The following is a 56,491-nucleotide window of genomic DNA, read 5'->3' on the forward strand; positions in this document are numbered from 1 at the left end:
GCTTTGATGACTAGGTATTTCTTTGACTCTATCATAGTTAGTTCTATTTTCCTCATCTTTCTAGTTTACCAGACGGGACATTTTCACATTCGACCTAGCTAAGACATTATCATTTTCGAATGATACTCCTCAGCGCTCAACTGGAAATAATTCTTGACAGAGATATAATATTTAGATAAACTATTATAGTATGTTTAGTAACTGATCAAATTAATAGCCGGCTAAACGAATACGAAAATCTTACAGGAGGTATTCAAGGTGAAACGTACATATCAACCAAGTAAAATTCGTCGCCAACGTAAACACGGATTCCGTCACCGTATGTCTACTAAAAACGGTCGTCGCGTTCTTGCTGCACGTCGTCGTAAAGGACGCAAAGTATTGTCAGCTTAATGCGGAGTCTGAAAAAAGCCAATCCTTACTCGAGGGGATTGGCTTTTCGCATAATATCTGATAGGTTATGGTTGTTTGTCACCAGAATATTGACTAAGAGGAGAAACACGGATGAAGAAGTTTGTAGCGGCTCTGGGCTTGTTAGTGACCCTATTTTTACTAGTAGCTTGCCAGAGTCATCCAGAAAAAAATAGCAGTAATACTGATGCAACTTCTAAGCGTCAGACAGCTGATTTTCAAAAGATTGATACCAACTATAGCGATGTGCGTTATCACTTCACCTATGAGGGGGATGATCTGCTAATTTCGCAGCAGACGACGACTATTTTGTATTCGGCGCTCAATGTCAACTCACCAGAATCTGCTCGGTTTTATTATGAACAGAATGGTTCAACCAAATGGGATGATATCGAAGGGATTGAGCATAAGGTTGAGTATCAAGGAGATCGTTTGGTAGAGACTATTACTGTTGATTATACAAAGGTTGATAAGGTGGCCAATGCTGCTCTCTTGGAAATTCAGCTGACCAACGGAAAGGCGCCTAAACAAATCAGCTACAAGCATATTACTCAAACTCTTATTGGAAAGGGATTCTCTGAAGTTAAAGATGGTAATTTTCAGACCTTTAACTAATTTTAGTAGTTTGAGCTAGTTTTATCCTAATAGGTTTAAAAAGGAGGCTGAGACAGAAGTTCTCAGCCTTATTTATTTTTGTCCCACTCTCCTTTTCTCGATAATATTTATGATAAAATAAGGGCATGAAAAACATTTTTGATACCCATACTCACCTCAACGTAGAAAATTTTGTAGGAAAAGAAGCAGAAGAGATTGCAGCAGCGCGTGAACTCGGTGTGACAAGGATGAATATTGTTGGTTTTGATGAGCCGACGATTGAGCGGAGTTTAGAATTATCTCGTCAGTTTCCTGAACTCTATTCGACCATCGGCTGGCATCCGACTGAGGCTGGTTCTTACACGCAGGAAGTTGAAGATATGATTATCAGTCACCTGAACGATCCTAAGGTCATTGCCTTGGGTGAAATCGGTCTGGATTACCACTGGATGGAAGATCCTAAAGATGTTCAGATTGAGGTCTTTAAACGCCAAATCCAGCTGTCCAAGGATCATGACCTGCCTTTTGTTGTCCATACTCGTGATGCGCTTGAAGATACCTATGCGGTCATCAAGGAAGCAGGTGTCGGTCCACGTGGTGGCATTATGCATTCCTACTCAGGGTCTCTTGAGATGGCGCAGAAGTTCGTGGATTTAGGTATGATGATTTCCTTCTCAGGTGTCGTGACCTTTAAAAAAGCACTAGATGTGCAGGAAGCTGCCACTCAATTACCACTGGATAAGATATTGGTGGAAACCGATGCCCCATACCTAGCACCTGTGCCTAAACGCGGCCGAGAAAACCGCACAGCCTATACCCGCTATGTTGTCGATAAAATCGCAGAATTGCGAGGGCTAACGAGCGAAGAAGTGGCTGAGGCTACGACTGAAAATGCCATGAAACTATTTGGTTTGGAAAATTAAAACTAATGGGATAGGGAATGGCGACCGAAGGTCGCCCAAGCCGATAGTTTCCGCAGTGATGAAAGTTACAGCATTTATGCTGTGACGAGGTATTTTTGAAACTTTAGGTTCAAAAATAAGTCATGGAACGCCGAAGGCGGTCGCTGACGTCCCTATCACCTAAGGAAACTATCAAAAAAATAAAATTATGAAAAAAATAAAAATACAAGAAGTCCTCGTCGTCGAGGGCAAGAGCGACACTGCTAATTTACGTCGCTTTTATGATGTGGATACTTACGAAACCAAAGGTTCGGCGATTACAGATGAGGATCTGGAAAGGATTGCTTACCTCAATGACCTGCGTGGGGTGATTGTTTTTACCGATCCTGACTACAATGGGGAGCGCATCCGCAAAATTATCATGGAGGCTGTACCGACAGCTAAGCATGCTTTTCTTAACCGTGATGAAGCTGTGCCAAAATCAAAAACTAAGGGACGCTCACTCGGTGTTGAGCATGCTAGATTTGAGGACCTGCAAAAAGCTCTGTCTGGGGTGCTTGGCAGCTACGATGATGACAATCGTTTTGATATTACCCAATCGGATCTTATTCGCCTTGGCCTGCTTATGGGAGCTGACAGTCGTCAGCGCCGTGAGTACTTGGGAGAACAGCTGCGTATCGGCTACACCAACGGTAAGCAACTCCTCAAGCGTTTAGACTTGTTCGGAGTGACCCTAGCAGAGGTTGAGGAAGTGATGGAGCGTTATGATTAGAATAAGCATTGATAGATCATCAGTTTCAATGGGTGACGATGTCTTAAGTCATAAAATAAACATAGATATTCCTGATCAAACTACTATTTTAGAATTCGTATCCATTCTGAAGCGACATTACTTACCTTCTGTAAATGGTAATGATGTGGTCTGGGAAATTAGAGCTGCAGGCAAGGAAATTGCTGTTTATTTTACAAAAAAAGATATTATAGAAAATCTTGAGGATAATCGTATTTTCTTGTTGTACTATATAAGTCCTAAAGTATATATAGAGTGGCATAAAATGTAGCAACGTTTTATAGAAATTTCATAGAATTATAAAGAACAAAGATGGAATTACAGAAGCGGCGACAGCTATTCATTATTAGCTTGCTGTTTTTTTAGATAAACGTTATGAATCTGGGATTTTTATTGCTTCGGGGCATAAAAATCCACGAACAGGAGGCATTATTCTCTGTAAGTCTGAGGGTAAGGAGACCTGATGAAGAAAATAATCATCCTTCTGCGCGGTGTCACACCGACAGGGCAAAATAAAATCCCCAAGATGGTTTATCTTAGGGAGATTCTAGAGATAGTAGGTTTGCAGTCCGTACAGGCCTATGTCCGGAGTAGGAATATGCTTTTGATGAAGGCTATAATAACTCACATGTTCATCTGATTTTTACTAATGATAGACTGTCTTTAGTATACTGATCAATTTTAATAATTGCTCAGTGAGTATCATTTGGAGTATAATAGGGTCTGTACTCATGTTAGGTGTCTTTATTTATAATTGACTTTTTAGATATCTGATTGCAATTTTTGAAAGTCTTTGGAGGATAAGATTATGTTATGGTCAATTATTATCGGTGCGTTGATTGGTGTAATTGCTGGTGCTATTACTAAAAAAGGCGGCTCAATGGGCTGGATAGCCAATATTCTTGCAGGTTTAGTCGGATCGGCTGTTGGTCAGGCTCTTTTGGGAACTTGGGGACCAAGTCTAGCAGGCATGGCGCTGATTCCATCTATTGTAGGTGCTGTTATTGTTATTGCGGTTGTTTCGTTCTTTTTGGATCGTAACAAATAGTATTGAGTGTTATTAACGCTAATTGACTAATTTTTATATAGTCATCTAACTAAAGAAAGTGGGTCAAAATATGTCAGAAGAAAAATTTGATGCAAAGCTAGATCAAGCCAAAGGCTCAATCAAAGAAGGTTTTGGTAAATTATCAGGTGATAAAGAAACTGAAACCGAGGGTAAAGTTGATAAAATGGCTGGTAAAGCTAAGGAAATATTCGAAGATGCTAAAGATGCAGTCGAAGGTGCAGTCAAAAGCTTAAAGAAAAAAGATAAATAATTTCGAATCAATAGATAACAAAGACTGGGATTAAATCCCAGTCTTTGTTGCTGTTAAGATCGTCTTTAATTTTGGATCAGAGTAACTATAGGTGCTGGGCTGGAACTTTGGTGGATATATGGCTAAATATTATTTTCGCTCCAATTGTTGAGCTTGAGTAAGAGCTCCAACAGTTCTTGTCCTTTTATTGTTACCTGTGGGAAAAACCTTAAAATCTGGGCATCCCCATATTAGGAGAAGGGTCGAAGCGTTTTCGATTTTCATTGACTAATGCTCAGTTGCCCTAGGTTGCCTCTGTTTTATTTATGGTAGAATAGTAGAAAGAATTAAAATAGAAAGTGTATCTATGAGAATAGCAGACTACTCCGTGACCCGAGCCATTTTGGAGCGCCACGGCTTTACCTTTAAAAAGTCCTTCGGTCAGAACTTTTTGACCGATACCAATATTTTACAGAAGATCGTAGATACGGCAGAGATTGACAAAAACGTCAATGTCATGGAGATTGGGCCCGGTATCGGGGCTTTGACCGAGTTTTTGGCAGAGAATGCAGCGGAGGTCATGGCTTTTGAAATTGATGAGCGTCTGATTCCGATTTTAGCAGATACCCTGCATGATTTTGACAACGTACAGGTAGTCAATCAAGATATCCTCAAGGCTGATTTGCAGACGCAGATTCAAAACTTTAAAGATCCTGACCTACCTATCAAAGTTGTAGCCAACCTGCCTTACTACATCACCACGCCGATTCTCATGCATTTGATCGAAAGCAAGATTCCTTTTGCAGAGTTTGTGGTCATGATGCAAAAAGAAGTGGCCGACCGTATCGCAGCTGAGCCCAATACCAAGGCTTACGGGTCTCTGTCTATTGCAGTACAGTATTATATGGCGGCTGAGGTAGCTTTTATTGTACCTCGGACGGTCTTTGTACCCGCACCGAATGTGGATAGCGCTATTTTGAAAATGGTTCGCCGTGATCAGCCCTTGGTTGAGGTGCAAGATGAAGATTTTCTTTTCGATGTCGCAAAAGCCAGCTTTGTCCACCGTCGCAAGACCTTGTGGAATAATCTGACCAACCGCTTTGGCAAGTCAGAAAATGTCAAAGAAAAACTGAGGCAGGCTTTGGAAATGGCAGGGCTAACACCGAGTGTCCGAGGTGAAGCCTTATCGATTGCTGATTTTGGCCGTTTAGCTGACGCTTTAAAAGAGCAAGAATTTTGATGATTTAAAAGGCTTTAATGGAAAGATGTGAATCTATCTCTCATCTTTCTACTTGCTCAGTCGAGTTTACTGCTCCCACTCTTTGTCAGCTGCGAAGCGTACAGAGAGACGTTGAATAAAAGTAGGTAATTTATGAACCGATTGATAAAGATTTTAGCTGGTCTCTGTGCTGGTCTTTATGGCATACAGGCTAGTTTACATTTTCTCATTTTATTAGGGCTGCCCTTTGGCGCTTTCTTTTTTGGTGGTATGTATTCAGTCTTTCCGCTTTGGCTGAGGCCGATCAATCTGATGTTTACCTTAATTTGGTCATTTTTTGCTTATTTTTATATTGACTTTAAATCAAATTTCCCAAAAGCTGCCCAACGACATAGGCTACTAGAGCAGCGAGGAGTCCGACAACTAAGGTACGGATAATCTCTTTGAGGCGGCTTTGCTGGGTAATGGTTGCTTTAACCCAACCTAAGGCGATGAGTGATAATGAAACCAAACTGCTTGATGTGATGAAGGTTGCATGGCTGGATAGGTTTGTGAATCCCTCAAGGAGTAGATAGGCTAAGAGAGGGACAAGGCCAAAGAGGTTAAAGGAAAGAAAGGTTACGATAGCATTCATGAGGGCATGGCGTGGACTCACTAGGTCTTCTGTGGTTGAGCTGAGGTAGTCGCCGGCAGCCATCGAAAAGCCATCAGCCAAAAGATTGGAAAATCCCAAGACGATAATGGGCAAGGTCCCTAAGCTACCACCGATAGCTCCAGCGACCACTGCAAAGGTTGTGATAATACCATCAAGTCCACCGTAGGTGATAGATTTGGCATAGTTACGCAAGTCTATTTTGTATATCCTACTTTGAGGTGTTGCTGCACTCATTGCTTTTTTCATATGATCGACCTCACTTGTCAAAAGGCTATTTCTTTTCTACAATTATTATGACAGACAGGGAAAGGAAATAACAGGCACAGTTTTTTGACTTTGTCTCTTATTGAACAGATTGATAGATTTGTTCGGAAAAAATAGCATGGATATTCGGATGCAAAAGACGAGAGAGGCTATATTTGAAGCTTTTTTTGAGCTTTTAAATGAGGAAAGTTTTCATCAAATCAGTGTGAGTCAGATCATTGAGAAAGCACGTATAGGGCGCTCGACTTTTTATAGTCATTTCGCCAGCAAGGATGATTTACTGGCAGCGGTGTCTAGCCAGCTTTTTGAGCATGTTTTTAAGACGTCTTCTTATGCCGAACATACAAGAGGGGTAAAGCAAGGAAAAGAAGATTCTCTGTTAGACTTACTGACGCATCTCTTTCAGCATTTTAAAGATAACGAAAATAAAGTCACAACCCTATTTGAAATGGATGATCCTTACTTTTATCGCAATTTTAGAAAAGAGCTGCAAGATTATCTGGTTCCTTTAGTGAAAACAGTTTATTTTCAAGATGTCCACCTTCCTGATAGTTTGGTTGATCAGCAGATTGCCGAAAGTTTTATGACCTGTCTTAGGTGGTGGTTGGCTCAAAAAGATAAGATATCAGCAAGGGCTGTTAGCTTTTATTTCTTACAGATTTTGGTGTAAGAGCAGGCAGAGGCTGAGACCAAAGTCCAGACTCGTTAACATTATTCTAGATTTACCTAGATTGACGCAGTGGTTGGGGATAATCCTTATCTTGGGGTGCATTCTTATTTTCAGGCCCCCTTCAACAGTCTACTGGACTGTTGAATTACTATTTCAAGTGATAGCGACTGGTGGTTGTATCAATAGCGATTTCTCAGATAAAAACTCCTGCCTATAATGAGCAGGAGTGAAAGAGATAAGGAAAGGACGGGATTTGAACCCGCGCATGAACAAAGTCCACTTGCCGGATTTCGAGTCCGGTGCCGTACCAAGCTGGGCCACCTTTCCAAAAAAATAGGAAACTGTAAAAGAGAAATCTTGACTACTCTCTCAATTCAGTCAACCTTCAATAGAATGATGCGGAGAAAGGGATTTGAACCCTCACGCCCGAGTGGGCACATGCGCCTGAAGCATGCGTGTCTGCCGTTCCACCATCTCCGCAGATATGAACATTATACGATATTATTTTTAAAAAGCAAGCCCTTGTGGTTTATCATCTCAGAATTAAGGCGTTTGTGGTATAATAGCCCCATAAAAAGACCAAGAGGAGTTCATTTGCAAGGTAGAATTATCAAGGCTTTAGCAGGTTTTTATTATGTTGAAGCGCAAGGGCAGGTCTATCAGACTAGGGCCAGAGGAAATTTTAGAAAAAAAGGACATACCCCCTATGTGGGTGATTTTGTTGATTTCTCGGCTGAGGAAAATTCAGAGGGCTATATCTTAAGGATCTATGAGCGTAAAAATAGTTTAGTACGACCTCCGATCGTCAATGTCGACCAAGCTGTTGTCATCATGTCGGCGCTAGAGCCGGCATTCAATAGCAATCTGCTGGACCGCTTTTTGATTCTCCTTGAGCATAAGGGAATTCAGCCCATCATCTATATTTCAAAGATGGATCTGCTGTCTGATGATTCAGTTATGAGAGATTATTGTAAGCTCTATCAAGCTATCGGTTATCGTTTCACATGGTCACTGGAGGAGCTGTTAGGAATGCTGGAAGATAAGATGACTGTCTTCATGGGACAAACTGGTGTAGGGAAGTCGACTTTGCTCAATCGAATCGTGCCAGAGCTTCAGCTTGAAACTCGAGCTATCTCAGATAGTTTGGGACGTGGACGTCATACGACGCGCGCTGTCAGTTTTTATGATGCTTATGGTGGGAAGATAGCTGATACACCGGGCTTTTCATCTCTCGATTATGAAATTAATAAGGCGGAAGACTTGAGTGAGGCTTTCCCAGAAATTCGTAAAGCCAGTCATGGTTGTAAGTTTCGCTCTTGCACACATAGACATGAGCCAGGCTGTGCTGTTCAAGAGTCTGTGGAAAGTGGTCACATTGATCAAGGGCGTTATGATAATTATTTGCAGTTTTTAAGTGAGATTGAGAATCGCCGAGAAACCTATAAAAAAGTTGTTAAAAGAAAGTAGGACCTTATGACATATAAAATTGCACCCTCTATTCTTGCTGCTGATTATGCTAATTTTGCTAAGGAATTAATGCGTATTGAGGAAAGCAGTGCAGACTATGTCCATATTGATATTATGGATGGTCAGTTTGTGCCGAGTATCACTTTCGGAGCAGATGTCGTAGCTAGTATGCGTAAGCACAGTAAGCTCGTTTTTGATTGTCATCTTATGGTGGTAGATCCAGAGCGCTTTGTAGATGCTTTTGCACAAGCTGGTGCTGATATTATGACCATACATGTTGAATCAACCCAGCATATCCATGGTGCCCTTCAAAAAATTAAGGCGGCAGGGATGAAAGCTGGTGTTGTTATTAACCCTGGGACCCCAGTTGCTGCTTTGGAGCCTGTTTTATCTTTAGTGGATCAAGTTTTGATCATGACGGTTAATCCTGGTTTTGGTGGTCAGACCTTTATTCCAGAAATGTTAGATAAGGTAAAGACGGTTGCAAAATGGCGCAAAGATGGCGGTTATCATTTTGAGATCGAAGTCGATGGTGGAATTGATGATAAATCGATCAGACCTTGTGCTGATGCGGGGGCCAATGTCTTTGTAGCTGGTTCTTATTTGTTTAAGGCTGATGATCTTGTTGGGCAGGTCCAAAGCCTTAGGGATGCTTTGAATGACTAAGGTTGCTTTAATTGCTGGTGGTGATTTGGAGTCTATGCCTCAGGACTTTGATTACTATATTGGTGTTGATCGAGGTAGCCTAGCTCTGTTAGAGTCTGGCATTCCTATGGTTATGGCAGTTGGTGATTTTGACTCGGTGAGTGAGTCTGAGCTGGAGCGGATTAAGGAATCTGCTGCTCAGGTCATCCTAGCTCCTAAGGATAAAAATGATACAGATACTGAGCTCGCTTTAAAAGTTGCTTTAGAGCGCTGGCCAAATGCTAAGTTTAGTGTCTATGGTGCCTTTGGTGGGCGTTTGGATCATTTGTTGGCGAATATCTTTTTACCGAGTCATCCAGATCTAGCTCCTTATATGACGCAGATTTGTTTGCTTGATGGGCAGAATGTTGTAGAATATCGTCCAGCAGGACATCACGAGATAGCCCCTTGGTCAGGTATGACCTATGTTTCATTTATGACCTCAGATGATGCAGAGCTGAATATTGAGGGTGCCAAGTATACGCTGACTGCTGATAATTTTTTCAAGAAGAAAATTTATTCTAGTAATGAATTTACGGATAAACTGATAGAGGTATCGCTTGATTGTGGTTACCTTATTATCATTCATTCCAAAGATAGGGTTTAGTATGACGGTTATTTTACTTTTAGTTGCTCTTCTTATCCTGGGCTTGTTGCTGTATGTGATTAGTCAATTTTCAGGGTTAAATGCTGATTTATCTAAAAATCAAGATGCCCATGCTGATCGTTTATCAGAGCAGATTTCTTACCAGATGGAAATGGCTAAGAAAGATCAGGTGCTAGCTATGAATCAGCAGCTCAATCGTTTGCAGGCAGATTTGTACCAGCAATTAGCAGAGATTAGAGATGTTCTTCATCAAAATTTATCAGAGAATCGTGATCGCTCGGATCAGCGCTTAGAGCAGATAAATCAGCAATTAACAACTGCTGTAAAAACGATGCAAGATTCAAACGAAAAGCGCCTAGATCAGATGAGACAAACGGTTGAGGAAAAATTAGAAAAGACCCTGCAAACACGTTTACAAACCTCTTTTGAAGCTGTTTCTAAGCAATTAGAATCTGTTAATCAAGGCTTAGGTGAGATGAAGACGGTAGCCAAAGATGTCGGGACACTCAACAAAGTGCTTTCAAATACCAAAACCCGTGGAATAATGGGAGAGCTTCAGCTAGGACAGATCATCGAAGATATTTTGACAGACAGCCAGTACGAGCGAGAATTTGCGACAGTTACCGGATCTAGCGAGCGTGTGGAGTATGCGATCAAGCTGCCTGGCTCTGTCCAAGGTCAACATGTCTATCTTCCTATAGATTCTAAGTTTCCTCTGGAGGATTACTATCGTTTAGAGGATGCTTATGAACAGGGATCCAGTGAGGAGATTGAAGCTTTGAGGAAATCCCTTTTGGCTAGTCTTAAGCGCTTTGCCAAGGATATTCAAAAGAAATATCTCAACCCTCCTGAGACCACAAATTTTGGGATTATGTTTTTACCGACCGAAGGCTTGTATTCAGAAGTTGTACGCAATAGTGCCTTTTTCGATAGTTTACGACGAGATGAAGCTATTGTTGTAGCTGGGCCAAGTACCTTATCAGCTCTGCTGAATTCTTTATCTGTCGGTTTTAAAACGCTTAATATTCAAAAAAATGCGGATGATATTTCGAAGATACTAGGTAATGTCAAGACAGAATTTCATAAGTTTGGTGGGATGCTTGAAAAAGCTCATAAACAACTCAATACCGCCAATAAAACAGTTGAATCGTTGATGACAACACGAACAAATGCTATTATTAAGGCTTTAGATAATGTAGAAGATTATCAAGATAGCGCTACTCAGAATTTACTTAAAGATCCCACTAGGCAATTAGGAGGTGACTCTACTCATGAAGATTAGTCAAATGAAAAAAGACGAGGCGTTTGAAGGCTATTACCTCATCAAGCGAGCAGAACTTAGAAAGACACGGGCTGGTAAAGATTTTTTGGCCTTAACCTTTCAAGATGACTCAGGGGAGATAGCAGGGAATCTTTGGGATGCCCAGCCCTACAATGTTGAGCAGTTTACAGCTGGTAAGGTGGTCTATATGCAAGGACGTCGGGAAGTCTACAATGGGACGCCTCAGGTTAATCAGATTCAATTGCGAAATGTTGAAGAAGGCGAACCGAATGATCCTGCAGATTTTAAGAAAAAATCTCCAGTGGATATCAATGAACTTAAAGACTATTTAGAAGGTATGATGTTCAAAATTGAGAATGCTACTTGGCAGCGTATTGTCCGGACTATTTATCGCAAGTTTGATAAAGACTTTTTTGCCTATCCAGCTGCTAAGACAAATCATCATGCCTTTGAAAGCGGTCTTGCCTACCACACAGCTACTATGGTGAAATTGGCGGATAGTATTGGAGATATTTATCCAGTTTTAGATAAGAGCCTAATGTTTGCAGGGATTATGCTCCATGATTTAGCTAAATGTATTGAACTATCTGGTGTGGACAATACTGAATATACTGTCAGAGGTAATCTTATTGGGCATATTTCTTTGATTAATGAGGAAATTACAAAGGCTATTCTTGAATTAAATATTGAGGATGATAAGGAAGACGTGACAGTACTTCGTCATGTTGTCCTCAGTCACCACGGTCTTTTAGAGTATGGTAGTCCTGTTCGTCCGCAAATCATGGAAGCAGAAATTGTCCATATGATTGATAATATTGATGCTGAAATGATGATGATGACTCAGGCACTTGCTCAAGTCGATCAAGGTGAGATGACTCGCCGTGTCTTTGCTTTGGATAACCGTTCCCTCTATAAACCTAAATATTAGTTTTTTATAGCAAAAACGAGCATTTTTAAGTATAATGTTCGTTTTTTATATCTTTTATGATATAATAGGGGTCTAATACACAGGAAAAGAGATAGATATGAAATTACGTCGTAGTGAACGCATGGTTGTTATCTCCAATTATTTGATTAACAATCCTTATACTTTAACGAGTTTAAATACATTTGCTGAGCAGTATGAGGCTGCTAAGTCTTCTATTTCAGAAGATATTGCTATTATCAAGCGTGCCTTTGAAAACAGCAATATTGGACATATTGAGACGGTTACTGGTGCAAGTGGGGGCGTTATTTTTCGCCCTACCATTTCCAAGGAAGAAGCAAAGGCTATTGTGACCAATCTCTGTCGACGTTTATCTGAGAGCGATCGTATTTTGCCTGGAGGCTATATTTATTTATCAGATCTTTTGAGTACACCAAGCATTCTTCAGAATATTGGTCGGATTATTGCTAGTAGTTTTGCGGGTGATCGCATTGATGCAGTTATGACTGTTGCCACTAAGGGGGTACCTATTGCTAATGCTGTAGCTAATGTGCTTAATGTTCCTTTTGTTATTGTGCGTAGGGATTTGAAAATTACAGAAGGTTCTACAGTTTCAGTCAATTATGCCAGTGGATCAAGTGATCGTATCGAGAAAATGTTTTTATCTAAACGTAGCTTGAAGCCCAATAGCCGTGTTTTAATTGTGGATGATTTCCTCAAGGGCGGAGGGACTATCAGTGGGATGATTAGTTTGCTTAAGGAATTTGAAAGTGAATTGGTAGGTGTAGCTGTATTTGCTGAAAATACTCCAAAAGGACGTGATAATCTTTTTGATTACAAATCCTTGATGACTGTTTCGGAAATTGATGTTAAAAATAATATTGTTAAAGTGGATCTGGGGAATATCTTTTAAGAGTTATAAAATGACTCTAAAAATCGGGGAATTAATTGACAAAAAGTGCCGTCTATGATATTATGCTAGACGGTACTTTTTACTTTTGGTCTCTCCAAAGTGTACAGAGACGTGCTGACAATTGTTGCAAAGTACACCCGGATATAGGCCTGTCACCAAGCGCTATATCAACCAAAAATAAAATTTTACAGGAGAAATGTAGATGCCTACAATCAACCAATTAGTACGTAAACCACGTAAGTCTAAAGTTGAAAAGTCTAAGTCACCAGCGTTGAACGTTGGTTACAACTCTCACAAAAAAGTTCCAACAAACATTTCATCACCACAAAAGCGTGGTGTTGCTACTCGTGTTGGTACTATGACACCTAAAAAACCAAACTCAGCTCTTCGGAAATTTGCTCGTGTACGTTTGAGTAATCTTATCGAAGTGACTGCCTATATCCCAGGTATCGGGCACAACTTGCAAGAACACAGTGTTGTGCTTATCCGTGGTGGACGTGTTAAAGACCTTCCAGGGGTACGTTACCACATCGTTCGTGGTGCACTTGATACTGCAGGTGTAGCTGATCGTAAACAAGGCCGTTCTAAATACGGTGCTAAACGTCCTAAAGGATAACTTAGAAGGGGGATAAGAACTAATGAGTCGTAAAAATCAAGCGCCTAAGCGCGAAGTATTGCCAGATCCATTATACAATTCAAAGATCGTAACACGTCTTATCAACCGTGTTATGCTTGATGGAAAACGTGGTACAGCTGCCAGCATCGTTTATGGTGCTTTTGACCAAATTAAAGAAGCTACTGGTAACGATGCTCTCGAAGTATTCGAAACAGCAATGGAAAACATTATGCCTGTACTTGAAGTACGTGCACGTCGTGTTGGTGGTTCTAACTATCAAGTCCCAGTTGAAGTGCGTCCAGAACGCCGTACAACTCTTGGACTCCGTTGGTTGGTAAATGCTTCACGTGCCCGTGGTGAGCACACTATGATTGACCGTCTTTCAAAAGAAATCATGGATGCTGCTAACAATACTGGTGCTGCTGTCAAGAAACGTGAAGATACTCACCGTATGGCAGAAGCAAACCGTGCCTTTGCACACTTCCGCTGGTAAGGAGAAAGATAGAAATGCTTTTGCATTTCGTTGTCTTTCCTCGCAAGATTGGTTAGGTTTTTACTAAGTCTTGTAAAAGACGCTGGTAAAAGCTATCCAGCTACTGCGTATTAGCAATAAATAAAACAGTAAGAACGGGTAGGTCCCTGCCTATCCGTTTTTTCCAAAAACTATAGATTCATAGGAGAAAAACCATCATGGCTCGTGAATTTTCACTTGAAAAAACTCGTAATATCGGAATTATGGCTCACGTTGATGCCGGTAAAACAACGACTACAGAGCGTATTCTTTACTACACTGGTCGTATCCATAAAATTGGAGAAACTCACGAAGGTGCATCACAAATGGACTGGATGGAGCAAGAGCAAGAACGTGGTATCACAATCACATCAGCCGCTACAACAGCGCAATGGCATGACCACCGTGTTAACATCATTGACACACCAGGGCACGTGGACTTCACTATTGAAGTTCAACGTTCCCTTCGTGTCCTTGATGGTGCGGTAACTGTTCTTGATGCTCAATCAGGTGTTGAACCTCAAACTGAAACTGTTTGGCGTCAAGCAACTGAATACGGTGTTCCTCGTATCGTATTTGCTAATAAAATGGATAAGATCGGTGCTGATTTCCTATACTCAGTAAGTACTTTGCATGAACGTTTGCAAGCAAATGCTCATCCAATTCAATTACCAATCGGTGCTGAAGATGATTTCCGTGGTATCATCGACCTTGTTAAGATGAAAGCTGAAATCTATACCAATGACCTTGGTACAGATATCCTTGAAGAAGATATTCCAGCTGAATACCTTGAACAAGCTCAAGAATACCGTGAAAAATTGGTTGAAGCAGTAGCTGAAACTGATGAAGATTTGATGATGAAATACCTTGAAGGTGAAGAAATCACTAATGAAGAGTTGAAAGCGGCTATTCGTAAAGCGACTATCAACGTAGAATTCTACCCTGTTCTTTGTGGTTCTGCCTTCAAGAACAAAGGGGTTCAATTGATGCTTGACGCGGTTATTGACTATCTTCCAAGCCCACTTGATATCCCTGCTATCAAAGGTGTTAATCCAGATACAGATGAAGAAGAAGAACGTCCAGCATCTGATGACGAGCCATTTGCAGCGCTTGCCTTCAAGATCATGACTGACCCATTCGTAGGTCGTTTGACATTCTTCCGTGTTTATTCAGGTGTTCTTAATTCTGGTTCTTACGTGGTTAATACGACTAAAGGTAAACGTGAACGTATCGGCCGTATCCTTCAGATGCACGCTAACAGTCGTGAAGAAATTCAAACTGTATATGCTGGTGATATTGCTGCTGCAGTTGGTTTGAAGGACACTACAACTGGTGATTCATTGACTGATGAAAAAGCTAAAGTTATTCTTGAATCAATCGAAGTTCCAGAACCAGTTATCCAATTGATGGTTGAACCTAAGTCCAAAGCTGACCAAGATAAGATGGGTGTTGCCCTTCAAAAATTAGCAGAAGAAGATCCAACCTTCCGTGTTGAAACTAATCCAGAAACTGGTGAAACAGTTATCTCTGGTATGGGTGAGTTGCACTTGGATGTCCTTGTTGACCGTATGAAACGTGAATTCAAGGTTGAAGCAAATGTAGGTGCTCCTCAGGTATCTTACCGTGAAACCTTCCGTGCTGGGACACAAGCACGTGGATTCTTCAAACGTCAATCAGGTGGTAAGGGTCAATTTGGTGATGTTTGGATCGAGTTCACTCCAAACGATGAAGGTAAAGGATTTGAGTTTGAAAATGCCATTGTTGGTGGTGTTGTTCCTCGTGAATTTATCCCAGCCGTTGAAAAAGGATTGGAAGAAGCTATGGCAAATGGTGTCCTTGCTGGATATCCATTGGTTGACATCAAGGCTAAACTTTATGATGGTTCTTACCATGATGTCGACTCATCTGAAACTGCCTTCAAGATTGCCGCTTCTCTTGCACTTAAAGAAGCAGCTAAGACAGCACAGCCTGCTATTCTTGAACCAATGATGTTAGTAACAATCACTGTACCAGAAGAAAACTTAGGTGATGTTATGGGACACGTAACTGCTCGTCGTGGACGTGTAGATGGTATGGAAGCACATGGCACAAACCAAATCGTACGTGCTTATGTTCCCCTCGCTGAGATGTTTGGTTATGCCACTGTCCTTCGTTCAGCATCTCAAGGTCGTGGTACATTCATGATGGTCTTTGACCACTATGAAGATGTTCCAAAATCTGTTCAAGAAGAAATTATTAAGAAAAATTCAGGTGAAGCTTAATTATAATTTTTTCTAATAAAAGTCAGTAAGTAGTTCAACTTACTGGCTTTTTTAGTGGTTCAATGTTGACTCTAGTGCTAGTATATGACAGAAGGGTAAGAGGTTGCAATTTTCTGCAAATCATTATATAATAACCATGTTGAAGGGGCCTTGTGTGTATACTCAAGTTAACCTTTTCACAAATGTAGAGGGTTCGCCCTAATTAAATTTTTTTGATTTTCATAAGGAGGAAATCACACATGGTAGTTAAAGTTGGTATTAACGGATTCGGACGTATCGGACGTTTGGCCTTCCGTCGTATCCAAAATGTTGAAGGTGTTGAAGTAGCTCGCATCAATGACCTTACAGACCCAGCAATGCTTGCACACTTGCTGAAATATGATACAACACAAGGTCGTTTTGACGGAACTGTTGACGTAAAAGACGGTGGTTTTGAAGTCAACGGTCAATTCGTCAAAGTTTCAGCAGAACGTGACCCAGAACAAATTGACTGGGCTAACGATGGTGTTGAAATTGTTCTTGAAGCAACAGGTTTCTTTGCCACTAAGGAAGCTGCTGAAAAGCACTTGCACGATGGAGGTGCTAAGAAGGTTGTCATTACTGCTCCTGGTGGTAATGATGTTAAGACTATCGTCTTCAACACTAACCATGATGTTCTTGATGGTACTGAAACAGTTATTTCAGCTGGTTCATGTACAACTAACTGTCTTGCGCCAATGGCAGATGCTTTGAACAAGAACTTCGGCATCAAAGCTGGTACTATGACTACTATTCACGGCTACACTGGAGACCAAATGATTCTTGACGGTCCACATCGTAAGGGTGATTTCCGTCGTGCTCGTGCAGCGGCAGCTAACATTGTTCCAAACTCAACAGGTGCGGCTAAGGCTATTGGTCTTGTTTTGCCAGAGTTGAATGGTAAGTTGCAAGGACATGCTCAACGTGTTCCAGTTCCAACAGGCTCATTGACTGAATTGGTTTCAGTTCTTGACAAGAAAGTTACTGTTGACGATGTTAATGCAGCTATGAAGGCAGCAGCTAATGAATCTTATGGTTACAACACTGATGAGATTGTTTCATCAGACATCGTTGGTATGTCATTTGGCTCATTGTTTGACGCTACTCAAACAGAAGTTACTGAAGGCGCAGACGGTACACAATTGGTTAAGACTGTTGCATGGTATGACAATGAAATGTCTTACACTTCACAATTGGTTCGTACGCTTGAATACTTCGCAAAAATCGCTAAATAATTTTTATTGAATAGTGATCAGAAAGGGCTCTAGAGCTCTTTTTGTTTTGTTGTTGTGAATATCTTCATTTGTTTGTCTTTAGGGCTTTATTTGTGCTATAATAACCTTATTAAAATATATAAAGGAGTCTACCAAATGGCAAAATTGACTGTTAAAGACGTTGAGTTGAAAGGTAAAAAAGTCCTCGTTCGTGTTGACTTTAATGTACCTTTGAAAGATGGTGTTATCACTAACGATAATCGTATTTCAGCTGCTCTTCCTACTATCAAATACATCATTGAGCAAGGTGGTCGTGCTATTCTTTTCTCTCACCTTGGTCGTGTCAAAGAAGAAGCGGATAAAGAAGGAAAATCACTCGCTCCTGTTGCTAAAGATTTGGCAGCTAAATTAGGGCAGGATGTTGCTTTCCCAGGAGCTACTAGAGGCAGTGAATTGGAAGCTGCTATTGATGCGCTTAAAGATGGTGAAGTCCTTCTTGTGGAAAACACTCGTTTTGAAGATGTTGATGGCAAGAAAGAATCTAAGAATGATCCAGAACTTGGTAAGTACTGGGCATCACTTGGTGATGGTATCTTCGTAAACGATGCCTTTGGTACAGCTCACCGTGCTCATGCTTCAAACGTTGGTATTTCAGCTAATGTTGAAAAAGCGGTTGCTGGTTTCCTTCTTGAAAATGAAATTGCTTATATCCAAGAAGCAGTTGAAACGCCAGAACGTCCATTTGTAGCTATTCTTGGTGGTTCAAAAGTATCTGATAAGATCGGTGTTATTGAAAATCTACTTGAAAAAGCAGATAAAGTTCTTATCGGTGGGGGTATGACTTACACCTTCTTCAAGGCTCAAGGTATCGAAATTGGTGATTCTTTGGTTGAAGAAGATAAGTTAGAAGTTGCCAAGTCTCTGCTTGAAAAAGCAAATGGTAAATTAGTCTTGCCGGTAGATTCAAAAGAAGCTAATGCATTTGCTGACTACACTGAGGTTAAGGATACTGAAGGTGAAGCAGTAGATGCTGGTTTCCTTGGTCTTGATATCGGTCCAAAATCTATTGCTAAATTTGATGAAGCTCTTACTGGTGCTAAGACAGTTGTTTGGAATGGTCCTATGGGTGTCTTTGAAAATCCTGATTTCCAAGCTGGTACAATCGGTGTTATGGATGCGATTGTTAAGCAACCGGGTGTTAAATCAATTATCGGTGGTGGTGACTCAGCTGCAGCTGCTATCAACCTTGGTCGTGCTGATAAATTCTCATGGATTAGTACGGGCGGAGGTGCAAGCATGGAACTCTTAGAAGGTAAAGTGTTACCAGGTTTGGCTGCCTTGACAGAAAAATAAGATAAAAATGAGCCTGAAATGAAAGCCTTTCAGGCTTTTTTTATATAGCTGAGTTATCATTAGTGTGTCTATCGACACAAATTAATCTAGTGATAGTGAATCACAGAAGAAATGGTTTATCACTTTATTTTATGTTAGAATATTGTCAGATATCTCTAGAAAGTCTTTTTATATTTTGAAAAATCATCGTTTTAATTGGAAAGAATTTCGCCTTGGTCTGCGAACACTTAAGACTGGTTTGGCTGTTTTTTTGGTACTTTGTCTTTTTACTCTTTTTGGGTTTGAGGGACTTCAGATTGGTGCTTTAACTGCTGTTTTTAGCCTAAGAGAAAATTTTGACCAAAGTGTCCATTTTGGGTGGTCGCGTATAATGGGTAACACTATTGGAGGTATTTATTCTTTATTATTTTTTGTCATTAATGAATTATTTCACCATAGTGTTGTTATTACGCTAATTTTTGTACCTATTTTTACGATGTTGACTATTATGACCAATGTCGCAATTAATAATAAGGCGGGTATTATTGGTGCAGTAGCAGCTTTATTGATTATTACTCTCTCTATACCTACTGGAGATGCGTTTGTCTATACCCTGGCAAGGATTGGGGAGACTTTCCTTGGTGTCTTTATTGCTATCATCGTTAATATTGATTTTAAGATTTTGGAATTTTATTCACATCGACATAAAAAGTAGCTCTTCTCATCAAAGAGCTGTTTTTGATGTGATAAAATCTGACATAGACCTTGACAGGTCGGAATTTTCAGAATATAATGGTGGGGAAAGGGGTTGTCATGAAAGAAAAAGAGTTCCGCCGTTCAATGGCTGTTTTTCCTATTGGTTCTGTTATGAAATTGACAGACTTGACAGCTAGACAGATTCGTTATTACGAAGAACAAGGGCTTTTGACCCCTGATCGTACATCTAGCAATCGCCGTTTATATTCTTTAAATGATATGGATCTTTTGCTTGAGATCAAAGATTTTTTGAATGAGGGTATGAATATTTCTGAGGTTAAGCAGGAATACAAAAAGCGTGAGGAGGTAGCTGCCAAGCGTCATAGGCACTTATCTGATGCTGATGTCCGTCATATCCTACAGAATGAATTGCATAATCAAGCACGTTTCAATGCCCCGAATTCCAATATAGGTGGTTTTCGTCTTTAGGGACGTAATCATATAGATGTATAGCTAGTTGACCCAGGAGTACTAGGTGCTCTGATGCATGGAAATAAAAAGGAGGCTGCCATGTCTATCACTGTCGACGATATCCGTCGCGAAGTCAAAGAGAAAAATGTTACTTTTTTACGTCTGATGTTTTCTGATATAGCTGGAACGCTGAAGAATGTTGAAATTCCAGCTACAGATGAGCAATTAGACAAGGTCTTATCTAATAAAGCAATGTTCGATGGATCTTCAATAGAAGGATTTGTACGTATTAATGAATCTGATATGTACTTATATCCTGATTTGAATACGTGGACAGTCTTTCCTTGGGGGGGAGAAAATGGAGCAGTAGCTGGCTTGATCTGTGATATTTATACCGCACAGGGTGAACCTTTTGCAGGGGATCCACGTGGTAATCTTAAACGTGCGCTAAGGCATATGCAGGATCTCGGTTTTCAATCCTTTAATCTAGGTCCTGAACCTGAGTTTTTCTTGTTTAAGATGGATGATAATGATAACCCTACTCTGGAAGTTAATGATAAGGGGGGCTACTTTGATCTAGCTCCAACAGATTTAGCTGATAATACCAGACGTGAGATTGTCAATGTCTTGACCCAAATGGGCTTTGAAGTTGAGGCTAGCCATCATGAAGTAGCGGTCGGTCAACATGAAATTGATTTCAAATACAGTGATGTTTTACAGGCCTGTGATAACATTCAAATCTTTAAGTTGGTTGTTAAAACAATTGCTCGTAAGCACGGTCTGTATGCTACCTTTATGGCAAAGCCTAAGTTTGGTATCAATGGTTCAGGGATGCACTGTAACATGTCTCTATTTAATGCAGAAGGGAAGAATGTTTTCTTTGATCCAGAAGATCCTAAGGGGATGGAGTTATCTTCGGAGGCTTACTATTTCTTAGGTGGTTTGATGCGACATGCTTATAATTACACAGCTATCGTTAATCCAACTGTAAATTCTTATAAGCGTTTGGTGCCAGGTTATGAAGCTCCTGTCTACATTGCCTGGGCGGGACAAAATCGCTCACCATTGATTCGAGTACCAGCCTCACGTGGTATGGGGACACGTTTGGAGTTGCGCTCTGTCGATCCTACAGCCAACCCCTACTTGGCTTTAGCTGTTTTATTAGAAGCTGGTTTGGATGGTATTGTTAATAAGATTGAAGCTCCGGCTCCTGTAGAGTCAAATATTTATATCATGACAGAAGATGAGCGTGAAGCAGCTGGTATTCGTGATTTGCCATCTACTCTTCACAATGCTGTTAAGGCTCTTCAGGAAGATGATGTGGTTAAGGCAGCTCTTGGGGATCACATCTATTCTAATTTTGTTGAGGCTAAACGCCTTGAATGGTCAAGCTATGCTGCTTTTGTATCTCAATGGGAAATTGAAACTTATTTAGACTTGTACTAACTTAAAGTGTTAATGATTTGAATAAGCTAAGGCTGAGATTTGTTTTTAACAGATTTCAGCCTTTTTGCTTGCTCGTGATTATCTTGTGAGGGTTTTATTGTGTTAGGCTAATAAAAACAGTCTGAGATTTAAGTCTCAGACTGTTTTGCTTAATCTTTGTTATCTGGTGTTAGCACCATCGGAATAATGATGGGTTCACGCTCTGTTTGCTCATATAAGAATGGGCGTAGGGCGTTGACGATGGCACCATTGACACTTTGAATGCTGGCATCTTTATTTTTAAGTGCAATACGGATTGCATTAAAGAGTACACGCTGTCCTTGACGGATAAGATCACCTGATTCTCTCATGTAGATAAATCCTCGACTGAGAATATCTGGTCCTGCAAGAATCATTTTGGACTTAAAGTCGACAGTCGCAACAGCTAGGACAACCCCATCTTCTGAAAGATCTCGGCGGTCACGTAGGACTGCTGTCCCGATATCGCCAATACCATTACCATCGACATAGATATCTTGTGCATTGAAATGGCCAGCACGACGGGCTGAATCACTGGTAAGTGCTAGCACATCACCATTTTCCATGATGAAGATATTATCACGTGGAACGCCTGTATCCTCTGCTAAACCAGCATGAACCTTCTGCATACGATATTCTCCGTGAACGGGCATGAAGAATTTTGGCTTGATGAGGCGTAGCATGAGTTTTTGTTCTTGCTGACCACCGTGTCCAGATGTGTGGATATTGTTGACCTTACCATGGATAACCTCAACACCAGCTTCCTGAATGGTGTTGATGAGTTTATTCACGCTTGTGGTATTACCTGGAATTGGGCTGGATGAGAAGATAACCGTATCGCCAGGTTGCAGGGTCACTTGGCGGTGGGTACCGTTTGCGATACGTGCTAAGGCTGCCATGGATTCTCCTTGGCTACCTGTACACATAATCATGATTTCACTAGCGTGGTAGTCTTTGATCTCATTGGGCTCGATAAATGTACCATCTGGCACTTTGATATAACCAAGTTCGATACCATTGACGATGGCTTTCTCCATGGAGCGACCAAAAACAGCAATCTTACGCCCTGTCTTTACAGCAGCTTCAGCAGCTTGTTGGAGACGGAAGATATTGGAGGCAAAGGAAGCGAAAATAATGCGTCCGTGGATGCCTTCGATAATCTTCATGATAGATTGTCCAACGACTTTTTCAGAATTAGTAAAGGTCGGTATCTCAGCATTGGTTGAGTCAGAGAGCAGGCATAGCACTCCTTCCTCACCGAGGGCAGCCATACGATGGAGATCAGCTGGCTCACCTACAGGGGTAAAGTCAAACTTGAAGTCTCCGGTACAGACAATCTTTCCTTGAGGTGTATGGATAACGATCCCTAAGGGTTCTGGAATAGAGTGGGTGGTACGGAAAAAAGTAACACTCAGATTTTTAAAGGTTAATTCAGTATTTGCGTTGATCTCGTAGAGAGTGGCGTCACGTAGAAGACCGTGTTCTTCGAGTTTACCACGAATGAGAGCTAAGGCTAGAGGGCCTGCATAGATAGGGATATTGGCCTGCTTTAGTAAAAATGGAATACCACCAATATGGTCTTCGTGACCATGGGTGATAACTAGAGCCTTAATGCGGTCAACATTTTCAACAATATAAGAATAATCAGGAATAACGTAGTCGATACCTAGGAGGTCATCTTCTGGAAATTTAATACCAGCATCAACGATGACAATCTCATCTTGATACTCGATACCGTAGGTGTTTTTACCGATTTCTCCGAGACCACCAATGGCGTAGACACCAACTTCTTCCGGTTTTAAATTGATGTTTGACATATTAGAACTCCGTTAGTGAAAAAGCACCTGTTTCTTTTTCATATTCAAGGTGTTTATCTGATAGTAACTCGATTAATTCGATATTGTAGGTGGTATTGTCTTCGATGAGCTTACGGGCTTTGATGCGACCTTCTAGCTCTGTCGTAGCATCGATGTCTAGGTAAAGGGTTTGTGTTGATTCGCGACGAGGACTGCGATCAGTTGTTTCTTGATAAAAAACTTTGTAAATCATAAGGTTTCCTTTCTGCAATGTCAAGGTCGGTTACACGAAAGAAATCAAAGTCAGCTTACCTGGTCCAACTTTGATAACTTCTACTTTTCTATAAAATTGTCTAGTGTAATAAAATTGACCTGAACTGTTTATAATTACTTACATTGTATCACAAATCCTTTTATTCGTAAAAGGAGGATGAGAAGAATCCTTGATACTAAGTTAGGTTTTTACTTTACAATGCCTGTCTATTAGTATAGACTTGGGTTAATTTCAATGAAAGGGGGAATCCATATGGCAGTTGGTTGTTATACATTATGCCATGTAAAACCTGATAAAGTAGCGGAATTCGAAGCTATTGCTAGTCGTTTTGTGACCGAATCGCATACTCATTCAGGCTGTTTGCACTATGATTGTGGTAAAGTTGTGGATAGTGATAGTGATTATGCTTTCGTTGAAAAATGGAAAGATCATGATGCTTTTGAAGCACATGTTAACCATCCGTTTTTCTTAGCTAATGCTCCAGAGATGGAAAGCTATACTGTAGATGGTCTCTTACATACACAATTAGTTGATTTATTTGAAATATAAAAAAACAGTACATTATGAATTGCCTCCCAAAAAGTTGGATACACAATCCAATAAATAGGGTGAGGTTCATTCATAGGTGCTGTTTTTATTTTGTTTAATTCAAATAGCCGTGATTACGATACCATTTAATGGTATCTATCATTGTCTCTTCAACTGGTCGGAAGTTTCCACCTAGTTCCGTCTCCATCTTGGTATTATCAAAGTGGGTGCGCTGGTATTCTTCAGCAAAGAGATCTACTAAATCTTTACTGACTAGGACGGGTTTTCCGGTGATTGAATGATAGATTTCATTCCACATGGCGAGGGTTTTCAGCAGAGGACGGGAAATGTTTCTTTTAGGAGCAGGAAGCTCTGTGACTGATTCTAGAGTATTCATTAGTTCCTGCATGGTCATGTATTGACCAGCAGCTAAATAGCGTTCGCCTTTGCGTCCATATTTCATAGCTAGGATATGGATATCTGCCACATCTCTGGCATCAACTACACTGTAACTAGCTTTGATAATCCCTGGAATTTTCCCTTGCATATAATTTAAAATCATCTGACCTGTAGAGGTTGGTCCCATATCACCAGGACCATACATAGATCCCGGAAGCACAAAGGTCAAAAACAAATCGGAGTGTTTGATCAGAAAATCTCTAGCGGCATTTTCACTAAGAATTTTACTGCGATAGTATTCTATTTTGGTATCGGGACTGCGAGACATTGTCTCATCAATGAGCTGGTTAGGCTGGCCTTTGAGCACAGCAATAGAAGAGGTGTGTACGATTTGTCGAATTCCAGCGTCATAGGCAGCTTGCAAGAGATTTTTTGTTCCTGTGATATTAGTATCGTAGAGTTCTTGCCAGTGTTTGCCACCTTTATGGCTGTCACGAAAGAAAGCTGCTGTGTGAAAAAGGCTGTCACAATCGGATAGATGGGATTTATAGCTTTCTGGATCGAGAATATCTCCTTGAACAAAACGAATGGGAAGATCTCCAAATTGTTTTTGTGCTCTATCCATTGACCTGACCAAAGCCGTAACGTGGATATTCTCTTTGAGTAAAGCGCGGACAAGGTTATTTCCTAGAAGTCCTGTTGCTCCGGTAACAAAGGCGTGTCTAATGGTTCGAGAGGGGGTTATCGTATTCATGAGAAATCTCCTTTTAATGAATTCAAAAATAGATGACATGTCATCTATTTTCTTCTATTCTAGTTTTTAACTATTTTATTGTCAACAATTTACTTAATCTGTTGTACAATAGTAAGAGATTGAAATAAAAGGAAAAATTATGTCAGTACACGAAATAGTTCGTTTTAGGTATATGTTTAAAAGTGTTGAAAACATAGTGAATAAAGAGTTAATTCATCTGTTGGCGCCTTTGCATATAACGCCCAATCAGAGTGAGGTTCTTCTTGTTCTTCAAGAGTACGGTCCTTTATCTTTAAAAGAACTAGGTGACTTATTAATTTGTGAGGAAAGAAGTCCTAGTCGCTTAGTTAGCTCTCTCATTAAAAAGGGACTTGTTACCAAGGAAATATCTGAAAAAGATCGAAGAGCTAGTCTTTTATCGTTATCATCTGAGGGGAAAACCTTAATTCCTAAAATTCTAGAGATAAGAATCCAGTATGATCAGCATCTGTTAGGGGAAAACATTGACTTTGAAAGACTTAGTGAGATCTTTAAAGACTTTATTGCAGGGACATCTTATGAAAAAAAATTGAAAGAGCGTTCTATGTGGAATCATTAAGAGGAAGTTCATGAAATTATTAGCATTTGATACGTCTAGTCAGGCTTTGTCGGTGGCGCTTTTGGAAGATGGGGCCCTGATTGCGGATTTGACACTGACGGTAAAAAAGAATCATAGTATTAGTCTGATGCCGACCGTTGAGTTTTTGATGGCTCAGGCTAGTTGGGAGCCCAGCGATTTGGAGCGTATAGTTGTAGCGCAAGGACCTGGATCTTATACTGGTCTGCGTGTGGCGGTGGCAACTGCCAAGACTTTGGCCTATACGTTAGATGTGGATTTGGTTGGTGTCTCGAGTCTACTAGCTTTAGTTGGTGGTCATACTCATACTTCTGGTGTGCTGATTCCCTTGATGGATGCTAGACGTAACAATGTTTACGCTGGATTTTATAATGAAAAGTACCATCTGGTAGAGCCCGAAGGGCATGCTTCTATGCTTGAGGTAATTGAGCGAGCTAAGGCCTACTCAGATGTGACTTTTGTAGGTGAAGTGGACGGTTTTAAAGAACAGATTATTCAAGAGTTACCAGACGCTAAAATCTTGCCAAGTTTGCCTAGTGCTAGTTTTATTGGTCGTTTGGGTGCGGAGTTGCCAGTACAAGATGTGGATCGTTTTGTCCCTAATTATCTCAAGCGTGTAGAAGCTGAGGAAAATTGGCTTAAAGATCATGAAGAAGATGGCAGTGAAGCTTATATTAAGCGAGTATGATGAGGATTGAGGATTATAGTCAGGCTGTTCATGATATTTTAAAAGATGTCTACGGGGAGTCCCCTTGGACCTATCAGCAAGTTCGAGATGATCTTGCCAAGGACAGCAGCGAGTATTTTTTTAGCTATGATGGTCAAGAAATTGTTGGCTTTATGGCGGTACAAGACTTGGCGGGTGAGCTTGAATTAACGAATATTGCTATTAAGCAAGCTTATCAAGGACAAGGAAGGGCTGATAAACTCTTATCTTATCTGAGCCAGCGTGAGGAGGCCATTTTTCTTGAGGTGAGAGTCTCTAATCAAGGGGCTTATCATCTTTACCGTAAACATGGTTTTGAAGAGGTGGCTAGGCGTAAGGCCTACTACCATAATCCTATAGAGGCTGCCTTGATCATGAGACGTCAAGCTAGATGAAAGTGAGGAGAAAGCTGTTTTTTCCGATGAAGAATCAGCAAAGTTTTATGGCAGAAGATAGATATATTTTAGCTATTGAGTCATCTTGTGATGAGACTAGTGTAGCTGTGCTGAAAAATGAGAGTGAACTTTTAAGTAATATTATTGCTAGTCAGGTGGAGAGTCATAAGCGTTTTGGCGGTGTTGTTCCAGAGGTGGCCAGTCGCCATCACGTTGAGGTGATTACTCTTTGTATCAAGGAGGCCTTAAAAGAGGCAGACGTTGATGTAAAATCTTTGAGTGCTGTTGCTGTAACTTATGGTCCTGGTTTAGTTGGAGCGCTTTTAGTTGGTATGGCTGCTGCCAAGGCTTTTGCTTGGGCCAATGGTCTACCTTTAATCCCTGTCAACCATATGGCTGGTCATTTGATGGCAGCGCGTGAGTCAGGTCCCTTGACTTATCCTCTTATAGCCTTGTTGGTGTCGGGGGGACACACTGAACTGGTTTATGTCAGTGAGCCTGGTAACTATAAGATTATTGGGGAAACTCGAGATGATGCTGTGGGTGAGGCTTATGATAAGGTTGGCCGAGTGATGGGCTTGAGCTATCCAGCAGGTCGTGAAATTGATGAACTAGCTCATAAAGGTAAGGATACTTATCAATTTCCTCGGGCTATGATTAAGGAAGATAATTTAGAGTTTTCATTTTCAGGTCTCAAGTCAGCTTTTATTAATCTGTATCATAATGCCCAGCAAAAAGGTGAGGTATTGTCTATAGAAGATTTGGCTGCTTCCTTTCAAGCAGCTGTTCTTGATATTCTTATGGCTAAGACCAAGAAGGCTTTGGCGCTCTATCCTGTAGAAACTTTGGTTGTTGCTGGTGGTGTAGCTGCTAATCAAGGATTGCGTGAGCGTTTGAGTCAGGAAATTTCAGAGGATGTTAAAGTGGTTATTCCTCCTCTTCGTCTCTGTGGTGATAATGCGGGTATGATTGCTCTGGCGGCTGTTATTGAGAATGAGAACAAGCATTATGGGGATCTGTCACTCAATGCTAAGCCCAGTCTTGCCTTTGAGCCCCTTGAGTAAGGTAGCTAGAAGATTTATGCCTAGGATTAGGAACTGCATCTGTTATGGTGGAAGGTGGCTGAGGCTAGTCGGTTATAAGTGATTGCTTAAACCATTTTTGATGTATTCGGGTTGTTTTATTTGGACACTAATATTGAGGTGAGTGTTATGGTTTTATCGAAAAAACGGGCGAAAAAGGTTATTGAGGAGATTATTGCGCTTTATCCTGACGCTCAGCCTAGTTTGCATTTTAAAAATAATTTTGAATTGGTTATAGCTGTTTTGTTATCGGCTCAGACAACAGATGCTGCTGTTAATAAGGTGACACCGGCTCTGTTTGAGGCTTTTCCGACACCAGAGGCTATGGCAGAAGCTAGTGAGACTGAATTAGCTCGGTATATATCAAGTCTGGGGCTTTATCGTAATAAGGCTAAATACATGAAAAAATGTGCGCAACAATTAGTCGCTGATTTTCAGGGAGTAGTCCCTCAGACTAGAAAAGAACTCGAAAGTTTGGCTGGTGTTGGTCGTAAGACTGCTAATGTGGTGATGAGTGTGGGATTTGGTATTCCTGCATTTGCGGTAGATACGCATGTGGAGAGGATCTGCAAGCACCATGATTTGGTTAAAAAATCTGCAACGCCGCTTGAGATTGAGAAGTACGTGATGTCTGTTTTACCTGAGCAAGAGTGGTTAGCGGCTCACCAGGCCATGATCCTTTTTGGTCGTGAAATTTGTCACCCTAAGAATCCAGAGTGTGATCAGTATCCTCAGTTGTATGATTTTTCTGATTTATAAGGAGTAGGTATGCTACATTTTGAAAATGATTATAATGAAGGTGTTCATCCTAGATTGTTGCAGGCTTTAATTGAGACTAATGAGGAAAATTTAGCAGGCTATGGGATGGATCGTTATACGGAGCTGGCATCAGAAAAGATTCGTAATGCTTGTGAATGTCCTGAGGCCCAGGTGACTTTCTTGACAGGTGGTACTCAGACTAATCAGGTTGTTATCGATACTGTGTTAGCACCGTATGAGGGTGTGTTGGCAGCGGAGACAGGACATATCGCAAGCCATGAGGCAGGTGCTATTGAGTTTACGGGACATAAAGTGCTACCTCTTCCGCAAGAACACGGTAAAATAAAGGCTGAGGATGTGCAGGATTATCTGAAAACTTTTTATGCTGATGGCAATCATGAGCATATGGTTTTTCCTGGGATGGTTTATATTTCGCAACCGACAGAGTATGGGGCGCTTTATAGTCGCCATGAGCTGGAATTAATCAGTCAAGCCTGTCGTTCTTACAGCCTCCCTCTCTACGTTGATGGTGCTCGTCTAGGGTACGCTTTAGGCTCTCCTGAAAATGATGTGGACTTGCCTACCCTGGCAGAATTGGTAGATGTCTTTTATATCGGTGGGACAAAATTAGGTTCTCTTATAGGTGAGGCTGTGGTATTCACGAAGAAAAATGAACCCAAGCATTTTGTGACCCAGGTCAAGCAACATGGTGCCCTTTTAGCCAAGGGACGAGTCATTGGCGTTCAGTTTGATGCCTTCTTTAAAGATGACTTGTATACAAAAATCGGTAGAGAAGCTATTGGTTATGCCAAGCAGCTTCGCTCTATTCTAAATGATAAAGGTTATCGATTTTACTATGAGTCTCCAACTAATCAGCAGTTTATCATTGTTAAGAATGAAGATCTTGGGGATCTGGCAGAGAAAGTGGCTTACAGCTATTGGGAACCCTATGATGAGTCTCATACGGTTATTCGTTTGGCAACTAGCTGGTCCACGACACAAGAAGATATAAATGCTCTAAAAGAAGTGCTTTAAAGAGAGTGGGACAAAAATCAATAAACCGTGAGAAAATCACGGTTTTGATTTTGTTGTCCCACCTCCGCAAAGTTGATTAGGCTGGCCGCTATCACTTGCTTAGCAAGGGATAAGGACCGCCAATCAACCACTGCGCCTAGCAAATAAAATTGACCAAATAAGGATGAGAATTTTTGAACATCCTTTTAATGGATTGAACCTGCTACCCAGCCGGTACATAGGGCGGATGTGATATTGAAACCGCCTGTATGGGCATTGATATCGAGGACTTCGCCAGCAAAGTGAAGTCCAGGTACTTTTTTACTTTCCAGTGTTTTAGGATTGATTTCCTTTAAATCAACGCCTCCCTTGGTGACAAAGGATTTGGCTAGGGACATCTTACCAGTAATCTTTATGGGAAGTTCTTTGATAGAGGCGGTCAGTTTGTCTATGTCTTGGTGATTGAGCTGTTTGACCTTCTCAGGGTAGTCTTGGCTGAGAAAGTCTGCTAAGCGCTCAGGCAGCAATTGTTTCAGGGTGTTTTTGACAGACTTTTCTCGATTTTTCTCTAGTAATTCTATGATTTGCTTCAGGCTTTTATTGGGAAGTAGATCCAGATGTGCTAGTTCCCCGCCGGATACAAAACTGGATAAGCGCAGAGCAGCAGGCCCAGATAGACCAAAGTGGGTAAATAGTAGGTCGTGTGTGATTTTGTGCTTGTTACAGCTCAGGGTGACGTCAGTGAGGGAAATACCTTGTAAGGCCTTGTGGGGAAAATCGGTTAGGAGTGGACTTTCTGCTGCTTCGAGAGGAGTTACTTCTAATTTAAAATGGCGAGCAATGTCATGACCAAATCCGGTTGATCCAGTAGACGGATAGGATTTACCACCGGTTGTGACGATGAGTTTGTCGCAGCTTAGCGTCTGTTCTGGAGTACGAAGGATAAAACGTCCCTCGTCTTTTTTGGCTGAAAGAACTTCGGTGCCCGTTTGAATCTGTCCGTTTAGCGCCTTGATCTTACCTTCCAGGGTTTGGATGATGGTGCGTGATTGATCTGTTGTTGGGAACATACGACCGTGATCTTCCTCCTTAAGAGGAGTGCCATTATCTTCAAAAAATTGAATAATATCATGGTTGTTAAATTGGGAAAAAACGCTGTAAAGGAAGCGGCCATTTCCGGGAATGCCGTCCATAAGGTCTTCTAGTGTTCCACTGTTGGTGACATTACAGCGACCGCCGCCTGTGCCGGCTAATTTTTTACCCAAGCGCTTATTTTTTTCGATCAGGAGGGTAGAGAGTCCATAGGAGCAAGAGGCAATAGTTGCCATCATACCAGCAGGACCGCCTCCGATTACGATAGTATTATAATGTGTCATAAGAATATTATAGCACGGGATAGTTACTGGAACCAGACTTGATGATTATTGTTAAGAGTTAGAGAGTTCTCGGCTGATTTTAACTAAGAGCAATGAGAAGAGGCAACTAGTCCCAGCTTAGTTTATCTTGTAAGCTGGTAGATAGGCAGCTCGATTAAAATGAAAAGCAGAAAATTTTAGTCTTATTTTGATATGTTAAGAATTGAAATCGAATTGGTCAGTAAGGTCTGCTTATAAAACGTTTAAATGATAGTATGGAGCTGTGAGTGATTTTAGTTGTTTTAGAAATTTCCGGTAGCCTGGATGTTGGAAGTGTATTCGCCCTTGGAGGCGCTGATATAGGCGCAGCTGAGAGGCTGTATTATTGTGATTTCAGGTGGTTGATATGAGAGATGTTATTATTGCTGCATTTGCCTTTATTTCAATTATTGTACTTGTAATTGTTTTATATAAATTGGGAGTTATAAAATTTAAATAAGGACTTATGATTTTAAGTTTAATAGATTGAAGGAGTTTGAGACTTTTGTCCCAGCTCCCTTTCTTTTTGTGCTTACTGAAGGGATTTTTCCTATAAATTGACAGTAAAAGGCCATTATGATACTATTTTATAAGAATTTTCGGATAAAAGAGGATGATATGGCTATTGAAAAAACAGTCAGTGAATTAGCTGAGATACTTGGTGTCAGTCGCCAGGCCGTTAATAATCGTGTTAAGTCACTTCCTGAGGAGTTTGTTGATAAAAATGAAAAGGGAGTAACGGTTGTTAATCGTGGCGGCTTGATTAAGCTTGAGGAAATCTATAAAAAAACTATTTTTGAGGATGAGCCTGTTAGTGAAGAGACTCAGCAACGTGAGTTGATGGAAATTTTGGTAGATGAGAAAAATGCTGAAATCACACGACTTTATCATCAGCTAAAAGCCAAAGATGAGCAGCTATCTGCTATGAATGAACAGCTGGGGATCAAGGACGTTCAGATTGCTGAGAAAGATAAGCAACTGGACCAGCAGCAACAGTTGACTTTGACTGCTATGCAAGACAGTGAGAATCTTAAGTTAGAATTAGACGAAGCTCGTACACAAGTTGAAGAAATACAAATGAATCAAAAAAAAGGATTTTTTCAGCGCCTTTTTGGTCGCTAATAGCAATGAAGGAGGAGTTGAGGAACTCTTCTTTTTTTATTGAAAGGATGGTTGTTATGAAGGTTTTAAAAGATTATATTGTATTTGATCTAGAGTTTAATACGGTAGATGATATTAGTCATATCATTCAAGTGTCAGCTGTTAAATATAAGGATCATAGGGAAGTCGATGCCTTTGACTCTTATGTGTACTCAGAAGTACCTCTACAGAGCTTTATCAATGGTTTGACCGGGATTACCGCCGAAAAAATTGCGAATGCTCCAAAAATCGAGACGGTTATAGCTGATTTTGCTATTTTTGTTGGGAAGACACCGCTCATTGGCTACAATGCTCTCAAGTCTGATTTGCCTATATTGATAGCTAACGGGCTTGATCTGACAGAGCAGTATGTGGTTGATGTGTATGATGAAGCCTTTGAGCGTAGAAGTACCGATTTAAATGGGATTATCAATCTTAAATTAACCAGTGTTGCTGACTTTTTAGGGATCAAAGGGCATGGCCACGATAGTTTGGAAGATGCTCGCATGACGGCGAGCGTCTATGAGGCTTTCCTAGAATTTGACAATAATAAGTCCTATCTTGAAACTCAAGAAGTAGCTAGTACAGACAAATCCTTTTGCAGCTCTTGACGATCTACTGGATTGACAAGATTGTCAATTAATACCCCAAAAAAATTGAAAAAATAAAAAATCACCTTGCGTTAGGACTTGCATATGACCTAAGGTAATAAAGTACATTATGGGTGTAAATCAATTGAATGTGTGCACATAAGAAGCAATGATTTTACAAAAAACACGCTAAAGGAGGTAAGCATGTCTCAATTGTATTCAACAGGAGAGTTGGCAAAATTAGCAAGCGTTTCTGTGAGGACTGTTCAATACTACGACCAAAGAGGAATCTTACCACCGACTGAACTATCAGAAGGTGGACGACGGCTGTATTCGGAAAAGGATCGTCAGCGTCTTGAGGTCATCAGTTTCCTACGAGAAATAGATTTTTCGATCGAACAGATTAAGAAAATCTTATTAGAGGATAATGCCAATCAAGTGCTTAGTCTTTTGCTGGAGGATAACATTCATCATCTTGATTCAGGTATCCAGTCTCAAAAAGAAAAATTGGATAAGGCAAATCGTCTTAAGAAATCACTTAGCCAACAAACGAACTCATCCATTGAAAAATTGAGAGACATGTCCATAAAAATGAAAACACAAGATCAATGGCGCCGCTATTTTTTAAAAACCAATGCTGTTATTATACTCATGATAGCTATTTACGTCGCTGTCGAGGTTATCGATGGCTATTTCCTAAAAACGAGATGGTTGAGCTTTGGTGCCATACCAGTCTTTATTGTTTCCTTAACTGCTTGGCTTCTGCACCGGCAAAGAGGGCTTGTTTATCTCTGCCCAAACTGCCATCAGGTTTTTACTCCTGATTTTAGAGAGTTTGCCATTGCAGGTCACACACCACGTACCCGCAAACTAAGCTGTCCTCACTGCCACCAAAAGTCCTATTGTCTAGAAATAGTGAAGGAAAAATAAGAAAAACGAGACTTTAAGGTCTCGTTTTTTATAGGTTTAAAATGGTAATTTACCAGCAAAAGCGCCCATTGATTTTTTTGTCGCTTCGTCAATTTGATCAAGGGCGTCATTGACAGCTTGGGCGGTCATGTCGGATAAGGTTTCCAGATCTTCTGGATCAACGACAGCTTCTTGAAAGTCAATAGCGACTAATTTTTTATCGCCTGTCAAAGTTGCTACAACTAGATCCTGAGCAGACTTTCCGATAAATTCTTGGGCAGCTAGCTCGCTTTGTTTTTGTTCCATTTGCTTTTGTAGCTTTTGTGCTTGCTTCATCATTGACTGCATATTCATCATAAGATTAATAGTTTCCTTTCGTATAGAGCTATTTTATTATTTCAGTATTAACACCTGATAAGTACTGGCTCCAGAGAGACTCTGATTTTCCAGATTCCATTTGAGGTCATGAAGGCATCGTAGTTGACGTGGCTGTAGCATGAATCTCCTGCTCATTATATCATTTTTGCTATTGAATTCAAAAATATCATTTATTGTCATAATGGTCTGTCTTTCTAATCATTGTTTTTTAATAGAGGATTGACACCAGCTTACCTTATAGATTTCATAAAATTCAGAATAAATACGGAAGTATTAGGTAATTTTAAACATACTTGTGTATGATAATAAACTGGGGGATAGAGGCAGTCTCATCATATTTTGGTAGCTGTAACGCTTTCTACCTTATTATAGTTTTAGAGATGTCTAATGCTGTAAAGGAGGCTGCTAGTATCAGTTGAGCGCAAGGAATTTTATTCCACTGTCTTAAACTGTGTATTATAGCGTTAAATGTTTTTTAATGGGAGGGTTTTTAGCTGAATAAGAAGTTTATAACTAGTAGAAAAATAATGCTATTGACGCTTGGAATTGTTATTGTTCTAATAGGGTTGAGTAGTCGTTTATATCTATTATCAGTTAATCACTATGTGACTTATTATGACAAGCAATTTGTTAGTGCGGTTGCCCATGGGTTGGAAGATCAATGGTCTTATACAGATACGCTTTCTCATAAGCATTATTCTAAAGAAGAATACCGCACAATGGTTGGCAAGGAATTAGACCAGGTCAAGGAATTTGAGTCAAAGCCTTTTAAAAATGATGACTTGCGTGTTCAGGCTATCGCCTATATTGATACGGTTAATATCATGGACACGCTAGTGAAAGACAAGTATGGTTCTAAAGATTTTCATGAAAAGTGGCAGGCGGAACTGGCTAAGCGCCAGTCGGAATTAGTTGCTATTAATAGGATTGAAAAGATTGAGGTATCACAAGATTATCAAAAGCATCTTAAAAACCTGCTCTTGCCATCGGATTGATGAGATCGCTCTTTCTACTGGCTATTTGGTCCATATGGTTTCGTAGTATCGATAGTTACTACTATGAAAAGTTTAATCTTAAGGATAAAGTTCTTGAAGATTACAATAATTTTGCTATGATATGAGTATGTAGTAGTTGTGATGTACTTTTAGAGAAGAATAATAGTGTTGGAGAGAATTAAAAATGAATAGAAAACAGCGTTTTTCGATTAGAAAATATAGCTTTGGAGCAGCCTCTGTTTTGTTGGGGACAGCTCTATTTGCTATCGGTAACGGTTCAGTAAAAGCTGATGAAGTTAATTCTGGTACGGTGGCTTCAACAGCTGCTGAAAACAGCTCTAATCAAGAGAGTTCGGCAGCTCAAGCGACAGATTCTAGCTCTACACTTGCTCAGACTGAGTCTGATGAGGTTCGTGTGGTTAGTGAGGATCAGCAAGGTAATACTACTGTGACAACATCTGAAGTAGTATCTCCTGAGTTGGAGCAAGCCAAGGAAGCAGCTGAAAAAGAAGGTGTTGAAGTGAAGGAGACAGCTCCTAAAAATCAACCATCTGTAGAAGCTGCTATAGCTGATAATGAGGCTCAGGCTCAAGCTATTAATACAACGTTGAATGAGTATCAGGTGTCTAAGGCTCAGTATCAGCAAGCTGTTGAGAATTACAATAAAAGTAAGCTTGAATTTGACAATAAAGTAGCTGAAAAGGCAGAAGCTGATCGTATTAATGCAGAAAATGAAGCCAAGTATCAGGAAGCTTTGGCAACTTATAATGCCGAAAAGAGTAAATACGATGCTTTGTTGGCGCAATATCATGAAGATAAGAAAAAATATGAGCTAGCAAAGGCAGATTTTGATACTAAGACAGCCGAAAAAGCAGCAGCTGACAAGGCGAATGCGGAGGCAGAAGCTAAGTATCAAGAAGCCCTAGCGGCCTACAATACTGCTAAGGCACAGTACGAGCAAGATAAGGCCCAGTACGACCAAGACAAGGCTAAGTATGATACTGATAAGGCAGATTTCGATACTAAGACAGCTGAAAAAGCAGAAGCTGATCAGATCAATGCTGCCAATCAATTAGCTTATGAGACTGCTTTGTCGTTTTATAATCAATCTAAGGCTCAGTACGAGCAAGACAAGGCAGCTTATGATAAAGCTGTAGCGGACAAGGCCGCAGCAGAAGCGCAAAACATGCAAATCCAAGCAGATAACGCAGCAGCGCAAGCCGCCTATGAGCAGGCCCAAGCAGCGTATGAAGCGGCGCAAGCCCAGTACGAGCAAGACAAGGCAGCTTATGATAAAGCTGTAGCGGACAAGGCCGCAGCGCAAGCTCAAAACACGCAAATCCAAGCAGATAACGCAGCAGCGCAAGCAGCCTATGAGCAGGCACAAGCAGCCTATGAAGCGGCGCAAGCTCAGTACGAGCAAGACAAGGCAGCTTACGATAAAGCGGTAGCAGATAAAGCTGACGTTGAAGCTAAGAATACGCAAATCCAAGCGGATAACGCAGCAGCGCAAGCAGCCTATGAGCAGGCGCAAGCAGCCTATGAAGCGGCGCAAGCCCAGTACGAGCAAGACAAGGCAGCTTACGATAAAGCGGTAGCAGATAAAGCTGACGTTGAAGCTAAGAATACGCAGATTGAAGCGGATAACGCAGCAGCGCAAGCAGCCTATGAGCAGGCGCAAGCAGCGTATGAAGCAGCTCAAGCTCAGTACGAGCAAGACAAGGCAGCTTACGATAAAGCGGTAGCAGATAAAGCTGACGTTGAAGCTAAGAATACGCAGATTGAAGCGGATAACGCAGCAGCGCAAGCAGCCTATGAGCAAGCACACGCAGCGTATGAAGCAGCTCAAGCTCAGTACGAGCAAGACAAGGCAGCTTACGATAAAGCGGTAGCAGATAAAGCTGACGTTGAAGCTAAGAATACGCAGATTGAAGCGGATAACGCAGCAGCGCAAGCAGCCTATGAGCAAGCACACGCAGCGTATGAAGCAGCGCAAGCCCAGTACGAGCAAGACAAGGCAGCTTATGATAAAGCGGTAGCAGATAAAGCTGACGTTGAAGCTAAGAATACGCAGATTGAAGCGGATAACGCAGCAGCGCAAGCCCAGTACGAACAAGCTCAAGCTGCTTATGAAGCTGCAAAAGAGCAGTACGAGCAAGACAAGGCAGCTTATGATAAAGCGGTAGCGGACAAGGCCGCAGCAGAAGCGGAAAACACGCAGATCCAAGCAGACAATCAAGCAGCATGGGATGCTTATAATACAGCCAAGGCTGAATACGATGCTAAAAAAGCTGAGTATGATCAGGCCAAGGCTAAGTACGATGCTGATAAGGCTGAATATGACGCTAAAGTAGCTGAAAAAGAAGCAGCTGATAAGGCGAATGCGGAAGCAGAAGCTAAGTATAATGCTGATAAAGAGCAGTTTGAAAAAGATACAATTGATTACAATACTAAGCTTCTAGAATATGAAACTGCTCTGAAGCAGTATGAAAACGCTAAAGAAGCTTATGATAAATTCTTGGCTGATACTGGTTTGACCCAGACGCAAGCAGCCCAAGAATTGACCTTCCTACGTGAACCTAGTGCGACTCACAAGATTGATGGTATCAGCTCTTATGTGACTCGAGCTGCGCAACAACGCCTAGCCAATGATGGTGGGGTTAAACAGTATGACTCTAATAAACTGGGAAATGGTGATGTTGTCAGCACAAGCCCTTATGCCAATAACGAAGCTGAATGGTTGAGCATCAAGGTTGGAGATAAGTTCTCTGTTACCTACGATGGTCTTTCTAAGTCTAAGATGATTGTTGATGGCGTTGAGCGTGATATCAGCCGTGTCATCTATCGTTATGAGATTCTCAACCTACCATCTAATGATGGTAAAGGGATCGCTAAGGTTGATGCCGATCCAACGATTACGCTAACGGTTGGTGCGTCGACTGACAAAGCTAATGAGCCAATCAAGGTTGCAGTTGATGTTGAATTTTACGATGAAAATGGTGATATGTATGACCTTTCTCAACGTAAGGCTATCGTTGCCCTCAACTCTCTCAACCACTGGGATGGTGCCGCTTATGCTAATGGTTCTGATAAACCACGTGAATTGCTTGTAGAAGCAAAAGATGTTAACGGCAATACCGTTCGTGGGACTTGGAATCCTTATGCGGATGGCAGTTCACCTAATCTGAATAATGGTGCGCCAGTTGTCAAGTCAGGTTATGCTGATTTCGGCGACAAGACTGTTAACATTTCAGAGTCTAACCCGCTTAAGATCATTGCTCAAAAAGCTGGTTGGAATGGCAGTTGGTTTATAGAAAAAGAAACACCTGTTTTTGGTAATTCAGTTTATGCTTCAGGTGGCGGAAATGGTCACTCAACGGGGCTTGAAGAATATAAATTTGGTGATCAAGATGATGTTTTGGGAAGCTATGTGGTTGATCCAGCTTCTGGTTTGATTACCTTTACGCCTAGGAAGAAATTCCAATCGATCAAGCACCAAGAGTTTGTTAATATCGGTGATAAAGAGTTTGTCGCTATTCCAAACTCAAGTGTCACCTATAATCCAGCTACCAAGGAAGTGACATCAGAAAAAGACAATCAGTATATCGAACATGGTGCTGTCTTTAATGGTGAGACAACCCCTACCTTACGCGGTTGGGATGATGCTGACTCTCCATATCTTTATTATGGTGGTGCAGGGGTTAAGATGACAGATGGTCATTTAGTCTTTACTGCAACTGGTGCTAACGCTGAAGGTCAGCCAACGGTTTATTGGTTTGCTATTAACTCTAATGTCGGATTCCCTAAGGATCCGGGAGAGGAGCCAAAGGCACCAGAAAAACCAACGCCACCAACGCCACCAACACCAAAAACGGTGACAGTTCCAACGCCACCGACGGAGCCAACGCCACCGACCCCACCGACGGAGCCAACGGATAAACCAACCCTTGATGTTCCTGATGTGCCAACACCGCCGACGGAGCCAACGCCACCGACTCCGGTAACACCAACACCTAAGTTGGATATTCCACCAGTTCCAAGTGAACCAACGCCACCGACTCCACCGACGGCACCAGAGGTTAAGCCAGTGGTAGACATTCCATCTGTCCCAGATGAGCCAACACCACCGACTCCACCGACGGCACCAGAGGTTAAGCCAGTGGTAGATATTCCATCTGTGCCAGATGAGCCAACACCACCGACTCCACCGGCAGCTCCAGAGGTTAAGCCAGTGGTAGACATTCCATCTGTGCCAGATGAGCCAACACCACCGACTCCACCGACGGCACCAGAGGTTAAGCCAGTGGTAGACATTCCATCTGTGCCAGATGAGCCAACACCACCGACTCCACCGACGGCACCAGAGGTTAAGCCAGTGGTAGACATTCCATCTGTGCCAGATGAGCCAACACCACCGACTCCACCGGCAGCTCCAGAGGTTAAGCCAGTGGTAGATATTCCATCTGTCCCAGATGAACCAACGCCACCAACGGAACCAACGCCACCAACTAAGGTGATCGTTGAGGTTCCAGAAGAACCAACAGAACCGAATGAGCCAACGCCGCCAACGGAACCAACGCCACCAACTAAGGTGATCATTGAGGTTCCAGAAGAACCAACAGAACCGAATGAGCCAACGCCGCCAACGGAACCAACCCCACCGACAACTATTGTGGTTGTTGTTCCAAATGAGCCGGTACCACCAGTTGAACCAGAGGTTCCAGTAGTAGAATGGCATAAGAACTACGTTACCGAAGTTACTACAAAACCTGATCCTGAAATTCCTACTGCGAATAAGCCTAAGGGGAAAGTTTCAGTATCAACTCCTCAGCAGTCAGAATCTGGTTTGCCAGAGACTGGTGATGATAGTTACGGTCTAGTAGCCTTTGGTATGGGGGTTGTATCCCTTGCAGTAGCGATGAATTTGGCTTACTATAAAGGTAAAAAAGATTAAGGCCTTAACAAGCCTTTAATCTAAAAGAGGCTGAGAACTTTTATCTCAGCCTCTTTTTTTGTATATGGTAAAGTAAGGTTGCATCTTGGATGATAGTAATGGTTGATTTATTTTAAAAGTTTTAGAAAATAATAAGCAAATAGTTGGGATTTTAAATAGAGTTGGACTATAATGAAGGCGTAAAGGGGTTAGTAATCGTTTAGGTTACACTTTTACATATGTAGGGGGACTTGTTCCCAGTTTTCTAGCCTTATATAAGGAGGACATGTCATATGGTAGTTAAAGTTGGTATTAACGGATTCGGACGTATTGGACGTTTGGCTTTCCGTCGTATCCAAAACGTTGAAGGTGTTGAAGTAGCTCGCATCAATGACCTTACAGACCCAGCAATGCTTGCACACTTGCTGAAATATGATACAACACAAGGTCGTTTTGACGGAACTGTTGACGTAAAAGACGGTGGTTTTGAAGTCAACGGTCAATTCGTCAAAGTTTCAGCAGAACGTGACCCAGAACAAATTGACTGGGCTAACGATGGTGTTGAAATTGTTCTTGAAGCAACAGGTTTCTTTGCCACTAAGGAAGCTGCTGAAAAGCACTTGCACGATGGAGGTGCTAAGAAGGTTGTCATTACTGCTCCTGGTGGTAATGATGTTAAGACTATCGTCTTCAACACTAACCATGATGTTCTTGATGGTACTGAAACAGTTATTTCAGCTGGTTCATGTACAACTAACTGTCTTGCACCAATGGCAGATGCTTTGAACAAGAACTTCGGCATCAAAGCTGGTACTATGACTACTATTCATGGCTACACTGGAGACCAAATGATTCTTGACGGTCCACATCGTAAGGGTGATTTCCGTCGTGCTCGTGCAGCGGCAGCTAACATTGTTCCAAACTCAACAGGTGCGGCTAAAGCTATTGGTCTTGTTTTGCCAGAGTTGAATGGTAAGTTGCAAGGACATGCTCAACGTGTTCCAATTCCAACAGGCTCATTGACTGAATTGGTTTCAGTTCTTGACAAGAAAGTTACTGTTGACGATGTTAATGCAGCTATGAAGGCAGCAGCTAATGAATCTTATGGTTACAACACTGATGAGATTGTTTCATCAGACATCGTTGGTATGTCATTTGGCTCATTGTTTGACGCTACTCAGACAGAAGTTACTGAAGGTGCAGACGGTACACAATTGGTTAAGACTGTTGCATGGTATGACAATGAAATGTCTTACACTTCACAATTGGTTCGTACGCTTGAATACTTCGCAAAAATTGCTAAATAAGCGATAGTCAACTTTAGATTTTTTGCTAACTGAATCAATCAGCAAAGGATCCTATAGATAGAGTTCCCTTTATAGTGGACGGTGACCACCAGATAGTCACATGAAGCTATAGGGGGAACTTTTTAGTAGTCTTGCATATTCTAAGATAAGTACTATAATGATTTATATCACATGCATTAAGGAGAATCCTATGTCAAAAATTGATCAAAGTTTTACAGATAAGTTATTTGCTGATTTTGAAGCTAATCCTAAATACCGTTCGCTTGAAAATGCTGTGACCAATGCTGGTTTGCTCAAAAGTTTAGAGAATCGTGCGCTGGTTAGTCAAAATGATTTTGCTTTTTCTATTGATTTGACAGATGATAAGGTAGCTAATCAAAAACAATCTGGTCGTTGTTGGATGTTTGCTGCCCTCAATACTTTTCGTCATAAGTTGATATCTGAGTTTAAACTGGAAAATTTTGAACTCTCACAGGCTCATACTTTTTTCTGGGATAAGTATGAAAAATCAAACTGGTTCTTGGAGCAAATTATTGCAACAGCTGATCAAGACTTAGGAAGTCGTAAGGTGAAATTCTTGCTCGATGTGCCTCAACAAGATGGTGGTCAGTGGGACATGGTGGTCTCTCTCTTTGAGAAATATGGTGTTGTTCCCCAGTCTGTCTATCCTGAGTCTGTATCATCAAGCAATAGTCGTGAACTCAACCAATACCTTAATAAAATTTTGCGGCAGGATGCTCAAATTCTGCGTGAGCTGATGACTTCTGGTGAGGATAGAGACACTGTAGAAGCTAGAAAAAAGGAACTTCTCCAAGAAATCTTTAATTTTTTGGCTGTTAATCTCGGATTACCACCACGTCAGTTTGACTTTGCTTATCGTGATCAAGATGGGAACTTCCATAAGGATGTGGCGATTACTCCTCAGGAATTTTATGATAAGTATGTTGGGATAAAATTGGATGATTATGTCTCTATTATCAATGCTCCAACAGCTGATAAGCCTTTTGGTAAATCTTATACTGTTGAGCTTCTTGGTAATGTTGTTGGTAGTCGTCCTGTTCGCTATATTAACTTAGATATGAAACGGTTTAAAGAGTTGGCTATCGCACAAATGAAGGCGGGTGAAACCGTTTGGTTTGGATCTGATGTTGGTCAAATTAGTGATCGTCAGGCAGGGTTGATGGCTCAAGGTCTCTATGATTTTGAGCAAGGTCTAGATATTGCTTTAGTCCAAGATAAGGCTGGGCGCCTAGATTATAGCGAAAGTTTGATGACTCATGCTATGGTTTTGACAGGAGTTGATCTCGATGAAGAGGGACATCCTCTAAAATGGAAGGTTGAAAATTCATGGGGAGATAAAGTTGGTAAGGATGGTTATTTTGTAGCTACAGATGCTTGGATGGATGAGTATACCTACCAGATCGTTATTCGTAAAGATTTGTTAACGGAGGAGGAGCTAGCTGCTTATGAATCTGAGCCAACCATTCTTGCTCCTTGGGATCCAATGGGGGCACTTGCTTGGATGTAATCAATAAAAAAATTCGGGATTTCCCGAATTTTTTTATTCGAATGATTCTGGCTCAGCTTGATCTTCCTCTTCACCGTCGTCTTGATTAGATGAGCTAGATGACGACTCTTGTGCTTGGGAACTGGAGGATTGAGAAGTGTCATTACCGCTTTGTGAGCTAGAAGATGACGAACCTGATGAAGATGAGCTGGATGATGAGCTAAAGCTAGCTTGATAACCGCTCTTGCTGACAAAGGAACCAGAGCGGTAGACCCCTGCTGGCATAGTCCAGTCATCTGAGCCACTGCCATCTGTTTCAAAGAGATAGCTACTCATTGAGCTGTAGACTAAAGCTGCAATATCAAGGCTAGAACCATAGAGTGGTGTGAGTCGATCCTTATACCCTGTCCATACAGCAATAGAATACATTGGAGTGATTCCGACAAAGGTTTCGTCTGGTGCCATAGTCCCGACAGAGTCACTGTAGACTCCGGTCTTAGATTCGACTTGATACAGTTCATCATCAGAATAGTTAGATGTTCCTGTCTTACCAGCGTTGATAGCTCCTGCTACATTAGCTTTTTCACCTGCACCGGTACCACCATCGAGGACAGATTTGAGCATATCGACCATCATGTATGCTGTGTCTTCAGACATAGCTTGCTTACCTGGTGAGGAGAAGGTTTGGTCAGTGTCATCACTGAATTCAACTTTATTGATGTAGAGTGGTTCATAGTAGGTTCCGCCGTTTGAGAAGGCTGCATAGGCTGCTGCCATCTTTTCAGAGCTAGCACCATACTTTTGGTCTGAACTGCTCGTGTTACTTGAAATGGCATTAGCATAAACTAAATCAGGATATTCAATGCCAAGACCGCCTAAGAAATTTTTGGCCTTGTCGAGACCGACAGCTTCCAGTGTTTTGACGGCTGGGACGTTACGAGATTGCTGGACAGCTGTTTCAATCGAAATGTTGCCTTGATATTTGCGGTCCCAGTTGTAGACAGGCGTTCCTGTTCCAGGGAAGTTATAAGGGCTGTCATCAATGGAAGCTCCTGTTGAATTATAGACGCCATACTCTAGAGCAGGGCCATAATCAGTGATGGGTTTCATGGTAGAACCCCAGTCACGATCGGTTAGTGTAGCTTGGTTGGTTCCCATGGATACACCTTGTCCTTGATGGCGAGCCCCTATTTGGGCAACCACATTACCATTGGATACATCAACAACGGTAGAAGCGACTTGAAGTTTCTTATCTGGATAGGCTACATGATCATCGCTGTTGATAATATCATAGAGTTGCTTTTGTGCATCAGTATCGACGTTGGTATAGACTTTGAGACCAGCGCTATAAACATCAGCTCCTGTTTTGTCAGAAACTTGCTTGACGACTTCCTTAATGTAATTATCTAGGTAGGCATCATAGCTTGATTTTTTAGTCTGAGGGATTAGGCCATCATCGATAGGTGTTGCAACTGCCTTGTCATAGGTGCTTTTATCAATACTACCGACCTCATACATTTCAGAAAGAACGGTATCCCTGCGTTTTTTGGATTGCTCAGGATTGACATAAGGATCATAGAGAGTTGGAGCGTTTGGAAGACCAGCCAAGAGCGCTAATTGAGGAATGGATAGATCTGTTAGGGTTTTACCATAGTAGCCATTGGCTGCTGTCTGCATACCATAGTATCCGTTTCCCATGTAAACCTTATTGACGTAGAATGTTAAGATTTCTTCTTTGCTGTATTTTCTCTCCATTTGGATAGCCAACCAGGCTTCTTGAGACTTACGCTTCAAGGTTCGGTCAGAATTATCAGTTGAGAAATAAGCTAGCTTGATCAACTGTTGGTCGAGAGTCGATCCACCTTGAGTACTTGAGCTAATAAGGTTGTTCCAAGCGGCACCGATGATACGATAAATATCAACACCACGGTGTTTATAGAAACGGTGGTCTTCAATAGCTGTGATGGCATTGACCAAATTGACAGGAATCGTATCTGTCTTAGCGCTGATTCGCTTTTCAGCCCCTAAGTCGGCAATTTTATTATTGTCCTTGTCATAGAGGATGCTAGAATTAGTCGCCACCAACTGTTTTTGAGATAGAGCAGGAGCTGTACTGATATAGTAGGTAAATAAGAGACCACCGGCAATCAAAACAACCAAGAGTAAGGAGAAAAGAATACCAAAGGCATACTTGGCAATCTTTAGGATTCTTTGCTTTCGAGACAATGACCTGTAATTAGAACGAGAACGGCCTGGCTCTTCGGGAACACGTTTCCCAATTCGACTTTTAAGAGAGGAAATAAAATTATTTTTGTTCATACGTCTTTACTTTCATTTAAAAAATAGTGATCAATAGTAGCTAGATAAGGAACCTGTGGGAAAGCACCTTGCTCAAGTTCTATGCCCCTTTTTTTGATATAATCAAGTGGCATAGATTTGCTACCATGGTCTATCTGATAAAAGGAGATCAACTCTTTAGCGGGTAGCAGATAGGTTTGCTTGAGTGTTGAAAAATGTAGGAGTACAAAGCATATACCATCTTGATCAAGGACTTGTTGCATGTGCTTGACTTGGTGAGCATGGAAATTTTTCATAGGCATGGCTGCTTTTTGACGAGTTTCCTTGGCTTCGAAGTCAATATAATGTCCCTTATAGACTCCTGAGTAATCGGTTGTAGATGCTTGCCGGAAGTAAGCTTCCACGATTTTGGCTCGACTTCTTTTAGGATAGTCAACTTTAACGATTTGAACAGGTGTCGGTTTTTTGTGGATGACTGCTATACCATGTGATAGGTAGTAATCATTGGTTTTATTGATTGCCGCTTCAAAGCTCATTCCACGATTAGCAAAATCCGTTGTTTTTTCAATACGATTCGTTGATTGTGTGGCTGGCTTACGAAGCAAGTTATGTGGGTATTTGACCATATTGCTCCTCACCTCTATGGGTAAAACTCCATAATCCCGAATATTATACCATAAAAGCGTAAAGGAATACAGACTATGACTTCAATTCTTGTAGCTGGCTATAAAAGTTTTGAACTTGGCATATTTAATGATAAGGATCCTAAAATATCTGTCATCAAAAAAGCAATCGAAAGAGATCTTCTTAGTTATTGTGATCAGGGCATGGAATGGCTGATTTTTACTGGAAATCTAGGCTTTGAGTACTGGGCTTTTGAGGTGGCGGAGTCTTTAAAGGAGGAGTATGGCTTTCAAACAGCAGCTATTTTTCCTTTTCAGACTCATGGTCAAAATTGGAATGAGTCTAATCAAGAAAAGTTGAGACGTTACCAGCAAGCTGATTTTGTTAAGTATAGTTATGAAGCTTATCATAATCCTAGGCAATTTCGTCAGTACCATCAATTTTTGATTCATAATACTGATCAAGCCTATGTTTTTTACGATGAGGACGCTGGTCAGAGTAAGTTGAACTATTTTATTCAAATGATGCGAGAGACTCAGGGTTATCCAGTTGATTTTTTAACTTTTGATCGGCTCAATGAAATTTTATCTGAGGACCAATGATAAATTCTTGCTTTTTGAAATTATTGACGATATAATTATATCGATTAGTGCTTGTCATCGACAAGTTACAAGATAAATTTGATAGGTATGGAGATAGTAATGGCAAGTATTAATTTTAGCCCAGAAGAAATCGCTGATTATGACTTTAAAAAGAGCATGCGTGGGTATGACAGAGCTGAAATAGACGAATTTTTGGACAGTGTCATTCAGGATTATACGACTTATGCTGCGCAAGTAGCAGCCCTTCGTAAGGAAAATGAGAAGTTGAAGGCCGACTTGAAAAATGCTGAGTCACAACCTTCTACAACAGGGACCTTCTCCTTTGGAAACGATGGAGTGCGTACAGCCAGCGCTGTTTCGGCACAAGCTAGCAATATTGATTTGTTGAAGCGTGTCAGCCGTTTGGAAAAAGAAGTATTTGGTAAACAGATTGTTGACTAATAACTAGGTCAACTGTGCAATTTTTGGATAATCGCATGTCGTCTTTACGGTGGCATGAGGAAAGTCCATGCTAGCACTGGCTGTGATGCCAGTAGTGTTTGTGCTAGGTGAATCCATAAGCCTAGGGATGTCTTAAATGACATTACGGCGGAGTGACAAGGGCTACGTCTGTTGGATAGGTCCTTGTTTCCTGAAAGTGCCACAGTGACGTAGCTTCTTGGGAAACTAAGAAGGTGGAACGCGGTAAACCCCTCAAGCTAGCAACCCAAATATTGGTCGGGGCATGGGATGGCTGGAAGACGAACGGACCATCTCGACTGCTTAGGCAGTAGACAGATGATTATCGAAAGAGATATAGCCTAGTATCTCTGGAACAAAACATGGCTTATAGAGAATTGCATAATAGGTTGTAAAGCTAGCTTAGGCTAGCTTTTATTTGTAAGGTGAACTAAGGACAAGATGGGGAATGTCATGAAGGAACGATTTGAACTTGTAGCAACTGCTGCAGCTGGTTTAGAAGCTGTTGTTGGCCGGGAAATTCGAGACAGAGGAATTGATTGTCAAGTAGAGAATGGGCGTGTTCGCTTTAAGGGAGATGTCCAAACGATTGCTGAAGCTAATCTTTGGCTGCGTGCAGCCGATAGGGTGAAGATCGTCGTTGGCGAATTTGAAGCTAAAACTTTTGAACAACTTTTTCAGGGAGTTTTTGCCTTGGATTGGGAAAAATACCTGCCTCTCGGAGCTAAGTTTCCAGTAGCTAAGGCTAAATCTGTTCGCTCTAAGCTTCATAATGAACCTAGTGTGCAAGCAATTACTAAAAAAGCGATTGTTAAAAAGCTACAAAAATATTACCATCGTCCAGATAGTGTTCCTTTGCCAGAGACCGGAGCGACCTATTCGCTTGAAATCGCTATTCGTAAGGACTGGGCGACGGTCATGATCGATACGACCGGCGATAGTCTTTTTAAGAGGGGCTATCGTACCGATAAGGGGGGCGCTCCTATTAAGGAAAACATGGCGGCTGCTATTTTGCTCTTGTCTAATTGGTATCCTGATAAGCCTCTGATTGATCCAACTTGCGGATCCGGAACTTTTTGTATCGAGGCCGCAATGATTGGGATGAATATTGCGCCTGGTTTCAATCGTAGTTTTGCTTTTGAGTCTTGGAATTGGGTGCCTCACGACTTGGTACAAAAGGTTCGTGATGATGCTGAAGCACAAGCTAACTATGATATTTCTCTTGATATTGAGGGAAGTGATATTGATGCACGTATGGTTGAAATTGCTAAGGCAAATGCTCTGGAAGCGGGTCTTGGAGATGTGATTAAGTTTAAGCAAATGCGGCTTCAAGATTTACATACGGATAAGACCAATGGCGTGCTTGTTTCCAATCCGCCTTATGGTGAGAGACTCCTGAATGACAAAGCGGTTGATATCTTGTATAATGAAATGGGTCAAACTTTTGCGCCATTAGAAACATGGAGCAAGTTTATTTTGACAAATGATGAAAACTTTGAATTAAAGTATGGTAGCCCGGCAACTAAAAAGCGTAAGCTTTATAATGGAACATTGCGGGTGGATCTCTACCAATATTTTGGTAGGAGACAGAAACGATTAGATAGTATCGGAAAGGATTGATATGGATAAGGACGAGAAGAACCTCGAGTTTGAGGATGCTAAAGATCTAACCATTCAAGATGCTCTGAAAAAGCATAAGGAAATTGAAGCTGGTATTACTCCAGAAGATAGCGTCTTGGATAAATATATTAAGCAAAATCCGGAAAAGGTTGCTGCTCAAAAATATTCAGGAAAGCTCTCAGATTTCAACGGTATTGATACATCATCATTAGATACCTTTATTCAGCGCCAAAAAGAAGATTTAGTTGATAAAGGATTGTTGAACTCTACTGAAGGTCCTGCTAGTTCGGTCAGTCCTCAGTCATCTGAGGTGGCGACAGCAGATTTTCCTGATTCGGAAGTTCAAGAGGCTCCCTCTTCAATAGAAGAGGGAGTGGCTCAGCAAGCGGCACCAAGTGAGATTGTCATACCTGATGAGGAAAAAGCTGTTCCTGCTTCTTTGAATCTAAGATCAGAGCAGCCTAGAAACGATGCATTAGATGATGAGGACACGTACGGTTTTTATGAGGAAGACCGTAAGGCTTCTAAGAAAAAAGTCATTGCGATCACATCGGGGATCTTGGTCTCTGCTATTGTTTTGCTAGGCTTGGGCTATGGTCTTAATACTTGGAATAATAATTCCAAAACAACTGTTAGCTCACAAACGTCTTCTAGTGATTCTGGTAAGAGTGACTACCAAGCCTTTGAGAAGACCTATAATTCGTTTTTTATCGATAAGGATCAGACGGAGCTAGATAATGATAAATTCTCTGAGATAGATGATTTAGAGAATCAGCTCAATGCCCTAAAAGGGACATCTTATTACGATGATGCGAAAACGGATTTTGATAATTTAGATCAGCAGGTCACAGCTATTAAGACCATCAATGGTCTCTTTAATAAGGATATTATCGTAGATGGCGCTCTTGTCAAAAAGGTTAGTGTCAAGAAGTCTGCTAATTTTGATAACCTGTCTGATGATGTGCTGAAGACTGGTAATGCTAAATTGGATAAATTAATCCAAAAAGCCATTGCTGAGGGTAAGAAACAGTTGAAAGCTTCTAAGAATAAGAAGACTTCAAGCGCTAATAAGCAGGGAGCATCAGGTAATGGATCTGCTCAGGCAACGCCTGCGCCGTCTAGTCCATCCTCTTCAGCACCAAGCCAAGGTGGTGGTAGCTCAAATCCAGGATCTGGATCAGGCTCTGGTTCAGGTTCAACGCCATCGGCACCAGCTGCCAAGGGAAATATTCGCCAAGCAGGTATTACGAACTATGATCCTGCTATTCTGCAGCGTGATCGCAGTCGTGTTCCCTATAATGCGACAGTCGTCCAAGATGTTAACAATACAGCTTGGATATTCGGAGAAGGTGTTCTAGAAAAGATTATTGCAACTGCTCAGCAGCGTGGACATTTTACTGGTAATAATTTTATTTTAGAGCCTGTAAATATTATCAATGGGCATGGCTATTACAACATGTATAAGGCTGATGGGACTTATCTTTTCAGTATCAATGCACAAACTGGATACTTCTTTGGTAATGCCAAGGGTCGTGCTGATAAGGCCGATTACTAAAATCTTGATAAACTGCAAAAGAGTCTGGAAAAATCCAGACTCTTTTGTATTGTACTAGAATTATCGGACTGATACCGTGCTTGGAGATTAGACTTGTTGCCTTCGTTCAGTCTTATGAACAGCTTATTAGAGATTTCACATTAATGGATCACCGCTGTTTGACTTTTTGCGATTGTGTAAAGTAGATAAAGGGGAATTCTTTTAAACGATATGGCGCTTAAAAGGATCGTCTGAGATTCCTTGTGATAAAATCAATTTTACCCATTCTTTGGCAGAGTGAAGGCTGTGATCTTTGTAGTTGCCGCAAGACTCAATCGTTGTTCCTGGGACATCTTCCCAAGTGACTTGATTGGCGATGGCTTCTAAGGATGAGGTGATGACTTTTGCGATTTTGTTGGCATCTTGTTTACCCCAAAAAATCATATGAAAACCTGTGCGGCAGCCAAAAGGTGAGCAGTCGATTAAACCGTCCATGCGTTGGCGGATGAGCTTGGCTAGTAGGTGCTCAATAGTGTGTAGTCCAGCTGTATCAATGGCATTTTCATTAGGTTGGACTAGGCGGAGATCAAAGTTTGTAATAGTGTCCCCCAAAGGGCCTTGCTCTTCCGAAATAAGTCTAACATAAGGTGCTTTTACAGCAGTGTGGTCTAGTTCAAAACTTTCAACAGTAACTTCTTTTGACATAGCTATCGTCCTTTCAGCAATCTATTTTTCTTATCATAACATAATCTGGTCAATTGTGCTTATGGAGACGAGGAGAACTTGGTTTAAGTGGTGAGTTTTTCGTCTTTTAAGCGTTTCTCTTGTTTTTGTATAGATCTCTTTCTCAAAATCTGCGACATATAGGAGTTTTATCAGATTATTGAGTTATTCTCTTAAATGTGGTAGACTTAAGGTTAGCCTTTTAAGGAAAAAATGTATTAGAGTTGAGGTTAAAACATGCTAGAAACTATTTTAGCGCTTGTTGCGATCCTCATCGGTTTAGTGATTGGCTATGTTGCTATGATGGCTAAGACTAAGGCAGATCGTGAAGCTGCAGCCTTGGTCCTTGCAAATGCTGAGCAAGAAGCTGTAACGATCCGTGAAAAAGCCAAGGATGACGCTGACGCTATGCAGCAAACAGCGCAGTTGGACATCAAGGCGGAACGTAAAGCTATGCTTCTTGATGCTAAGGAAGAAGCCAGAAAATATCGCGAAGAAGTTGATAAAGAATTTAAGTCTGATAAACAAGAGTTGAAGCAGATGGAGTCGCGTCTGAGCGAACGTGCGACTAGTCTTGATCGCAAGGATGAGAATTTGTCTAGCAAAGAAAAAGTGTTGGACAGTAAGGAACAAAGTCTTTCAGATAGATCTAAACATATAGATGAGCGAGAGGCAAAAATCGCAAAAATCGAAGAAGATAAACAAGCTGAGTTGGAACGAATCGCTAACTTATCGGCTGAGGAAGCCAAAGCAATTATCTTGGCTGATACAGAAAAAAATCTGACCCAAGATATTGCGACTCGCATTCGAGAAGCAGATGAGGAAGTGTCACGCTCAGTGGATAATAAGGCTAAGAGTATGTTAGCTCAAGCTATGCAACGCTTGGCTGGTGACTATGTGGCTGAACAAACGATTACGACAGTGCATCTGCCTGATGACAGCATGAAGGGGCGCATTATTGGTCGTGAAGGACGCAATATTCGAACCTTGGAAAGCTTGACAGGGATTGATATTATTATTGATGATACACCGGAAGTGGTTGTCCTTTCAGGCTTTGATCCTATCCGTCGTGAGATTGCTCGGATGACCCTGGAAGCCCTTATTCAAGACGGACGTATTCATCCTGCTCGGATTGAGGAGCTGGTTGAAAAAAATCGGCGGGAAATGGATAATCGCATTCGTGAAGCGGGTGAGGCTGCTGCATATGAGATTGGGGCACCTAATCTACATCCAGATCTTATTAAGATTATGGGACGTTTGCAGTATCGGACGTCCTATGGTCAAAATGTTCTTCGGCATTCTGTTGAGGTTGGTAAGTTGGCTGGCATTTTGGCTGGAGAACTTGGTGAGAATGTTGCCTTGGCTCGTCGAGCAGGGTTCTTGCACGATATGGGAAAAGCCTTGGATCGCGATCTAGAGGGTAGCCATGTTGAGATTGGAACTGAATTTGCTAGAAAGTACAAGGAAAATCCTGTTGTTGTCAATGCGATTGCTAGCCACCACGGGGATGTTGAGCCTGAGAGTGTTATTGCAGTTCTGGTTGCAGCTGCGGATGCGCTCAGCTCAGCTCGTCCAGGGGCTCGCAATGAATCTATAGAAAACTATATTAAACGTTTGCGTGATCTGGAAGATATAGCTTCTAGCTTTGAAGGTGTTGAGTCGAGTTTTGCTCTGCAAGCCGGTCGTGAAATTCGTATCATGGTGCAACCTGGAAAAGTCTCAGACGATGAGGTTACGATCTTGTCGCATAAGGTTCGTAAAAAAATTGAGGATAATCTTGACTATCCCGGTAATATCAAAGTTACTGTTATTCGTGAATTACGGGCTATTGATTATGCTAAGTAAGAAAAAGGTTCCTAATCCAGTGAGGATAGGAACCTTTTTAAGTAGATAATTGTCCAGAGCAGTGGACAAAAAAAGAGTCATATCTTCTAATTGATAGAGTAAAATAAAGGTATAGATGAGGATGATACATTATGGTGAAATTGAAGCAAAGTGATTTATTGACAATACTGATTGATAGAAATGGTTATATTACAGCTGAAGAGTTGTCCAGGCGATTGGATGTTTCATCAAAAACTATATATCGCTTAGTAAAAAAGATTAATGCGACTGAAGAGAGTGGAGAACTTATCCACTCTGAATCAGGAAAGGGCTTGAAACTTAATAAAAATTTGTATTATCAACATCTAGGAAATTTTCATTCAACTCAAGAAGAATTTTCAACTGAAGAAAGACGTAATAAAATGTTGGAACATTTGTTGCTGATTTCTCCCCACTCTGTATCAATTTATGAGATGGTAGAAAAGTTTTTTGTGTCGGAATCTGTTCTGTTAAAAGATAAGAGAGAAATTCAGAGAAAAATTGATGACTATCATTTAAAGTTGATAATCAGTCATGGTGAAATATCGATTGTTGGTGATGAATTCAATTTACGAAGTGCTATCGCTGATTTGGTTGCCACCTTTAGCTTGATTGACTTGGAGAACTTGAGTCTCTCAAATACTGATAAAAGTATTGATTATGATCTTGCGAGATTTATCTTATCTGAAATCAATCAAATAGAAATTGATTTGAATGTTTCTATCCCTTATCCCTATAATGTTAATATATTTTCACATCTTTATATAATGGTTGTTAGAAGTAAGCGGTTTAGAAGTATCCCTAATAATGCATATGTCAATATTTCTAGTATTGAATTTTTTGAAGATAATAGTTTAAAGACTGAGAGTCAAAAGGTGATCGATGATCTTTCTCTTTTTGTTGGGTTTTCTATAGCTGAGGAAGAGGTTTACTATTTATATCGCTATCTTATTTCTTCTAGGATGCAGGTAAATAATGAAGAGGTAGATGTTTATTTTCCTAAAATAGTATATGGGGTAACTCGATTTTATTTTGATAATATCACTTTTTTGAAAGAAAAGTTGATATTGGATAAAGATACTATCTTCACAGATTTAGCTAATCATATTAGTCCAATGTTAAAACGATTGGATAATAAGATTCGTATAAAAAATGTCATGCTAGATGAGATAAAAAGAAATTATCGAGAAATCTTTTTAGAATTAGAGAGTTTATCCTTAAAGGTCGCTGATAAGTATGCTATAGGTTCTATCAATCAAGATGAAATAGGTTTCCTTGTTCTGTACTTTGTCCGTTTTAAAGAGATGATTAGAGAGCCTATCAAAGTTTTATTGATGTGCTCATCAGGCATTGGGATATCACAATTATTGAAAGTTAAAATTGAAAATAATTTTAAAAACATTGATATACTTGAGGTTACTTCGAGTTCAAAGTTTCAGGACGCATTAGAAAGGTATCCTGAAACAGATTTAGTGATATCTAGTATTAATTCTGAAATTTCAATTCCAGTGGCAAGTATTTTGGTAAGCGCAATGCTAACGGCTGAAGATCAGAGAAGAATTAGAAATGCAATAGAAGAGATATACTATGGTAGATAATCATAATCTGTTTAAAATTTTTTATAATCAAAATTTGCAGAGTCGGCATGAAGTATATAATTTTTTAGCAACCTATCTTTGTAGGGAGAATGATTATCTGTCTCATAGTGATGTTGTTGAAGCATTTCTTGCGAGGGAGGCTGTTGGAAATATACAGATTGCTAAAAATACTGTACTCCCACATTTTGAGAGTCATAATGCTAACAATCAAGTGATAATAATTAGATTACATTCCCCAATATCTTCTTGGTCAAGTGATATTGATGATATACGATTAGTTGTTGCGATTACCTTTAATCGTAATGAAAGTCGAGAGCGGTGCCTGACGGATTTTATCATGAAATTGGTAGATGATAGTTTTATTGATTATTTGTTAAATGAGGAAGTAATTAATAGAAATAAATTACTAGATTAATCAGTTATTAGAGGAGTGGTTTTATGCTAGAAAAAATGTTGACAAAAGATGTCATAATCTTTAGGGATAGTGTTGAGGACTGGGAGGAGGCGATACGAGTGGCTGCACACCCTTTATTGATTAATAAAAAAATTGAAAATAGGTATGTGCAAGCGATGATTGATAAAGTGAAAGAGTTCGGACCCTTTATACATATTGGAGATCATTTAGCTATGCCTCATGCAGGATCAGATGAGGGGGTGTTAGAAAAAGGGATTTCAATTTTAAAAGTTAGTCAACCAGTTAATTTATTGCATGATTCAAGTCATCCTATCAGTGTTTTTGTTTGTTTGGCAGCTAGTGATGCTAACTCTCATTTAGAAGCTTTGAGAGAATTGACGACAGTTCTATCTAAAAAAGAGAGTCTACAAGCTTTGCTTGATGCACAAAATGAAAATGAGATAATGAATTTATTTGTAGAAGGAGAAGCAAAATGAAAATTTTAGCAGTATGTCAAAGTGGATTAGGAACAAGTTTTATGGTTCAAATGAATATTGAGTCAGCTTTAAGTTCACTTGGTGTAGAAGAGAGTGATTTTGAGGTTAATCACTCTGATTCTGGTAGTGTTAGCGGTGATATGGCTGATTATTTCTTTGCTGAAAAGACATTAGTACCAGCTCTTACTAATCTACCTAATGAAAAAATAATTCCGTTAAATTCCATCATTGATGCTGATGAAATTAAAGAGAAAGTAATTCAAGTCCTTGATCAAAATGGAATTGCTCATACTTGAAGCAAAAGAGGTGATCTATCATGAAGGCTATTCTTAATTTATTTGTATCTATAGTGACTCAACCAGCGATTTTAGTTGCTTTGATTGCATTGATTGGACTAATTCTTCAGAAAAAGAAATTTTCAGATATAATGTCTGGGACTATTAAAACAGTTGTCGGTTTCTTGGTATTAACCGGTGGCGCTGGAATACTGCAAAGTTCTCTTGAGCCGTTTGCAAAGATGTTTCAGGTTGCTTTAAATACGCAAGGTGTGGTTCCTAGTAATGAAGCTGTGGTAGCTATTGCCCTTAAAGATTATGGGAGTCAAACTGCCTTGATTATGTTTGTTGGTATGATAGTTAATATTTTATTAGCTAGATTTACTAAATTTAAATATCTGTTTTTAACAGGTCAGGCAATGATGTATGTTTCTTGTATCACAGCGGTTATACTTATTAGTGCTGGTATAAAGGTGGATGCTGTAGTTATTCTCCTAGGTGGTTTATTTGAAGGAACTCTATTAACGATTACCCCAGCTTTATGTCAGCCTTTCATGAAAAAAATAACGGGTAATGATACTGTGGCTATGGGGCATACTGGTAATATTGGTTATGCTATTTCAGGTTGGATTGGTAAAGTGTTTGGTGACAGTAGCAAATCAACTGAGGAGATAAATGTTCCGCAATCATTTGGATTTTTAAGAGATTCTACAGTGTCAATTATGCTTTTGATGAGTGTGGTCTATATTGTTTTAGCGATTGTAGCGGGTCCACATTATGTAGAGAACGAATTAAGTAATGGAACTAGCTCGTTTGTTTATGCTATTATCCAAGCCGGAACTTTCACAGCAGGTTTTGTGGTTGTACTCCAAGGAGTGCGTATGGTTCTTGCTGAAATTGTTCCAGCCTTTCAAGGTATCGCAAAAAAATGGGTTCCAAATTCAAAGCCAGCTTTGGATGTTCCTATCATCTTTTCCTATGCGCCTAATGCTGTACTAATCGGTTTCTTTACAAGTTTTATTATGGGTACATTGTCTATGCTAGCTATGATAGGATTGCACACAACTGTTATTATTCCAGGTGTTGTTGGTCACTTTTTCTGTGGTGCTGCAGCTGGAGTATTTGGTAATTCAACTGGTGGTAGACGTGGAGCGGTTTTAGGTTCTGCAGTTAATGGATTGCTATTAAGCTGGTTGCCATTATTTATTTTGCCACTGTTGGGTACTTTGAACGTAGCTGCTTCAACTTTTGCAGATACCGATTA

The 56,491-nt window shown here is 40.8% G+C and carries 56 protein-coding genes, 2 tRNA genes, 1 other RNA gene and 3 pseudogenes (1 of these 62 cut by a window edge); 51 read left to right on the top strand and 11 right to left on the bottom strand.

Going from position 1 to position 56,491, the window contains the following annotated elements:
- Window positions 1–258 precede the first annotated feature (258 nt).
- The 11 genes and pseudogenes from rpmH to AC4HAJ_RS04535 all read left to right on the top strand — a co-directional run.
- Entirely contained in the window at window positions 259–393 is a 135-nt protein-coding gene (rpmH, locus tag AC4HAJ_RS04485; protein WP_002885866.1) for a 50S ribosomal protein L34, read from the top strand.
- Window positions 394–504: 111 nt separating this feature from the next.
- Window positions 505–1,026, top strand: a complete 522-nt coding sequence (locus AC4HAJ_RS04490) for a DUF1307 domain-containing protein (RefSeq protein WP_491078970.1) — start codon at window positions 505–507, stop codon at window positions 1,024–1,026.
- A gap of 125 nt (window positions 1,027–1,151) precedes the next feature.
- Window positions 1,152–1,928, top strand: coding sequence for a TatD family hydrolase (locus tag AC4HAJ_RS04495; protein WP_491078971.1), 777 nt, complete (start codon window positions 1,152–1,154; stop codon window positions 1,926–1,928).
- A 184-nt stretch (window positions 1,929–2,112) separates the two neighbouring features.
- The gene (gene rnmV, locus AC4HAJ_RS04500) at window positions 2,113–2,679 is read left to right on the top strand and encodes a ribonuclease M5 (RefSeq protein WP_491079146.1); all 567 of its coding nucleotides are present in this window, start codon (window positions 2,113–2,115) and stop codon (window positions 2,677–2,679) included.
- Window positions 2,672–2,968: a hypothetical protein gene (locus AC4HAJ_RS04505; protein WP_491078972.1), complete on the top strand. Its 297-nt coding sequence runs from the start codon at window positions 2,672–2,674 to the stop codon at window positions 2,966–2,968. Before rnmV ends, AC4HAJ_RS04505 begins: the two co-directional genes overlap by 8 nt.
- A gap of 88 nt (window positions 2,969–3,056) precedes the next feature.
- Window positions 3,057–3,143 (top strand): annotated as a pseudogene (locus AC4HAJ_RS04510) (YciI family protein); the annotation flags it as partial.
- A 17-nt stretch (window positions 3,144–3,160) separates the two neighbouring features.
- Window positions 3,161–3,304: pseudogene (locus AC4HAJ_RS04515) on the top strand (DUF1697 domain-containing protein); the annotation flags it as partial.
- A gap of 201 nt (window positions 3,305–3,505) precedes the next feature.
- Entirely contained in the window at window positions 3,506–3,745 is a 240-nt protein-coding gene (locus AC4HAJ_RS04520) for a GlsB/YeaQ/YmgE family stress response membrane protein (RefSeq protein WP_491078973.1), read from the top strand.
- A gap of 70 nt (window positions 3,746–3,815) precedes the next feature.
- A complete protein-coding gene (locus AC4HAJ_RS04525) occupies window positions 3,816–4,016 on the top strand; it encodes a CsbD family protein (RefSeq protein WP_491078974.1) in 201 nt (66 codons plus the stop codon).
- Between the two features lie 346 nt (window positions 4,017–4,362).
- Window positions 4,363–5,235 (top strand): 16S rRNA (adenine(1518)-N(6)/adenine(1519)-N(6))-dimethyltransferase RsmA, encoded by an 873-nt coding sequence (gene rsmA, locus AC4HAJ_RS04530; RefSeq protein WP_491078975.1) that lies wholly within the window; start codon window positions 4,363–4,365, stop codon window positions 5,233–5,235.
- Between the two features lie 132 nt (window positions 5,236–5,367).
- A pseudogene (locus tag AC4HAJ_RS04535) lies at window positions 5,368–5,595 on the top strand (hypothetical protein); the annotation flags it as partial.
- Here AC4HAJ_RS04535 and AC4HAJ_RS04540 read toward each other — a convergent pair.
- Window positions 5,573–6,115 (bottom strand): VIT1/CCC1 transporter family protein, encoded by a 543-nt coding sequence (locus AC4HAJ_RS04540; RefSeq protein ID WP_491078976.1) that lies wholly within the window; start codon window positions 6,113–6,115, stop codon window positions 5,573–5,575. The pseudogene AC4HAJ_RS04535 and the gene AC4HAJ_RS04540 overlap by 23 nt on opposite strands.
- Window positions 6,116–6,263: 148 nt before the next feature.
- Between AC4HAJ_RS04540 and AC4HAJ_RS04545 the strand changes: the two genes are divergently transcribed.
- Window positions 6,264–6,803 (top strand): TetR/AcrR family transcriptional regulator, encoded by a 540-nt coding sequence (locus tag AC4HAJ_RS04545; protein ID WP_491078977.1) that lies wholly within the window; start codon window positions 6,264–6,266, stop codon window positions 6,801–6,803.
- Between the two features lie 238 nt (window positions 6,804–7,041).
- On the opposite strand, the gene AC4HAJ_RS04550 is transcribed toward AC4HAJ_RS04545, so the two are convergent.
- Both AC4HAJ_RS04550 and AC4HAJ_RS04555 read right to left on the bottom strand, forming a co-directional pair.
- A tRNA-Ser gene (locus AC4HAJ_RS04550) sits at window positions 7,042–7,130 on the bottom strand.
- Window positions 7,131–7,200: 70 nt separating this feature from the next.
- A tRNA-Leu gene (locus tag AC4HAJ_RS04555) sits at window positions 7,201–7,283 on the bottom strand.
- Window positions 7,284–7,397: 114 nt separating this feature from the next.
- On the opposite strand from AC4HAJ_RS04555, the gene rsgA reads away from it, so the two are divergent.
- The 14 genes from rsgA (at window position 7,398) to glnA (ending at window position 21,246) form a co-directional block, all read left to right on the top strand.
- Window positions 7,398–8,270, top strand: a complete 873-nt coding sequence (gene rsgA, locus AC4HAJ_RS04560) for a ribosome small subunit-dependent GTPase A (protein ID WP_491078978.1) — start codon at window positions 7,398–7,400, stop codon at window positions 8,268–8,270.
- A gap of 6 nt (window positions 8,271–8,276) precedes the next feature.
- Window positions 8,277–8,936: a ribulose-phosphate 3-epimerase gene (gene rpe, locus AC4HAJ_RS04565; protein WP_491078979.1), complete on the top strand. Its 660-nt coding sequence runs from the start codon at window positions 8,277–8,279 to the stop codon at window positions 8,934–8,936.
- Window positions 8,929–9,561 carry a thiamine diphosphokinase gene (locus AC4HAJ_RS04570; protein WP_491078980.1) on the top strand — a complete coding sequence of 211 codons (633 nt, stop codon included), beginning with the start codon at window positions 8,929–8,931 and terminating at the stop codon, window positions 9,559–9,561. Before rpe ends, AC4HAJ_RS04570 begins: the two co-directional genes overlap by 8 nt.
- Window position 9,562: 1 nt before the next feature.
- Window positions 9,563–10,843: a DNA recombination protein RmuC gene (locus AC4HAJ_RS04575; RefSeq protein ID WP_491078981.1), complete on the top strand. Its 1,281-nt coding sequence runs from the start codon at window positions 9,563–9,565 to the stop codon at window positions 10,841–10,843.
- Window positions 10,833–11,771 carry a 3'-5' exoribonuclease YhaM family protein gene (locus tag AC4HAJ_RS04580; RefSeq protein WP_491078982.1) on the top strand — a complete coding sequence of 313 codons (939 nt, stop codon included), beginning with the start codon at window positions 10,833–10,835 and terminating at the stop codon, window positions 11,769–11,771. Before AC4HAJ_RS04575 ends, AC4HAJ_RS04580 begins: the two co-directional genes overlap by 11 nt.
- Window positions 11,772–11,868: 97 nt before the next feature.
- The gene (purR, locus tag AC4HAJ_RS04585; RefSeq protein WP_491078983.1) at window positions 11,869–12,681 is read left to right on the top strand and encodes a pur operon repressor; all 813 of its coding nucleotides are present in this window, start codon (window positions 11,869–11,871) and stop codon (window positions 12,679–12,681) included.
- A 202-nt stretch (window positions 12,682–12,883) separates the two neighbouring features.
- Window positions 12,884–13,297 carry a 30S ribosomal protein S12 gene (gene rpsL / locus AC4HAJ_RS04590; RefSeq protein ID WP_491078984.1) on the top strand — a complete coding sequence of 138 codons (414 nt, stop codon included), beginning with the start codon at window positions 12,884–12,886 and terminating at the stop codon, window positions 13,295–13,297.
- A 22-nt stretch (window positions 13,298–13,319) separates the two neighbouring features.
- Window positions 13,320–13,790, top strand: a complete 471-nt coding sequence (rpsG, locus tag AC4HAJ_RS04595) for a 30S ribosomal protein S7 (protein WP_491078985.1) — start codon at window positions 13,320–13,322, stop codon at window positions 13,788–13,790.
- Window positions 13,791–13,987: 197 nt separating this feature from the next.
- Window positions 13,988–16,069, top strand: coding sequence for an elongation factor G (fusA, locus tag AC4HAJ_RS04600; RefSeq protein ID WP_491078986.1), 2,082 nt, complete (start codon window positions 13,988–13,990; stop codon window positions 16,067–16,069).
- A gap of 239 nt (window positions 16,070–16,308) precedes the next feature.
- Window positions 16,309–17,322, top strand: coding sequence for a type I glyceraldehyde-3-phosphate dehydrogenase (gene gap, locus AC4HAJ_RS04605; RefSeq protein ID WP_491078987.1), 1,014 nt, complete (start codon window positions 16,309–16,311; stop codon window positions 17,320–17,322).
- A 135-nt stretch (window positions 17,323–17,457) separates the two neighbouring features.
- Window positions 17,458–18,654, top strand: coding sequence for a phosphoglycerate kinase (locus AC4HAJ_RS04610; protein WP_491078988.1), 1,197 nt, complete (start codon window positions 17,458–17,460; stop codon window positions 18,652–18,654).
- A gap of 118 nt (window positions 18,655–18,772) precedes the next feature.
- Window positions 18,773–19,348 (top strand): FUSC family protein, encoded by a 576-nt coding sequence (locus AC4HAJ_RS04615; RefSeq protein ID WP_491079147.1) that lies wholly within the window; start codon window positions 18,773–18,775, stop codon window positions 19,346–19,348.
- A gap of 98 nt (window positions 19,349–19,446) precedes the next feature.
- Complete coding sequence (locus AC4HAJ_RS04620) at window positions 19,447–19,818, top strand: MerR family transcriptional regulator (RefSeq protein WP_491078989.1); 372 nt, start codon at window positions 19,447–19,449, stop codon at window positions 19,816–19,818.
- 81 nt (window positions 19,819–19,899) lie between these two features.
- Entirely contained in the window at window positions 19,900–21,246 is a 1,347-nt protein-coding gene (glnA, locus tag AC4HAJ_RS04625) for a type I glutamate--ammonia ligase (protein WP_491078990.1), read from the top strand.
- 149 nt (window positions 21,247–21,395) lie between these two features.
- Here the strand turns inward: glnA and rnjA are convergent, their stop codons facing one another.
- Both rnjA and AC4HAJ_RS04635 read right to left on the bottom strand, forming a co-directional pair.
- Window positions 21,396–23,081, bottom strand: a complete 1,686-nt coding sequence (gene rnjA, locus AC4HAJ_RS04630) for a ribonuclease J1 (RefSeq protein WP_491078991.1) — start codon at window positions 23,079–23,081, stop codon at window positions 21,396–21,398.
- Window position 23,082: 1 nt separating this feature from the next.
- Complete coding sequence (locus AC4HAJ_RS04635; RefSeq protein WP_491078992.1) at window positions 23,083–23,313, bottom strand: DNA-dependent RNA polymerase subunit epsilon; 231 nt, start codon at window positions 23,311–23,313, stop codon at window positions 23,083–23,085.
- A gap of 273 nt (window positions 23,314–23,586) precedes the next feature.
- Here AC4HAJ_RS04635 and AC4HAJ_RS04640 point away from each other — a divergent pair, with 273 nt between their 5' ends.
- Window positions 23,587–23,883 (top strand): putative quinol monooxygenase, encoded by a 297-nt coding sequence (locus AC4HAJ_RS04640; RefSeq protein WP_491078993.1) that lies wholly within the window; start codon window positions 23,587–23,589, stop codon window positions 23,881–23,883.
- A gap of 94 nt (window positions 23,884–23,977) precedes the next feature.
- Here the strand turns inward: AC4HAJ_RS04640 and AC4HAJ_RS04645 are convergent, their stop codons facing one another.
- Window positions 23,978–25,015: an SDR family oxidoreductase gene (locus AC4HAJ_RS04645; protein WP_491078994.1), complete on the bottom strand. Its 1,038-nt coding sequence runs from the start codon at window positions 25,013–25,015 to the stop codon at window positions 23,978–23,980.
- Between the two features lie 139 nt (window positions 25,016–25,154).
- Here AC4HAJ_RS04645 and AC4HAJ_RS04650 point away from each other — a divergent pair, with 139 nt between their 5' ends.
- The 6 genes from AC4HAJ_RS04650 to AC4HAJ_RS04675 all read left to right on the top strand — a co-directional run bounded on the left by AC4HAJ_RS04650 (window position 25,155) and on the right by AC4HAJ_RS04675 (window position 29,608).
- On the top strand, window positions 25,155–25,613 hold the full coding sequence (locus tag AC4HAJ_RS04650) for a MarR family winged helix-turn-helix transcriptional regulator (protein ID WP_491078995.1): 459 nt from the start codon (window positions 25,155–25,157) through the stop codon (window positions 25,611–25,613).
- 10 nt (window positions 25,614–25,623) lie between these two features.
- Entirely contained in the window at window positions 25,624–26,319 is a 696-nt protein-coding gene (gene tsaB / locus AC4HAJ_RS04655; RefSeq protein ID WP_491078996.1) for a tRNA (adenosine(37)-N6)-threonylcarbamoyltransferase complex dimerization subunit type 1 TsaB, read from the top strand.
- Window positions 26,319–26,732, top strand: a complete 414-nt coding sequence (gene rimI / locus AC4HAJ_RS04660; RefSeq protein ID WP_491079148.1) for a ribosomal protein S18-alanine N-acetyltransferase — start codon at window positions 26,319–26,321, stop codon at window positions 26,730–26,732. Before tsaB ends, rimI begins: the two co-directional genes overlap by 1 nt.
- A gap of 47 nt (window positions 26,733–26,779) precedes the next feature.
- Window positions 26,780–27,796: a tRNA (adenosine(37)-N6)-threonylcarbamoyltransferase complex transferase subunit TsaD gene (gene tsaD, locus AC4HAJ_RS04665; RefSeq protein ID WP_491078997.1), complete on the top strand. Its 1,017-nt coding sequence runs from the start codon at window positions 26,780–26,782 to the stop codon at window positions 27,794–27,796.
- Window positions 27,797–27,943: 147 nt separating this feature from the next.
- Window positions 27,944–28,573: an endonuclease III gene (gene nth / locus AC4HAJ_RS04670; RefSeq protein WP_491078998.1), complete on the top strand. Its 630-nt coding sequence runs from the start codon at window positions 27,944–27,946 to the stop codon at window positions 28,571–28,573.
- Between the two features lie 9 nt (window positions 28,574–28,582).
- The gene (locus AC4HAJ_RS04675) at window positions 28,583–29,608 is read left to right on the top strand and encodes a threonine aldolase family protein (RefSeq protein ID WP_491078999.1); all 1,026 of its coding nucleotides are present in this window, start codon (window positions 28,583–28,585) and stop codon (window positions 29,606–29,608) included.
- A 185-nt stretch (window positions 29,609–29,793) separates the two neighbouring features.
- On the opposite strand, the gene aao is transcribed toward AC4HAJ_RS04675, so the two are convergent.
- A complete protein-coding gene (gene aao / locus AC4HAJ_RS04680; RefSeq protein WP_491079000.1) occupies window positions 29,794–30,963 on the bottom strand; it encodes an aminoacetone oxidase in 1,170 nt (389 codons plus the stop codon).
- 636 nt (window positions 30,964–31,599) lie between these two features.
- Here aao and AC4HAJ_RS04685 point away from each other — a divergent pair.
- The 3 genes from AC4HAJ_RS04685 (at window position 31,600) to AC4HAJ_RS04695 (ending at window position 33,641) form a co-directional block, all read left to right on the top strand.
- Window positions 31,600–32,103: a DUF536 domain-containing protein gene (locus AC4HAJ_RS04685; RefSeq protein WP_491079001.1), complete on the top strand. Its 504-nt coding sequence runs from the start codon at window positions 31,600–31,602 to the stop codon at window positions 32,101–32,103.
- Between the two features lie 56 nt (window positions 32,104–32,159).
- On the top strand, window positions 32,160–32,732 hold the full coding sequence (locus AC4HAJ_RS04690; RefSeq protein WP_491079002.1) for a 3'-5' exonuclease: 573 nt from the start codon (window positions 32,160–32,162) through the stop codon (window positions 32,730–32,732).
- A 183-nt stretch (window positions 32,733–32,915) separates the two neighbouring features.
- Window positions 32,916–33,641 (top strand): MerR family transcriptional regulator, encoded by a 726-nt coding sequence (locus AC4HAJ_RS04695; protein WP_491079003.1) that lies wholly within the window; start codon window positions 32,916–32,918, stop codon window positions 33,639–33,641.
- A 36-nt stretch (window positions 33,642–33,677) separates the two neighbouring features.
- Here AC4HAJ_RS04695 and AC4HAJ_RS04700 read toward each other — a convergent pair whose 3' ends face one another.
- Window positions 33,678–33,977, bottom strand: a complete 300-nt coding sequence (locus tag AC4HAJ_RS04700; RefSeq protein WP_491079004.1) for a YbaB/EbfC family nucleoid-associated protein — start codon at window positions 33,975–33,977, stop codon at window positions 33,678–33,680.
- 626 nt (window positions 33,978–34,603) lie between these two features.
- Here AC4HAJ_RS04700 and AC4HAJ_RS04705 point away from each other — a divergent pair.
- From AC4HAJ_RS04705 to pepC, 4 genes are all read left to right on the top strand, one after another.
- Window positions 34,604–34,993 carry a hypothetical protein gene (locus tag AC4HAJ_RS04705; RefSeq protein ID WP_491079005.1) on the top strand — a complete coding sequence of 130 codons (390 nt, stop codon included), beginning with the start codon at window positions 34,604–34,606 and terminating at the stop codon, window positions 34,991–34,993.
- Between the two features lie 184 nt (window positions 34,994–35,177).
- A complete protein-coding gene (locus AC4HAJ_RS04710) occupies window positions 35,178–39,947 on the top strand; it encodes a GbpC/Spa domain-containing protein (protein WP_491079006.1) in 4,770 nt (1,589 codons plus the stop codon).
- 272 nt (window positions 39,948–40,219) lie between these two features.
- Window positions 40,220–41,233: a type I glyceraldehyde-3-phosphate dehydrogenase gene (gap, locus tag AC4HAJ_RS04715; protein ID WP_491079007.1), complete on the top strand. Its 1,014-nt coding sequence runs from the start codon at window positions 40,220–40,222 to the stop codon at window positions 41,231–41,233.
- A gap of 190 nt (window positions 41,234–41,423) precedes the next feature.
- A complete protein-coding gene (pepC, locus tag AC4HAJ_RS04720) occupies window positions 41,424–42,761 on the top strand; it encodes an aminopeptidase C (RefSeq protein WP_491079008.1) in 1,338 nt (445 codons plus the stop codon).
- Between the two features lie 33 nt (window positions 42,762–42,794).
- Here pepC and pbp1a read toward each other — a convergent pair whose 3' ends face one another.
- Window positions 42,795–45,059 (bottom strand): penicillin-binding protein PBP1A, encoded by a 2,265-nt coding sequence (gene pbp1a, locus AC4HAJ_RS04725; protein WP_491079009.1) that lies wholly within the window; start codon window positions 45,057–45,059, stop codon window positions 42,795–42,797.
- Window positions 45,056–45,664 (bottom strand): Holliday junction resolvase RecU, encoded by a 609-nt coding sequence (gene recU / locus AC4HAJ_RS04730; protein WP_491079010.1) that lies wholly within the window; start codon window positions 45,662–45,664, stop codon window positions 45,056–45,058. Before recU ends, pbp1a begins: the two co-directional genes overlap by 4 nt.
- Window positions 45,665–45,739: 75 nt before the next feature.
- Between recU and AC4HAJ_RS04735 the strand changes: the two genes are divergently transcribed.
- The 5 genes from AC4HAJ_RS04735 (at window position 45,740) to AC4HAJ_RS04755 (ending at window position 49,898) form a co-directional block, all read left to right on the top strand.
- Window positions 45,740–46,264: an SLOG family protein gene (locus AC4HAJ_RS04735; RefSeq protein WP_491079011.1), complete on the top strand. Its 525-nt coding sequence runs from the start codon at window positions 45,740–45,742 to the stop codon at window positions 46,262–46,264.
- Between the two features lie 99 nt (window positions 46,265–46,363).
- Window positions 46,364–46,705 carry a cell division regulator GpsB gene (gene gpsB / locus AC4HAJ_RS04740; RefSeq protein ID WP_491079012.1) on the top strand — a complete coding sequence of 114 codons (342 nt, stop codon included), beginning with the start codon at window positions 46,364–46,366 and terminating at the stop codon, window positions 46,703–46,705.
- Between the two features lie 19 nt (window positions 46,706–46,724).
- Window positions 46,725–47,098, top strand: an RNA gene (gene rnpB, locus AC4HAJ_RS04745) — RNase P RNA component class B.
- A 78-nt stretch (window positions 47,099–47,176) separates the two neighbouring features.
- A complete protein-coding gene (locus AC4HAJ_RS04750) occupies window positions 47,177–48,343 on the top strand; it encodes a THUMP domain-containing class I SAM-dependent RNA methyltransferase (protein ID WP_491079013.1) in 1,167 nt (388 codons plus the stop codon).
- 1 nt (window position 48,344) lies between these two features.
- A complete protein-coding gene (locus tag AC4HAJ_RS04755; protein WP_491079014.1) occupies window positions 48,345–49,898 on the top strand; it encodes a cell division site-positioning protein MapZ family protein in 1,554 nt (517 codons plus the stop codon).
- 201 nt (window positions 49,899–50,099) lie between these two features.
- Here the strand turns inward: AC4HAJ_RS04755 and AC4HAJ_RS04760 are convergent, their stop codons facing one another.
- Window positions 50,100–50,582 carry an S-ribosylhomocysteine lyase gene (locus AC4HAJ_RS04760; RefSeq protein WP_491079015.1) on the bottom strand — a complete coding sequence of 161 codons (483 nt, stop codon included), beginning with the start codon at window positions 50,580–50,582 and terminating at the stop codon, window positions 50,100–50,102.
- A gap of 255 nt (window positions 50,583–50,837) precedes the next feature.
- On the opposite strand from AC4HAJ_RS04760, the gene AC4HAJ_RS04765 reads away from it, so the two are divergent.
- From AC4HAJ_RS04765 to ulaA, 6 genes are all read left to right on the top strand, one after another.
- The gene (locus tag AC4HAJ_RS04765; RefSeq protein ID WP_491079016.1) at window positions 50,838–52,445 is read left to right on the top strand and encodes a ribonuclease Y; all 1,608 of its coding nucleotides are present in this window, start codon (window positions 50,838–50,840) and stop codon (window positions 52,443–52,445) included.
- Window positions 52,446–52,576: 131 nt separating this feature from the next.
- Entirely contained in the window at window positions 52,577–54,061 is a 1,485-nt protein-coding gene (locus AC4HAJ_RS04770; RefSeq protein WP_491079017.1) for a BglG family transcription antiterminator, read from the top strand.
- A complete protein-coding gene (locus tag AC4HAJ_RS04775; RefSeq protein ID WP_491079018.1) occupies window positions 54,051–54,476 on the top strand; it encodes a PTS sugar transporter subunit IIA in 426 nt (141 codons plus the stop codon). The genes AC4HAJ_RS04770 and AC4HAJ_RS04775 overlap by 11 nt, the downstream gene beginning before the upstream one ends.
- Window positions 54,477–54,499: 23 nt before the next feature.
- Window positions 54,500–54,952 carry a PTS sugar transporter subunit IIA gene (locus tag AC4HAJ_RS04780; RefSeq protein ID WP_491079019.1) on the top strand — a complete coding sequence of 151 codons (453 nt, stop codon included), beginning with the start codon at window positions 54,500–54,502 and terminating at the stop codon, window positions 54,950–54,952.
- The gene (locus tag AC4HAJ_RS04785; RefSeq protein WP_491079020.1) at window positions 54,949–55,248 is read left to right on the top strand and encodes a PTS sugar transporter subunit IIB; all 300 of its coding nucleotides are present in this window, start codon (window positions 54,949–54,951) and stop codon (window positions 55,246–55,248) included. The genes AC4HAJ_RS04780 and AC4HAJ_RS04785 overlap by 4 nt, the downstream gene beginning before the upstream one ends.
- Before the next feature lie 20 nt (window positions 55,249–55,268).
- Window positions 55,269–56,491, top strand: the 5' portion of a protein-coding gene (gene ulaA / locus AC4HAJ_RS04790) for a PTS ascorbate transporter subunit IIC (protein WP_491079021.1). Its footprint extends 127 nt past the window's final position; the window shows 1,223 of its 1,350 coding nt (coding positions 1–1,223); its start codon is at window positions 55,269–55,271; the stop codon falls past the right edge of the window.

The organism is Streptococcus sp. ALY_211 (genome assembly GCF_058314555.1).

What these genes read in the sequence shown, in the direction of transcription:
- AC4HAJ_RS04770 (WP_491079017.1), top strand. Translation starts at nt 52,577, where the DNA reads ATGGTGAAATTGAAGCAAAGTGATTTATTGACAATACTGATTGATAGA.
- AC4HAJ_RS04580 (WP_491078982.1), top strand. Translation starts at nt 10,833, where the DNA reads ATGAAGATTAGTCAAATGAAAAAAGACGAGGCGTTTGAAGGCTATTAC.
- AC4HAJ_RS04750 (WP_491079013.1), top strand. Translation starts at nt 47,177, where the DNA reads ATGAAGGAACGATTTGAACTTGTAGCAACTGCTGCAGCTGGTTTAGAA.
- rpsL (WP_491078984.1), top strand. Translation starts at nt 12,884, where the DNA reads ATGCCTACAATCAACCAATTAGTACGTAAACCACGTAAGTCTAAAGTT.
- rpe (WP_491078979.1), top strand. Translation starts at nt 8,277, where the DNA reads ATGACATATAAAATTGCACCCTCTATTCTTGCTGCTGATTATGCTAAT.
- aao (WP_491079000.1), bottom strand. Translation starts at nt 30,963, where the DNA reads ATGACACATTATAATACTATCGTAATCGGAGGCGGTCCTGCTGGTATG.
- glnA (WP_491078990.1), top strand. Translation starts at nt 19,900, where the DNA reads ATGTCTATCACTGTCGACGATATCCGTCGCGAAGTCAAAGAGAAAAAT.
- AC4HAJ_RS04760 (WP_491079015.1), bottom strand. Translation starts at nt 50,582, where the DNA reads ATGTCAAAAGAAGTTACTGTTGAAAGTTTTGAACTAGACCACACTGCT.
- AC4HAJ_RS04695 (WP_491079003.1), top strand. Translation starts at nt 32,916, where the DNA reads ATGTCTCAATTGTATTCAACAGGAGAGTTGGCAAAATTAGCAAGCGTT.
- AC4HAJ_RS04635 (WP_491078992.1), bottom strand. Translation starts at nt 23,313, where the DNA reads ATGATTTACAAAGTTTTTTATCAAGAAACAACTGATCGCAGTCCTCGT.
- purR (WP_491078983.1), top strand. Translation starts at nt 11,869, where the DNA reads ATGAAATTACGTCGTAGTGAACGCATGGTTGTTATCTCCAATTATTTG.
- rsmA (WP_491078975.1), top strand. Translation starts at nt 4,363, where the DNA reads ATGAGAATAGCAGACTACTCCGTGACCCGAGCCATTTTGGAGCGCCAC.
- rnjA (WP_491078991.1), bottom strand. Translation starts at nt 23,081, where the DNA reads ATGTCAAACATCAATTTAAAACCGGAAGAAGTTGGTGTCTACGCCATT.
- AC4HAJ_RS04540 (WP_491078976.1), bottom strand. Translation starts at nt 6,115, where the DNA reads ATGAAAAAAGCAATGAGTGCAGCAACACCTCAAAGTAGGATATACAAA.
- AC4HAJ_RS04570 (WP_491078980.1), top strand. Translation starts at nt 8,929, where the DNA reads ATGACTAAGGTTGCTTTAATTGCTGGTGGTGATTTGGAGTCTATGCCT.
- AC4HAJ_RS04755 (WP_491079014.1), top strand. Translation starts at nt 48,345, where the DNA reads ATGGATAAGGACGAGAAGAACCTCGAGTTTGAGGATGCTAAAGATCTA.
- AC4HAJ_RS04650 (WP_491078995.1), top strand. Translation starts at nt 25,155, where the DNA reads ATGTCAGTACACGAAATAGTTCGTTTTAGGTATATGTTTAAAAGTGTT.
- AC4HAJ_RS04490 (WP_491078970.1), top strand. Translation starts at nt 505, where the DNA reads ATGAAGAAGTTTGTAGCGGCTCTGGGCTTGTTAGTGACCCTATTTTTA.
- AC4HAJ_RS04785 (WP_491079020.1), top strand. Translation starts at nt 54,949, where the DNA reads ATGAAAATTTTAGCAGTATGTCAAAGTGGATTAGGAACAAGTTTTATG.
- AC4HAJ_RS04495 (WP_491078971.1), top strand. Translation starts at nt 1,152, where the DNA reads ATGAAAAACATTTTTGATACCCATACTCACCTCAACGTAGAAAATTTT.
- fusA (WP_491078986.1), top strand. Translation starts at nt 13,988, where the DNA reads ATGGCTCGTGAATTTTCACTTGAAAAAACTCGTAATATCGGAATTATG.
- AC4HAJ_RS04765 (WP_491079016.1), top strand. Translation starts at nt 50,838, where the DNA reads ATGCTAGAAACTATTTTAGCGCTTGTTGCGATCCTCATCGGTTTAGTG.
- pepC (WP_491079008.1), top strand. Translation starts at nt 41,424, where the DNA reads ATGTCAAAAATTGATCAAAGTTTTACAGATAAGTTATTTGCTGATTTT.
- AC4HAJ_RS04545 (WP_491078977.1), top strand. Translation starts at nt 6,264, where the DNA reads ATGCAAAAGACGAGAGAGGCTATATTTGAAGCTTTTTTTGAGCTTTTA.
- rimI (WP_491079148.1), top strand. Translation starts at nt 26,319, where the DNA reads ATGAGGATTGAGGATTATAGTCAGGCTGTTCATGATATTTTAAAAGAT.
- AC4HAJ_RS04520 (WP_491078973.1), top strand. Translation starts at nt 3,506, where the DNA reads ATGTTATGGTCAATTATTATCGGTGCGTTGATTGGTGTAATTGCTGGT.
- gap (WP_491078987.1), top strand. Translation starts at nt 16,309, where the DNA reads ATGGTAGTTAAAGTTGGTATTAACGGATTCGGACGTATCGGACGTTTG.
- gap (WP_491079007.1), top strand. Translation starts at nt 40,220, where the DNA reads ATGGTAGTTAAAGTTGGTATTAACGGATTCGGACGTATTGGACGTTTG.
- AC4HAJ_RS04700 (WP_491079004.1), bottom strand. Translation starts at nt 33,977, where the DNA reads ATGATGAATATGCAGTCAATGATGAAGCAAGCACAAAAGCTACAAAAG.
- AC4HAJ_RS04620 (WP_491078989.1), top strand. Translation starts at nt 19,447, where the DNA reads ATGAAAGAAAAAGAGTTCCGCCGTTCAATGGCTGTTTTTCCTATTGGT.
- tsaD (WP_491078997.1), top strand. Translation starts at nt 26,780, where the DNA reads ATGGCAGAAGATAGATATATTTTAGCTATTGAGTCATCTTGTGATGAG.
- AC4HAJ_RS04640 (WP_491078993.1), top strand. Translation starts at nt 23,587, where the DNA reads ATGGCAGTTGGTTGTTATACATTATGCCATGTAAAACCTGATAAAGTA.
- AC4HAJ_RS04575 (WP_491078981.1), top strand. Translation starts at nt 9,563, where the DNA reads ATGACGGTTATTTTACTTTTAGTTGCTCTTCTTATCCTGGGCTTGTTG.
- AC4HAJ_RS04610 (WP_491078988.1), top strand. Translation starts at nt 17,458, where the DNA reads ATGGCAAAATTGACTGTTAAAGACGTTGAGTTGAAAGGTAAAAAAGTC.
- nth (WP_491078998.1), top strand. Translation starts at nt 27,944, where the DNA reads ATGGTTTTATCGAAAAAACGGGCGAAAAAGGTTATTGAGGAGATTATT.
- AC4HAJ_RS04735 (WP_491079011.1), top strand. Translation starts at nt 45,740, where the DNA reads ATGACTTCAATTCTTGTAGCTGGCTATAAAAGTTTTGAACTTGGCATA.
- AC4HAJ_RS04675 (WP_491078999.1), top strand. Translation starts at nt 28,583, where the DNA reads ATGCTACATTTTGAAAATGATTATAATGAAGGTGTTCATCCTAGATTG.
- pbp1a (WP_491079009.1), bottom strand. Translation starts at nt 45,059, where the DNA reads ATGAACAAAAATAATTTTATTTCCTCTCTTAAAAGTCGAATTGGGAAA.
- AC4HAJ_RS04780 (WP_491079019.1), top strand. Translation starts at nt 54,500, where the DNA reads ATGCTAGAAAAAATGTTGACAAAAGATGTCATAATCTTTAGGGATAGT.
- AC4HAJ_RS04685 (WP_491079001.1), top strand. Translation starts at nt 31,600, where the DNA reads ATGGCTATTGAAAAAACAGTCAGTGAATTAGCTGAGATACTTGGTGTC.
- AC4HAJ_RS04690 (WP_491079002.1), top strand. Translation starts at nt 32,160, where the DNA reads ATGAAGGTTTTAAAAGATTATATTGTATTTGATCTAGAGTTTAATACG.
- recU (WP_491079010.1), bottom strand. Translation starts at nt 45,664, where the DNA reads ATGGTCAAATACCCACATAACTTGCTTCGTAAGCCAGCCACACAATCA.
- AC4HAJ_RS04775 (WP_491079018.1), top strand. Translation starts at nt 54,051, where the DNA reads ATGGTAGATAATCATAATCTGTTTAAAATTTTTTATAATCAAAATTTG.
- AC4HAJ_RS04645 (WP_491078994.1), bottom strand. Translation starts at nt 25,015, where the DNA reads ATGAATACGATAACCCCCTCTCGAACCATTAGACACGCCTTTGTTACC.
- rpsG (WP_491078985.1), top strand. Translation starts at nt 13,320, where the DNA reads ATGAGTCGTAAAAATCAAGCGCCTAAGCGCGAAGTATTGCCAGATCCA.
- AC4HAJ_RS04525 (WP_491078974.1), top strand. Translation starts at nt 3,816, where the DNA reads ATGTCAGAAGAAAAATTTGATGCAAAGCTAGATCAAGCCAAAGGCTCA.
- AC4HAJ_RS04505 (WP_491078972.1), top strand. Translation starts at nt 2,672, where the DNA reads ATGATTAGAATAAGCATTGATAGATCATCAGTTTCAATGGGTGACGAT.
- tsaB (WP_491078996.1), top strand. Translation starts at nt 25,624, where the DNA reads ATGAAATTATTAGCATTTGATACGTCTAGTCAGGCTTTGTCGGTGGCG.
- AC4HAJ_RS04710 (WP_491079006.1), top strand. Translation starts at nt 35,178, where the DNA reads ATGAATAGAAAACAGCGTTTTTCGATTAGAAAATATAGCTTTGGAGCA.
- gpsB (WP_491079012.1), top strand. Translation starts at nt 46,364, where the DNA reads ATGGCAAGTATTAATTTTAGCCCAGAAGAAATCGCTGATTATGACTTT.